51 protein-coding genes and 1 pseudogene (1 of these 52 only partly in view) are annotated in these 57490 nt (G+C 59.7%); 26 read left to right on the forward strand and 26 right to left on the reverse strand.

What is annotated here, in order from left to right:
* Positions 1-130 precede the first annotated feature (130 nt).
* Positions 131-973, forward strand: a complete 843-nt coding sequence (locus tag BLR16_RS23825) for a Tim44 domain-containing protein (RefSeq protein WP_003432820.1) — start codon at positions 131-133, stop codon at positions 971-973.
* Between the two features lie 130 nt (positions 974-1103).
* A complete protein-coding gene (locus tag BLR16_RS23830) occupies positions 1104-1511 on the forward strand; it encodes an SMI1/KNR4 family protein (protein WP_003316056.1) in 408 nt (135 codons plus the stop codon).
* 38 nt (positions 1512-1549) lie between these two features.
* Here the strand turns inward: BLR16_RS23830 and BLR16_RS23835 are convergent, their stop codons facing one another.
* Positions 1550-3313, reverse strand: coding sequence for a cation:proton antiporter (locus BLR16_RS23835; RefSeq protein WP_058398168.1), 1764 nt, complete (start codon positions 3311-3313; stop codon positions 1550-1552).
* Between the two features lie 292 nt (positions 3314-3605).
* On the opposite strand from BLR16_RS23835, the gene BLR16_RS23840 reads away from it, so the two are divergent.
* Positions 3606-4091 carry an acyl-CoA thioesterase gene (locus BLR16_RS23840; protein ID WP_003367933.1) on the forward strand — a complete coding sequence of 162 codons (486 nt, stop codon included), beginning with the start codon at positions 3606-3608 and terminating at the stop codon, positions 4089-4091.
* Positions 4092-4137: 46 nt separating this feature from the next.
* On the opposite strand, the gene pdxY is transcribed toward BLR16_RS23840, so the two are convergent.
* Positions 4138-5004 (reverse strand): pyridoxal kinase PdxY, encoded by an 867-nt coding sequence (gene pdxY, locus BLR16_RS23845; protein WP_074808994.1) that lies wholly within the window; start codon positions 5002-5004, stop codon positions 4138-4140.
* Between the two features lie 118 nt (positions 5005-5122).
* On the opposite strand from pdxY, the gene BLR16_RS23850 reads away from it, so the two are divergent.
* Complete coding sequence (locus tag BLR16_RS23850) at positions 5123-5515, forward strand: DUF3301 domain-containing protein (protein WP_003367929.1); 393 nt, start codon at positions 5123-5125, stop codon at positions 5513-5515.
* A gap of 135 nt (positions 5516-5650) precedes the next feature.
* Here BLR16_RS23850 and BLR16_RS23855 read toward each other — a convergent pair whose 3' ends face one another.
* Positions 5651-6622 (reverse strand): CobW family GTP-binding protein, encoded by a 972-nt coding sequence (locus BLR16_RS23855; RefSeq protein ID WP_074809075.1) that lies wholly within the window; start codon positions 6620-6622, stop codon positions 5651-5653.
* A 52-nt stretch (positions 6623-6674) separates the two neighbouring features.
* Here BLR16_RS23855 and BLR16_RS23860 point away from each other — a divergent pair, with 52 nt between their 5' ends.
* Positions 6675-7049 (forward strand): hypothetical protein, encoded by a 375-nt coding sequence (locus BLR16_RS23860; protein WP_003367925.1) that lies wholly within the window; start codon positions 6675-6677, stop codon positions 7047-7049.
* A gap of 3 nt (positions 7050-7052) precedes the next feature.
* Here BLR16_RS23860 and BLR16_RS23865 read toward each other — a convergent pair whose 3' ends face one another.
* Positions 7053-7703, reverse strand: a complete 651-nt coding sequence (locus tag BLR16_RS23865) for a DUF1826 domain-containing protein (protein ID WP_058416441.1) — start codon at positions 7701-7703, stop codon at positions 7053-7055.
* Positions 7703-8911 carry a zinc metallochaperone GTPase ZigA gene (zigA, locus tag BLR16_RS23870; RefSeq protein WP_054082258.1) on the reverse strand — a complete coding sequence of 403 codons (1209 nt, stop codon included), beginning with the start codon at positions 8909-8911 and terminating at the stop codon, positions 7703-7705. The genes BLR16_RS23865 and zigA overlap by 1 nt, the downstream gene beginning before the upstream one ends.
* 140 nt (positions 8912-9051) lie before the next feature.
* Here zigA and BLR16_RS23875 point away from each other — a divergent pair, with 140 nt between their 5' ends.
* On the forward strand, positions 9052-9435 hold the full coding sequence (locus BLR16_RS23875; protein WP_042930495.1) for a hypothetical protein: 384 nt from the start codon (positions 9052-9054) through the stop codon (positions 9433-9435).
* 5 nt (positions 9436-9440) lie between these two features.
* On the opposite strand, the gene BLR16_RS23880 is transcribed toward BLR16_RS23875, so the two are convergent.
* Entirely contained in the window at positions 9441-10667 is a 1227-nt protein-coding gene (locus BLR16_RS23880; RefSeq protein WP_054082259.1) for an N-acetylmuramoyl-L-alanine amidase, read from the reverse strand.
* A 200-nt stretch (positions 10668-10867) separates the two neighbouring features.
* Positions 10868-11389: a DUF3617 domain-containing protein gene (locus BLR16_RS23885; protein WP_003367913.1), complete on the reverse strand. Its 522-nt coding sequence runs from the start codon at positions 11387-11389 to the stop codon at positions 10868-10870.
* A gap of 169 nt (positions 11390-11558) precedes the next feature.
* Between BLR16_RS23885 and cls the strand changes: the two genes are divergently transcribed.
* Positions 11559-12998, forward strand: a complete 1440-nt coding sequence (gene cls, locus BLR16_RS23890) for a cardiolipin synthase (RefSeq protein ID WP_054082260.1) — start codon at positions 11559-11561, stop codon at positions 12996-12998.
* Positions 12999-13044: 46 nt separating this feature from the next.
* Here the strand turns inward: cls and cfaB are convergent, their stop codons facing one another.
* The 5 genes from cfaB to hflK (BLR16_RS23915) form a co-directional block, all read right to left on the reverse strand.
* Complete coding sequence (gene cfaB, locus BLR16_RS23895) at positions 13045-14232, reverse strand: C17 cyclopropane fatty acid synthase CfaB (RefSeq protein ID WP_058398170.1); 1188 nt, start codon at positions 14230-14232, stop codon at positions 13045-13047.
* Positions 14233-14468: 236 nt separating this feature from the next.
* Positions 14469-16433: a heavy metal translocating P-type ATPase gene (locus BLR16_RS23900; RefSeq protein ID WP_074808997.1), complete on the reverse strand. Its 1965-nt coding sequence runs from the start codon at positions 16431-16433 to the stop codon at positions 14469-14471.
* Positions 16430-17500: a protease modulator HflK gene (gene hflK / locus BLR16_RS23905; RefSeq protein ID WP_003367903.1), complete on the reverse strand. Its 1071-nt coding sequence runs from the start codon at positions 17498-17500 to the stop codon at positions 16430-16432. Before hflK (BLR16_RS23905) ends, BLR16_RS23900 begins: the two co-directional genes overlap by 4 nt.
* On the reverse strand, positions 17497-18534 hold the full coding sequence (gene hflC, locus BLR16_RS23910) for a protease modulator HflC (RefSeq protein WP_003432786.1): 1038 nt from the start codon (positions 18532-18534) through the stop codon (positions 17497-17499). Before hflC ends, hflK (BLR16_RS23905) begins: the two co-directional genes overlap by 4 nt.
* Before the next feature lie 11 nt (positions 18535-18545).
* Positions 18546-20492: a protease modulator HflK gene (hflK, locus tag BLR16_RS23915; protein WP_074809000.1), complete on the reverse strand. Its 1947-nt coding sequence runs from the start codon at positions 20490-20492 to the stop codon at positions 18546-18548.
* A gap of 528 nt (positions 20493-21020) precedes the next feature.
* On the opposite strand from hflK (BLR16_RS23915), the gene BLR16_RS23920 reads away from it, so the two are divergent.
* From BLR16_RS23920 to BLR16_RS23930, 3 genes are all read left to right on the forward strand, one after another.
* The gene (locus tag BLR16_RS23920; protein WP_003432784.1) at positions 21021-22640 is read left to right on the forward strand and encodes a glucan biosynthesis protein D; all 1620 of its coding nucleotides are present in this window, start codon (positions 21021-21023) and stop codon (positions 22638-22640) included.
* Between the two features lie 391 nt (positions 22641-23031).
* The gene (locus BLR16_RS23925; protein ID WP_161437943.1) at positions 23032-24315 is read left to right on the forward strand and encodes a hypothetical protein; all 1284 of its coding nucleotides are present in this window, start codon (positions 23032-23034) and stop codon (positions 24313-24315) included.
* Between the two features lie 96 nt (positions 24316-24411).
* Entirely contained in the window at positions 24412-26295 is a 1884-nt protein-coding gene (locus BLR16_RS23930) for an acyltransferase family protein (RefSeq protein WP_092194494.1), read from the forward strand.
* Between the two features lie 129 nt (positions 26296-26424).
* On the opposite strand, the gene BLR16_RS23935 is transcribed toward BLR16_RS23930, so the two are convergent.
* The 9 genes and pseudogenes from BLR16_RS23935 to BLR16_RS23970 form a co-directional block, all read right to left on the reverse strand.
* Positions 26425-27063 (reverse strand): response regulator transcription factor, encoded by a 639-nt coding sequence (locus BLR16_RS23935; RefSeq protein WP_074809004.1) that lies wholly within the window; start codon positions 27061-27063, stop codon positions 26425-26427.
* Positions 27063-28130 carry a sensor histidine kinase gene (locus tag BLR16_RS23940; protein ID WP_074809080.1) on the reverse strand — a complete coding sequence of 356 codons (1068 nt, stop codon included), beginning with the start codon at positions 28128-28130 and terminating at the stop codon, positions 27063-27065. The genes BLR16_RS23935 and BLR16_RS23940 overlap by 1 nt, the downstream gene beginning before the upstream one ends.
* A 51-nt stretch (positions 28131-28181) precedes the next feature.
* Positions 28182-29486, reverse strand: coding sequence for an ABC transporter ATP-binding protein (locus tag BLR16_RS23945; protein ID WP_170846049.1), 1305 nt, complete (start codon positions 29484-29486; stop codon positions 28182-28184).
* Between the two features lie 22 nt (positions 29487-29508).
* The gene (locus BLR16_RS23950; RefSeq protein WP_003367892.1) at positions 29509-31263 is read right to left on the reverse strand and encodes an ABC transporter permease; all 1755 of its coding nucleotides are present in this window, start codon (positions 31261-31263) and stop codon (positions 29509-29511) included.
* A 574-nt stretch (positions 31264-31837) separates the two neighbouring features.
* Positions 31838-32701: a methyl-accepting chemotaxis protein gene (locus BLR16_RS29370; RefSeq protein WP_371124973.1), complete on the reverse strand. Its 864-nt coding sequence runs from the start codon at positions 32699-32701 to the stop codon at positions 31838-31840.
* A 39-nt stretch (positions 32702-32740) separates the two neighbouring features.
* A pseudogene (locus BLR16_RS29375) lies at positions 32741-33760 on the reverse strand (methyl-accepting chemotaxis protein); the annotation flags it as partial.
* A gap of 181 nt (positions 33761-33941) precedes the next feature.
* Complete coding sequence (locus BLR16_RS23965) at positions 33942-35360, reverse strand: methyl-accepting chemotaxis protein (RefSeq protein ID WP_371124928.1); 1419 nt, start codon at positions 35358-35360, stop codon at positions 33942-33944.
* Positions 35360-35971, reverse strand: a complete 612-nt coding sequence (locus tag BLR16_RS29380; RefSeq protein WP_371124930.1) for a hypothetical protein — start codon at positions 35969-35971, stop codon at positions 35360-35362. Before BLR16_RS29380 ends, BLR16_RS23965 begins: the two co-directional genes overlap by 1 nt.
* Before the next feature lie 414 nt (positions 35972-36385).
* Positions 36386-36610, reverse strand: a complete 225-nt coding sequence (locus tag BLR16_RS23970) for a DUF6555 family protein (protein ID WP_003316018.1) — start codon at positions 36608-36610, stop codon at positions 36386-36388.
* A gap of 428 nt (positions 36611-37038) precedes the next feature.
* Between BLR16_RS23970 and BLR16_RS23975 the strand changes: the two genes are divergently transcribed.
* The 3 genes from BLR16_RS23975 (at position 37039) to BLR16_RS23985 (ending at position 38756) form a co-directional block, all read left to right on the forward strand.
* Positions 37039-37920, forward strand: a complete 882-nt coding sequence (locus tag BLR16_RS23975; protein WP_003367889.1) for a manganese catalase family protein — start codon at positions 37039-37041, stop codon at positions 37918-37920.
* Positions 37921-37955: 35 nt separating this feature from the next.
* Entirely contained in the window at positions 37956-38153 is a 198-nt protein-coding gene (locus BLR16_RS23980) for a hypothetical protein (RefSeq protein WP_054082269.1), read from the forward strand.
* 105 nt (positions 38154-38258) lie between these two features.
* On the forward strand, positions 38259-38756 hold the full coding sequence (locus tag BLR16_RS23985) for a YciE/YciF ferroxidase family protein (RefSeq protein ID WP_003367887.1): 498 nt from the start codon (positions 38259-38261) through the stop codon (positions 38754-38756).
* Between the two features lie 68 nt (positions 38757-38824).
* On the opposite strand, the gene BLR16_RS23990 is transcribed toward BLR16_RS23985, so the two are convergent.
* Positions 38825-39343, reverse strand: a complete 519-nt coding sequence (locus BLR16_RS23990; protein ID WP_003367886.1) for a DUF4142 domain-containing protein — start codon at positions 39341-39343, stop codon at positions 38825-38827.
* A gap of 335 nt (positions 39344-39678) precedes the next feature.
* Between BLR16_RS23990 and BLR16_RS23995 the strand changes: the two genes are divergently transcribed.
* The 13 genes from BLR16_RS23995 to BLR16_RS24055 all read left to right on the forward strand — a co-directional run bounded on the left by BLR16_RS23995 (position 39679) and on the right by BLR16_RS24055 (position 52860).
* The gene (locus BLR16_RS23995) at positions 39679-41130 is read left to right on the forward strand and encodes an iron-containing redox enzyme family protein (RefSeq protein WP_074809081.1); all 1452 of its coding nucleotides are present in this window, start codon (positions 39679-39681) and stop codon (positions 41128-41130) included.
* Positions 41127-42074: a methyltransferase gene (locus tag BLR16_RS24000; protein ID WP_074809009.1), complete on the forward strand. Its 948-nt coding sequence runs from the start codon at positions 41127-41129 to the stop codon at positions 42072-42074. Before BLR16_RS23995 ends, BLR16_RS24000 begins: the two co-directional genes overlap by 4 nt.
* Positions 42075-42233: 159 nt before the next feature.
* Positions 42234-42647, forward strand: a complete 414-nt coding sequence (locus tag BLR16_RS24005; RefSeq protein ID WP_003367882.1) for a VOC family protein — start codon at positions 42234-42236, stop codon at positions 42645-42647.
* A 275-nt stretch (positions 42648-42922) separates the two neighbouring features.
* Entirely contained in the window at positions 42923-43702 is a 780-nt protein-coding gene (locus tag BLR16_RS24010) for an ABC transporter ATP-binding protein (RefSeq protein ID WP_003367881.1), read from the forward strand.
* Between the two features lies 1 nt (position 43703).
* Entirely contained in the window at positions 43704-44654 is a 951-nt protein-coding gene (locus BLR16_RS24015) for an ABC transporter substrate-binding protein (protein ID WP_003367879.1), read from the forward strand.
* Positions 44651-45694, forward strand: a complete 1044-nt coding sequence (locus BLR16_RS24020) for a FecCD family ABC transporter permease (RefSeq protein WP_074809011.1) — start codon at positions 44651-44653, stop codon at positions 45692-45694. Before BLR16_RS24015 ends, BLR16_RS24020 begins: the two co-directional genes overlap by 4 nt.
* 185 nt (positions 45695-45879) lie before the next feature.
* Positions 45880-47208 carry a UDP-glucose dehydrogenase family protein gene (locus tag BLR16_RS24025; RefSeq protein WP_161437944.1) on the forward strand — a complete coding sequence of 443 codons (1329 nt, stop codon included), beginning with the start codon at positions 45880-45882 and terminating at the stop codon, positions 47206-47208.
* Complete coding sequence (locus BLR16_RS24030) at positions 47205-48200, forward strand: NAD-dependent epimerase (protein WP_074809014.1); 996 nt, start codon at positions 47205-47207, stop codon at positions 48198-48200. The genes BLR16_RS24025 and BLR16_RS24030 overlap by 4 nt, the downstream gene beginning before the upstream one ends.
* Before the next feature lie 11 nt (positions 48201-48211).
* On the forward strand, positions 48212-48955 hold the full coding sequence (locus tag BLR16_RS24035; protein WP_003432750.1) for a glycosyltransferase family 2 protein: 744 nt from the start codon (positions 48212-48214) through the stop codon (positions 48953-48955).
* Entirely contained in the window at positions 48952-49236 is a 285-nt protein-coding gene (locus tag BLR16_RS24040; RefSeq protein ID WP_003367870.1) for a lipid-A-disaccharide synthase N-terminal domain-containing protein, read from the forward strand. Before BLR16_RS24035 ends, BLR16_RS24040 begins: the two co-directional genes overlap by 4 nt.
* The gene (locus BLR16_RS24045) at positions 49233-50762 is read left to right on the forward strand and encodes an ArnT family glycosyltransferase (RefSeq protein WP_074809016.1); all 1530 of its coding nucleotides are present in this window, start codon (positions 49233-49235) and stop codon (positions 50760-50762) included. Before BLR16_RS24040 ends, BLR16_RS24045 begins: the two co-directional genes overlap by 4 nt.
* Positions 50763-50803: 41 nt before the next feature.
* Positions 50804-51784: an SdiA-regulated domain-containing protein gene (locus BLR16_RS24050; RefSeq protein ID WP_074809018.1), complete on the forward strand. Its 981-nt coding sequence runs from the start codon at positions 50804-50806 to the stop codon at positions 51782-51784.
* 350 nt (positions 51785-52134) lie between these two features.
* Complete coding sequence (locus BLR16_RS24055; RefSeq protein ID WP_074809020.1) at positions 52135-52860, forward strand: NAD-dependent epimerase/dehydratase family protein; 726 nt, start codon at positions 52135-52137, stop codon at positions 52858-52860.
* A 106-nt stretch (positions 52861-52966) separates the two neighbouring features.
* Here the strand turns inward: BLR16_RS24055 and glmS are convergent, their stop codons facing one another.
* The 4 genes from glmS to BLR16_RS24075 all read right to left on the reverse strand — a co-directional run.
* On the reverse strand, positions 52967-54802 hold the full coding sequence (gene glmS / locus BLR16_RS24060) for a glutamine--fructose-6-phosphate transaminase (isomerizing) (protein WP_003432746.1): 1836 nt from the start codon (positions 54800-54802) through the stop codon (positions 52967-52969).
* A 9-nt stretch (positions 54803-54811) separates the two neighbouring features.
* Positions 54812-55579, reverse strand: coding sequence for a DeoR/GlpR family DNA-binding transcription regulator (locus BLR16_RS24065; protein WP_003432745.1), 768 nt, complete (start codon positions 55577-55579; stop codon positions 54812-54814).
* Between the two features lie 332 nt (positions 55580-55911).
* Positions 55912-57279 (reverse strand): bifunctional UDP-N-acetylglucosamine diphosphorylase/glucosamine-1-phosphate N-acetyltransferase GlmU, encoded by a 1368-nt coding sequence (gene glmU / locus BLR16_RS24070; protein ID WP_074809022.1) that lies wholly within the window; start codon positions 57277-57279, stop codon positions 55912-55914.
* 125 nt (positions 57280-57404) lie between these two features.
* Positions 57405-57490: the 3' portion of a F0F1 ATP synthase subunit epsilon gene (locus BLR16_RS24075; RefSeq protein ID WP_003413751.1), read on the reverse strand. Its footprint extends 340 nt past the window's final position; only the last 86 of its 426 coding nucleotides appear in the window; the start codon falls outside the window, past its right edge; its stop codon occupies positions 57405-57407.

The raw sequence follows: 57490 nt of genomic DNA on the forward strand, positions 1-57490 counted from the left end.
ACACATCTTACGAAGCGCGTAGAAAAGTCCTACGCTGTTTATGTAAAAGTCCGAAACACTAACGCGCTGGTCATGTCGCCATCCGCTGTGCAACATGGCGCGCGTGCAATCACAAAACGGGAATACCCTTATGCAACGTTTTCTAAGCATCGCGATGGCGCTGTGCATCGGGCTCACCATGAGCCTGGATGTGAACGCCGCGCGCTTCGGTGGCGGCAAGAGCATGGGCTCGGCGCCTACGCACCAGACACGTCAGGCCGCCCCCTCCACGCCTGCGGCAGCGCCTAACGCTGCGGGCCGTCCTGCCCCTGCGGCAAGCGGTGCTTCGCGCTGGCTGGGCCCATTGGCCGGTATCGCTGCCGGCGGCCTGCTCGCGTCGATGTTCATGGGTGACGGCTTCAACGGCCTGCAACTGTTCGACATCCTGATCATGGGCCTCATCGCCTTCCTGATCTTCCGCTTCATTGCGCGTCGTCGTCAGCAGCAACAGCCGAAAATGGCCGCTGCCGGTGCGCCGTACCAGCGTGAAACCAGCCAGCCTGCGCAGAACCCGATCTTCGGCAGTTCTTCCCCGGCCTCCGCTGCGCCAGTGATCAACGCACCGGCCTGGTTCAATGAACAGCGCTTCCTGGACGCTGCTCGCGGCCACTTCCAGTCGCTGCAGCAGCACTGGGACGCCAACGAAATGGACAAGATTGCCGAGTTCGTCACCCCGCAAATGCTGCAGTTCCTGAAAAAGGAACGTGCGGACCTGGGCGACGGCTTCCAGTCGACTTACATCGAGAACCTCAATGTCCAGCTGGACGGTGTGGATGACCGGGCCGACAAGACCATCGCCACGCTGACGTTCTCGGGCGTGTCCAAGACCTCGCGTTTCGACCAGGGCGAAGTGTTCAGCGAAAGCTGGAACATGGAACGCCCGCAAGGCGATAACCAGCCCTGGCTGGTGGCAGGAATTCGCCAGAACGGTTGAACCAGAACCCGTTCTCGCGTTCAGAACCCCGGATATGTCCGGGGTTTTTGTTTATCCGTTCGGATAGTTATTTTGAGAAAGGCTTTACGCTACTGTATAACCCGCGCCATCAAGTGAGAGGATCTGTGTCGTGGAAGAAGTCATTGAACAACTGCGTGAAGCAAATGAACCGGTTCCGGTTCCGCTTGAGCTGCCTGACGAAGACCAACTGGTCGAGATCGAGGAACAGCTGTTCATCAACATTCCGTTTGTCTTCAAGGAATTTCTCCTGACAGTCAGCGATGTGGTGTATGGCAGCCTTGAACCCGTCACGGTGACCGACCCGCAGTCGCACACCTACCTGCCAGACGTGGCTGCCACGGCCTGGGATCTGGGCGTGCCGCGCGAGCTGATTCCGATCTGCCAGGACGGAGACGATTATTACTGCGTCGAGGAAGACGGCACGGTGCTGCTGTGGTCCGCCGAGGAAGAACTGGTTACCGAAGACAGCTGGGAATCGGTCTGGCACTGGGCTCGGGATGTCTGGCTGGAAAGCTGAGACACCCCTGCTGCGCAGTATTCAAGAATCTCCGGGCCTCAGTGCCCGGAGTTCTCTTGATGGTTACCCAGTGTTTCCAGTAACGCAATCTGCATCCGCGTATGCACGCGGATCAGCCAGCGCCACAGCAACGCGGCGACCAGGGCGGCTATCAGTCCAACCACCAGCAGCAGTTCGTTGGCCGGCAGAATGCTTGCCGACAATGCCGCCAGCATCACGAAAATCACCACCAACGATAACAGCGGAATCACTTCGGCCACGACCTTGCGCACGCGCACGGTATGCCGGCCCGCCATCTCGGGTTTCACCCCCATCTCGGCCAGCAGCATCGACAGCGCCTTGAGCTTGCGATAAGCGGCAATCAGAAACGGCAGTGACAGCAGCAGCGCCGCGCCGCAGATCCAGGCTTTCTGATGGCTGATGTCGGCCACCCACTCGCTCATGTAGCCGCCAAGACGCTCGGCAAAATAGCCACCGCTGAAAAAGATCGCCATCACCAGCGCCAGGTTGACGCCGACCTGCAAGAGAATTCGCCTGATCATCCCGGCAAGTACTGCACTCTGGCCTTGCGGCTGAATGCTGCGCAACCACTCGCCGTACATGCCGAACACCCGGGCAACGCGCCGAGGCATGATCGCCGCCAGCTTGAGCGACAACGGGTCTGCGCCGCGAATCAGATACGGTGTCAGCAGGGTGGTGATGGCGGACACGGCGACTGCCACCGGGTACAGAAAGTCGCTGGTGACCTGCAGGGTCATGCCCAGCGCCGCGATGATGAAGGAAAACTCGCCAATCTGTGACAGTCCCATGCCCACGCGCAGCGAGGTACGGCCATCGTTGCCTGCGATAAAGGCACCCAGACCGCAGGACAGCATCTTGCCCAGCACCACGGCAACGGTAATGACGGCGATCGGCCAGGCGTATTGCAGCAGGATGGCCGGATCGATCATCAAACCGATGGCCACGAAAAAGATGGCACTGAACATGTCGCGAACCGGCTCGATCAGGCGCTCGATCTTCAGCAGCTCACGCGACTCGGCCATGATTGCGCCGATCAGGAAGGCACCCAGTACCATGCTGTATTCCAGCTTGACCACCAGCAGACAGAAGCCGAAACACAGGCCCAGCACGGTGATCAGCAGCATCTCGTTGCTTTCGAACCTGGCGACATAGGACAGCAATCGAGGCACCACGAGGATGCCGACCACCAGCGCCACGATCATGAACAGCGACAGCTTGCCGACGGTGGAGAACACTTCCCCGGAACTGACCGAGCCGCTGACGGCGATGCCGGACAACAGCGCGATGATGCCGATGCCGAGAATGTCTTCCACGATCAACACGCCGAAGATCAACTGGGCAAAGCGCTGGTTCTTCATCTTCAGGTCGTTGAGCGCCTTGACGATGATGGTGGTGGAGGAGATCGCCAGAATCGCGCCGAGAAACAGCGAGTCCATGGTTTTCCAGCCAAAGAACTGCCCGATCTCGTAACCGATCCAGATCATCAGGGCAATTTCCAGAAAGGCCGCGATGAACGCCGTAGCGCCGACCTTGAACAGCTTGCGCAGGCTGAATTCCAGCCCCAGGCAGAACATCAGGAAGATCACCCCCAGTTCGGCCAGAATTTTGATGGTTTCTTCGTCATGGATCAGACTGAACGGCGGAGTGTGCGGACCGATGATGAACCCGGCAACGATATAGCCCAATACCACCGGCTGCCTGAGGCGATGGAACAGAATGGTTACCACGCCGGCCACCAGCATGATCACTGCCAGATCCTGAATGAAATTGATGGCATGCATGGTGGCGAAGCTCCTTGTGATGATGACGTTGCAAACCGATATCGCCGTGTCCTACAGGGCGACAGCCATCCTTTTCGTCATTAAAATCCGATAAAGACGCAGGAAAAACCCCGATCCACAGGTTTTTGCAGGTTAACACCGCCCCCTTCGACATAAAGGCGGTGCAATATATGGAAACAGATAGTTATGACGCGTGACGGCCGCCTGTTGGCCAGCGTCCCGATAACTGTCACAAGCCCCTTTGAGCGCCAGCATAGGCGCCCCTTGAACACCTTGACCGTGTGAGTACGCTATGGAACCCGGAAACGCCCAGCTGTCGATGACTGTATTGATGACCCCGGACATGGCCAACTTCTCTGGCAACGTACACGGTGGCACGCTGCTCAAGTACCTGGACGAAGTGGCCTATGCATGTGCCAGCCGCTACGCCGGACGCTACGTGGTGACGCTGTCGGTAGACCAGGTGATTTTCCGTGAGCCGGTGCATGTCGGCGAACTGGTGACCTTTCTCGCCTCGGTCAATTACACCGGCAACACGTCCATGGAGGTGGGCATCAAGGTGGTCACCGAAAATATCCGCGAGCGGTCGGTACGCCATTCCAACAGCTGCTTCTTCACCATGGTTGCCGTGGACGACAATCGCAAGCCTGCCAGCGTGCCGCCCCTGGAGCCCGAATCGGCCGATGCCAAGCGGCGTTTCATCCAGGCGCAGCAACGCCGCCAGATCCGCCAGGAACTGGAAAAGCGTTATCAGGAGATCAAGGAAGAAGCGTTGTAATTTTCTGGCTCGGGCATCGATGCCCGAGCCTTTGAGGGTATGGCGCTTACAAACGCACGGCTTCGAACTTTACCCGTGGGTGCGCGATGCGATCCTGAGCGCGCACCAGTTCCAGCTCGTAGCTGCCACAGGCCTGGGTTTCCAGCAGCACCTCATGGACGGCGGCCGCAGCGAACTCGAATGCTGCAACCAGATCGTCGCCCAGCAGCACACGCGACAGGAACAACCCGGAGGTCAGATCACCCACGCCGACCGGCTGACGCGGAAACGCCAGTAACGGGCGGCGCAGGTGCCAGCTGGCCTCGGCGGTGACCAACAGCATTTCAAAGCCATCGGCGGCCTTGCCGGGGTAATCGAGGTGTTTCACCACCACCGCTTTGGGGCCACGCGCCAGCAAAGCCCGCGCCATCGCCAGGCAGTCGTGCAGTGATTCGGGCTTGCGCCCCGAGAAGCTGTCCAGCTCCAGTTGATTGGGGCACATGAAGTCCGCCATGGCCGCCGCTTCCTGCAGCAGGAAGTCACTGACTTCAGGCGCTACGATGCAGCCTTTTTCAGGGTGGCCCATCACCGGGTCGCAGAGGTACAGCGCCTTCGGATTGGCCGCCTTGATGCGTGTCACGCCGGTCAGAATCGCCCTGCCCTGCGCCGCACTGCCCAGATACCCTGACAGCACTGCGTCACAGTTGCCCAGCTCGCCAATGGCGGCAATCCCGTCGATCAGCGCAGGAATCTGCTGCGGAGCCAGCACTTCACCGGTCCACTGCTTGTATTGCGTGTGGTTGGAGAACTGGACCGTGTTGAGCGGCCAGACGTTAACCCCGATACGCTGCATCGGGAACACCGCTGCGCTGTTGCCGGCGTGGCCGAATACCACATGGGACTGGATAGCGAGCAAATGAGGCGTACGTTTCATGGGGAGCGGAATCCTGAACACGATGCAAATGCAATAATGAGAAATATAAGTCGCGCAGTATGGCTGTAAATCACTCAGGACAGTTAAGCTGACGACTCCTACGCTGGAGCACTCCGTCATGCTGACCCTGGGAAACATCTTCGTGCTGATGCTGTTCGCGAGCGCCGCGGCCTGGTGGTGGCACGCCCATGGTCTGCGCGAAAAAGCGCTGGCACGCGTCAAGCAGCACTGCGAACGCCTTGAGCTGCAACTGCTGGACGACGCGGTTGCCCTGCGCCGCCTGACCTTCGCGCGCGACGCTCAAGGCCGCAAACGCCTGGCCCGCGTGTATGGCTTCGAGTTCACGGTGACCGGCGAGCAACGTCACCCTGGCACGATCACCCTGTTCGGCGCGCACACTGCGCAAATCGAACTGGCACCCTACCCGTTTGAAATCAAAACACCACCGCCCAGCGCTGAAGTTATTCAGATGAGCGAATGGCGTCAATCGCATCAGAAATGGAAGCAGTAGCCGAGCACGACGCTGGCTGCCGCGATTCAGCGCTCATCCTTACACAAGTGCGCTTTGACTATCGTGCCAATGCTCTGCATTGGCACGCCCTTCCGGACGCTCTTCGTCCTGCCTTCAGCTATTAACTGGCAGCTGTCACGCTAGGCATCCCGCCATCTGCGCCTGCAACGTATCCACATCCTGAGCGGTGGCAAAGATCAACTCAAGGCGTGAGTCCTGACGCCATTCGCTGACTTGCCAGGCCAGCGGAGCCCCATCAACCACGTTGCCGGAATACCAGCCGCCCTCGCTGTGGATAACCATCTTCGCCCGCCGCCAATCAAGGCTTTCCAGCCAGTGCAGGATGCGCTGCAGATCGAAGCGCTGCGAGGGATGCCAGCGCCAGCCGATGCTCCAGCCGTCGGCACTGACCTGACTCAGACAGATCGGCACCTTCGGGTCGGTCCATAGCGCGGGCAAGTGGCCGACGCCGTTGGGCAGCATCAGCTTATCAACAGCCTGTTTATCCACAGCAGTACCGCTGGCAAACCCCGGCACACGGTTCAGGAGCAGCTCCCCATGTCGGGTCCAGATCAAGGCGTGTGGCAGCAACTGTTCGGCCAATGCCTGGCGAGAGACATCATCCAGTTGCTCGGACTTGTTCATGACCACCAGCCCGGCATGTGCCAGCGCTTCCTGCTGAGTACTCGGCAACGGCTGTCCGGCGAGCATTGCCTGGGCGTTCAGCACCACCACGCCGGGCTGCACATCCAGGACGCCGCGCCACGGCGCTTCGCGCAATTGCGTCATCAGTTGCGCGGGATGGCCCAGCCCTGAAGGCTCGATCAATAAACGATCAGGCCGCGCCTTGCGCAATAAACGCCCCAAGCCGATCTGGAACGGCACGCCATTGACGCAACACAGGCAGCCGCCAGCCACTTCGCCAAGTGCGATACCATCGGCATCCGTGGTCAGCAGCGCGGCGTCCAGGCCGATCTGCCCGAATTCGTTGATCAATATGGCCCAGCGCTCATGGGCAGGCTTCTGCGCCAGCAGGCGCTTGATCAGGCTGGTCTTGCCGGCGCCCAGCGGGCCACCGATGACATGCGTCGGTATGTTTTGCAGCATGAGATCACTTTTGGCGAATGCGTGGTTCATTGAAGAGCAAGGAAGGATAACGATGCAAGTAATGCGGCTGCCTGCCCGCCTGGTGTTGATGTTGCTGACAGTGTCTTCCGGTTCGGCGTGGGCCGAAGCGTGTCTGGTCCACAGCCAGGCCGAAAGGCTCGACGTGAAGGTCTGCCAGGAAAATATCAACATCCCGGCAAACCTGTTTCACGACAGCTTCTGCCAGCCGCAACTGGCCGGGCAGAAGACCGAGACCACTTACTCGCAACAGTGCCCGGCAGGCGCCTTCGGTGTCTGCCGCAATGCGCAGGTTGCCAATATGCCGTATCGCGAGCATATCCACTATTACGGCGTCGCCGGTGACGCGCTGTACCTCAAGCCTTTCTGCGAAGGCCAGAGCAAGGGGCAGTGGATAACTCCTGACTGATCTTCAAGCCAGCCAGTCCAGCGTCAGAATCAACCTGCGCTCGTTGCGCAGCAGTTGCGGCGAGCGATGGATCAGGCCAAAACCTTCATTGCCGTGCCAGCGTTCGCCCTTGAGCAGCGCCACTTCACCGCTGTTGATCTGCTGGATACGGGCAGCATCCGTCGGCTCGGCGTCCAGACACCCCAGTTGTTTACGGTCCATCACCCCTTCATGCAGCCATTGACTGCCAACCCCGCCATAAGTGGTGATAAGACGTACCGGCACATGATCAACATGGAAGCGCGGGCACATGGCCTTGTCGAGCACCCGCAAACGCAGGCCAACGCACTCGGCACCCAGCAGACAGGCATAGGCGCTGACTAGCCAGGAAACGTCGGCAACGAACCCCTGATAGCCCAGCAGGTCGGAGTAGCCCGATGCCAGCGCGCTCAAGTCAGGCTCGACCTCGCCGCCCCGCACTTCCAGGGTCATGGACTCGGCCAGAGGCTCGTTCATCGACAGTAGCAAGGCGCCGAAGTCCTCTATGTGCGCAGGTAATTGACGCTGCCAGAGCGCAAGGTTGACGCCGTCCTGCAGAATCTCGCTCAACACGTCGGGCGTATCACCGTGCGCCTGGCGGACTGCGGTTTCAGGTTTAAAACGATAAGCCAGCATCAGGCAGCCACCTCTTCGTACCAATCGCCAAACGGATCGGCCAGCGCACGCCAACGCTCGACACCCGCCTCCATCTCCGCATCAGTGAGCAGGCAGTTATCCAGCTCGGCGGTCAGCCGCACAAAATCGATGTTCTGGCCGATGAACACCAGTTCCTGCCGACAGTCGCCGGTTTCAGTCGACCAGTTCTCTAGAATGGATTTGACGCTTTCCTTGTCCTCGGGCCAGCTGTCTCGGTTCACGAAACGCCACCAGCGTCCGGCAAAGCCATGGCGCATCAAGCCGCCTGCCTGCGACCAACTGCCTGCGTCCTTGTATTTGCTGGCCAGCCAGAAGAAGCCTTTGGAGCGCAGCAGCTTGCCGTTGCCCCAGGGACGATTGATGAAATCGAAAAAGCGCTCCGGATGGAACGGTCGGCGAGCGCGATAGGCCGTTGATGCTATGCCGTACTCTTCGGTTTCCGGCGTGTGTTCGCCACGCATTTCCTTGAGCCAGCCCGGAGCCTGGGAAGCGCGCTGGAAGTCAAAACGCCCGGTGTTGAGAATCGTCGCCAACGGCACCTGGCCCATCACCATCGGTACGATCTCGGCCTCCGGGTTGAGGCGCTTGAGGATCGCCATCAGCTCTTCACGCTCACTGGAGCTGATCAGGTCGATCTTGCTGAGCAGGATGACGTCGGCAAACTCGATCTGCTCGATCAGCAGGTCGGTGATCGAGCGATCATCGTCTTCACCCAGGGTTTCACCGCGTGTGGACAGGCCGTCTGCCGCCTCGTAATCGAGCAGGAAGTTCACGCCGTCGACTACGGTGACCATGGTGTCCAGGCGCGCCAGGTCCATCAGGCTTTTGCCGGCCTCGTCGCGGAAGGTGAAGGTTTCAGCCACGGGCAACGGCTCGGAGATTCCTGTGGATTCGATCAATAAGTAATCAAAACGACCGTCCTGAGCCAGACGGCTGACCTCTTCGAGCAGGTCCTCGCGCAGGGTGCAGCAGATGCAGCCATTGCTCATCTCGATCAGCTTTTCTTCGGCACGGTTCAAGCTGACATCACGCTGAACTTCGCTGCCGTCGATGTTGATCTCGCTCATGTCATTGACGATCACCGCAACCCGCAGGTTTTCACGGTTGCGCAGCACATAATTGAGTAAAGTGCTTTTACCGGCCCCGAGAAAACCGGACAAAACGGTAACGGGTAGAAGATTTGCCATCAGGACTCTCCAGGCAGCTGCAAGGCTTGAACCTTGTTCATATCGGCTGCGACGAATCCCTCAGGCAGCCAGCTCTAATCACATCCGGATGTTATAGTATAACAACCAAAAATAGCTATGGCCTTGGTGAAGGGATCTTCATGAGACGGGTTTCAACAGGTTTGATGGCGATGCTGATCAGCGCGCATGTGATGGCTGCACCTCCAAACCCTTCCGCCGACCTCGCCACCTGTACGCGTAGCGCGACGGTATTGGCGTGCAGCGATGCGCAGGGCAATAGCTACAGCGTGGCCACTGCCGGATCGACGACCTGGTTGAAGGGATACGAAGTGCTCGACAAGCGCCGCTGGGCGCAGACCAACAGCCGCTATGGTCAATTGACGTTTTTTACCGGGTTGGCTTCTGATGGCGAGGCTTGGGCAGGCACTGTGCAGCGTGTGGGCTGGACGACCATCACTCGGGTATCCAGCTCAAGCGGCACGCGCAGCAAGATCACCTGCAGCCGCTTGAATGGCTGCCGCTGAGCCGATCAGACCGGCAGTTCCTGCTTCTGCGCCTGCAGCCAGGCCATGTGCGAGTCCACTGGCGGGTTACGCTGAAAATAGCGCTGCAGGCCATCGAACAGGCCATCGGCAACGGCTTGTTGATGACGCGCAGTGACCAGGCGCTGGCTGTCACGGCTGTTGGAGATGAAGCCGGTCTCGACCAGAATCGACGGCACATCGGGTGATTTGAGAACGGCGAAACCGGCCTGTTCAACGCGCTTCTGATGCAGCGTGGTGATACCTTCGAGACTGCCCAGAACGGTGTGGCCCAATTGCAGACTGGCTGCAATAGTGGCGTTCATCGACATGTCGAGAATCACCCCGGCGAGCATCGGGTCCTTGTCCTTCAGATTGAGCAGCGACGTGGCACCCAGCAGGTCCGCGCCGTTTTCCCGCTGAGCCATGAAGCGCGCCGTTGCCGACGTTGCTCCGCCTTCGGAAAGGGCAAACACCGACGCACCCGATGCCGTCAGACGAGGCGCAGCATCGGCGTGCACGGAGATGAACATGTCGGCGTTGGACTTGTGCGCGAACTCGACGCGCTTGCGCAGCGGTACGAAAAAGTCATCGTTGCGCACCAGACGTACGTCGAAGCCTTTCTCGCGCTTCAAACGTCTGGCCAGCAACTGAGCGATGGACAGCACCACATCTTTTTCGCGTTCACCCCGCGAACCAACAGCGCCAGGATCCTTGCCGCCATGACCGGCATCGACCACCACCATGATGTCGCGTCCGGTGTGCGCCTTGCTGGTCGGGATTGGCACAGGCACCGGCGGCGGCAGCTCAGCCATCTGCACCGGCGCATGGACCGTGGAACTCATGTCCAGGACCAGCCGATGCCCCTGCCCGCCTTCCGGGCCGAGCAGGAAACTGTTGAGCTGTACCGGTGCGGTGAGGTCCAGCACGATACGTGTGTCGTCACCCTGGCCGTAATGCCCGGAGCGAATCGATTTTATAACGGTACGGTCCAGCGCCAACTGACTGAAGTCGCCGGTCAGCCGCGAACCGCTGACGTCGATGATCAGGCGGTCGGGGGCTGTCAGGGTGAAAGTCTTGTATTGCACCGGGCCGCTCAGGTCGAGGACCAGTCGCAGCTTGTCGTTGGTACGCCAAAGGCGGGCGTTACGAATTTGCGTGGCATAGGCACCCAACGGCAACGTCAGGGCCGCGCTGGCAAGCAGCATGTTGAGCAACACTTGGCGTCGGTGCATGGAACGTCTCAAAGAGCAAATTGAGCATCCCGGCTCACGAAGGGTTCATCCACATTATTAGTAACAATATAACATGCAGTTACGGACGAAAGATGAGGTCCTTCATGAAGATTAAGTTACCTGCCACACCATCAGAGGTGACAAAAAATCATCACCTCTGCGCAGCGTGTTCCACGTGGAACATAACTCTATGAATTTGATCAGGTACGCGGGGCGACGTTGCCACATTGCGGCCCTAGCCAAACCGCGCGGGTGTCCATGCTGCCGTTCTGTTGTTGCCCGGTGGCATTGAACGTGCCCACCACGTTGGTGGTGAACTCGCGATCACTCAGGAACTGCGCCTGTCCGGTGCCCTTGGCTTTCGGGCAGCTGAACTGGAAGTTCCAGGTCTTGCCGTTGCGCGCAGTAATCTTTTGCGTGCATCCGGATGCCGGGTCAGTCAGCGGAATGTCGTCCGACTGCACCTGCGCCTGAGTCAGGCAGGCCCTCACGCCTTTGCCGCCAAGGGTGACGCCCTGCTTCTTCATCATCTGTTCCATCATCGCACGCTGCTCGGGCGGCAGATTCTGCAACTGTCCCAGCATCAACTGCATGTCCGGCAGCTGTTGTCCGTCCACTTTCATATTGCTGGACGTCAGCTCCCACAAACCCGGTTGCAGCATCTGCGCCTGAGCCATAGGAGCCGCCAGACAAAACATCCAAGCCAACATGCGTTTGTTCATTTCAAGATTCCTGATCGGGCACTGCGGATGAAAACGAGACTGGAATAATCCAGCCAAAAGATAAACCTTAGACGGCACACATGTCGCCCAGTTGCACCCGGAATTAAATAGCGACATTCCTGTTCAGCTGTGGTCTGTTAGGCAGCAAAGGCGAGGAGCATTGTTCCACATGGATTATCACGACCCGTACTTTTTCGGTTATGTCCTGGGTTTCATTCATTTACTCGGTACAGGCGCCGCCATCCATGCGTTGCTGACTGTGCGCACCTCCCAAGGCGCGATTGCCTGGGCGATGCCGCTGCTGTTCATTCCCTATTTCACCCTGCTGCCTTACCTGGTGTTCGGCCGAAGCTCATTCGACGCGTACATCAAGGCGCGTCGCCAGGCCAACCAGGAAATGCGGATCGCGATCGGCAGCCTCAACTGGCGGCCGTGGATGGAAGAAGCCGTGGCTGCGCGTCGGTCAGATGCCTATGCGGCGCTGCGTGCAATGCCCAAGCTGGGCAACATGCCGGCGCTGGCCAACAACAAGGTCAAGTTGCTGATCAATGGCGAGGAAACCTTCGGAGCCATTTTTCAGGCTATCCGAGAAGCGAAGAAGACCATCCTGATTCAGTTCTTCATCATTCATGACGACAAACTCGGGCGCGAGCTGCAAGCGCTGCTGCTGGAGAAAGCGGCCGAAGGTGTGGCGATCTTTGTACTGTACGACCGCATCGGCAGCCACGCCTTGCCAGGCAGTTATATCGATAAGCTACGCGACGGTGGCGTGCAGATAAAAGCCTTCGCCACACGCGGCGGCTGGCTCAATCGCTTTCAGATCAACTTCCGCAACCACCGCAAGATCGTCGTTGTCGATGGCCTGAAAGGTTATATGGGCGGTCACAATGTGGGTGATGAGTACATGGGCCTGAAGCCGCCGCTGGCTCCATGGCGCGACACCCATGTGCAAGTCATCGGCCCGGTGGTCGCCTGCTTGCAGGAGTCGTTCGCCGAGGACTGGTTCTGGGCCACCCGCGAACTGCCTCCGTTAAGCCTGCCTGATGAGTTTCCCGAAGACGGTGTGCTTTGCCAACTGTTGACCAGCGGCCCGGCTGACGCGCAGGAAACCTGCTCGCTGTTCTTCGTTGAAGCCATCCACGCAGCCGAAGAGCGCGTGTGGATCACCAGCCCCTACTTCATCCCTGACGAAGCCGTGACCGCTGCGCTGACCCTGGCAGTGTTGCGCGGCGTGGACGTGCGCCTGCTGCTGCCGTCGCGCCCCGACCATTACGTGGTCTACGCCGCTTCAAGTCTGTACGCCTTCGACGCCGTACGTGCCGGGGTCCGAGTGTTCCGCTACGAGCCGGGCTTCCTGCATCAGAAGGTCGTCCTGGTCGACAACGAGATCACCGCCATCGGCAGCGCGAACCTCGACAACCGCTCGTTCCGCCTCAACTTCGAATTGATGCTGCTCACGGTCGACAGCGACTTCTCCAGCCAGGTGGAATCCATGCTCACCGCCGACTTCAACCTCGCCCGTGAAATCTCCGTGCAGGAAAGCCACGAAACGCGGCGTCTGCATCAACTGGGTATGCGCGTGGCGCGGCTGATTTCACCGATTCTGTGAGACCTCTGTGCACTACGCTGCCTGTCTTGAAGAGACGAGCGGGACTTCACCCATAAATATCCTCGCGCGTCAGTGGCAGTCCGGTGTTGCCGTCGGCGAAGGGTTTCACGGCGAGTATCTGGTGCAGGTTGATCCAGCCCTTGGTGAATCCATAGGCGCAGCCTGCGAGGTATAGCCGCCAGATCCGCAGGGTCTGTTCGGGTACGATTCGCGCGGCTTCGTCGAGCCGGGATTCCAGTCGTGCGCTCCAGTGCTCCAGGGTTTTCGCGTAGTGCGGGCGCAGGCTTTCCACGTCGACCACTTCAAGCCCGGCTTCGCTGATATGGGCGCTGATCATGGCCATGTGCGGCAGCTCGCCATTGGGGAAAACATAGCGGTCAATGAACTCCCCGGCACCACGCCCCACAGGACGACCGTCGGTGTGCCGCGCGGTAATGCCGTGATTCATCACCAGGCCGCCCTCCTTCACCGCGCCGAACAGGCGTTGCGCGTACAACGGCAGGTTGGCGTGCCCGACGTGCTCGAACATGCCGACACTGACCACTTTGTCGAAGCGCGCATCCTGCGGCAGGTCGCGGTAGTCGAGCAATTGCAGGTCGACCTTGTCCTGCAGACCTTCGGCTTGCACGCGTTCGCGGGCCAGTGCCAATTGTTGCTGGCTCAGCGTGATGCCAAAGACCTTCACGCCGTATTCGCGAGCCGCAAAACGCGCCAGCCCGCCCCAGCCGCAGCCGACGTCCAACAGGTATTCACCGCGCTTGAGCCGCAACTTGCGGCACAGGTGGTGGAATTTATCCTGCTGCGCCTGCTCCAGCGATTCGTCCCCGGTCTTGAAATACGCGCAGGAGTAGACCATCTCCCTGTCGAGCCAGAGCTGGTAGAAGTCGTTGGAGACATCGTAGTGATAGGCAATCGAGGCCGCGTCAGTGTCCTTGTCATGCTCGACCCGGATCGGATTGCCAGCGCTGTCGTCATCGTCCACCAGCGCGTGGGTCAGTTCATCGCAGACCCGGACCACTTCGCTGATGGAGCCCTCCAGTTCCAGCCGCCCCTCCACAAACGCGCTGCCGAGCAGGCCCAGACTGGGATGACTGAAGTCGGAGACCAGCTGCGGGTCCTTGACGACTATCGTGACGCTGGGCGCAGGCCCGAGGTCCATCTGATGACCGTCCCAGAGCCGGAGCCGCAACGGCAGATGAAGGTTCTGCAAGGTCGTTGGAAGTTGTGTAAGCATTTCAAAATCACCCCCTTATCCAGAAACTCAAAAAAGAGTAATCCAGCAAAGGCCCCGCAAAAGGGCCCGAAAAGGCATTGGCGACGGCAAAACTGCTATGAATCAACTGCGGGGGAACAGCCCTGTGCCCTCTGATTCGAGCCGAGAGTCAGCCTGAATTTGGATCACACAATGAAACACAGCGCTTAATCTGTAACAGAATTAGTCAAAGCTCAAGCCGTTTGACGCACTGATCATCAGTGCAGGCGTGAGACCTGATGTTGCACACTCACGTCTTCGAGCTTGAGCAATGGCTCCTGAAAGCGCAGCAAACGTCCGGCGTTGCCCAATACCAACAGGGTGCTTAGATTGTGCAGGATAGCTGCGACCATCGCGCCCGCAGCGCCAAGCAGACCAAAGGCGGCCAGAGCCACGATGGCCAGCGTCCAGCCCAGCCCAATGATGACGTTGACCTGCAAGGTGTGACGGCACTGGCGACTGAGTCGCACACAGGTGCCCAGGCGGCGCAGATCGCTGCCGATCAGCACGATGTCGGCGGATGCCAGCGCGATATCCGCCCCACCCGCGCCCATCGCCACGCCGACCACGCCCGCCTTCAGGGCCAGCGAATCGTTGACCCCGTCGCCGACCACCATTGGCCGGAAACCACTGGAGATCTCGCCCATGACGCGGTTGAGTTTGTCTTCAGGCAGCGCCTGCGCCTGAACGTCAGTGATGCCGATATCGTGCGCCAGATTGTCGGCCACGCTCTGCCGGTCACCGGTCAACAGCAATTGTCGGCCCAGGCCCAGGCCGCGTAATTCAAGCAGCGCCGCCTGAGCTTCGGGTTTGACACTGTCGGCCAGCAGCAGCCAGGCCAGAAAAACTCCGTCCAGCGACAGACCGGCCAGCGGGCCACCATGTGCAGGGACAGCAGGCGTGACGATGCCCATCTGTGCGAACAACTCCGGGCGGCCCAGTGCTGCATCGCCCTGCCCGGTCGAGGCCACCACACCCAGGCCCTGGCGCTCACGGGTGTCGGTCAGCGGCAGCAGTCGGGCATTATCCACCAGCCCGGCCAAGGCCCGACTCACCGGGTGACTGCTGGCAGACCCGAGGCTCGCAGCCAGCTCCAGCAATTGTGGATGCTGCGAACCGTCAGCCTGCACGGACTGCAGACGCAGACGGCCATAGGTCAGGGTGCCGGTCTTGTCCACAACCAGTGAGTTGAGGTCAGCCAGTTCTTCAAGAAACGCCGAACTGCGGATCAGAATCCCGTGCCGCGCCGCGACCGCAATACCTGCGATGGCGGTGGCCGGGGCCGAAAGCACCAGCGCACAGGGACAGGCTGCGACCAGCACTGCCAGCATCGCCTGGGCATCCTGAGTGATAAACCAGGTGAGCGCCGCGATCAGCAAGACCAGCACCATGTAACTGCCTGCGTAGCGCTCCAGCAGACGCGTGATAGGCGGCTTGGAACGCTCTGCGCTCTGCATCAGCGCGATGACCTTGCCCAGCGTCGACTGATCGCCGATGCGGGTCACTTCGATGCGCAGCAGGCCGTCGAGGTTGATGGCGCCACCGAACACCTCGACCCCGACACTGGCTTCCAGCGGGACCGATTCGCCAGTGATCGACGACGTATCCAGACTGGCTTGCCCGGACAGCACCCGACCGTCCGCCGGAACGCGGTCGCCCGCCCGCACTTCCACCTGATCGCCGGCTTTGAGCGTCGCGTTGTCGACCTCGCGCACGCTGCCGTCGGCGCCGAGCAAACGCGCCTGGCTGCGAGTCAGGCGTCCCAGCGCTTCGATGGCCTCCTGCGAGCCGATCACGCTGCGCTCTTCCAGCACATGGCCGAAGATCATGATGATCGGCAGCAACGCGGCGGTCATCAGGTCACCGGTGGCCCAGGCACCGAGCATCGCCAGTGCGATCAACTGATCGGTGATGCCGTGCAGGCTCGGATGCCGCAGGCTGTGCCAGCCGGCGCTGATCACCGGTATCGCCACCAACAGTGACGCAGCGCCCAACAGCAACTGGCTGACACCTGCCTGCTCCGGGGCGAAAAACCGCCAGACCAGTCCCAATCCCAGCAAGCCCAAGGCCAGCATCGCGAGGGTCAGTTGCCGGGCGGCACTGCGCTGTTCTGCGCTGCTCAGCAGACTGCCAGGCGCTTGCGGTTGACCAGCGTCGTGGGTGTGAACGGCTTCGCCACTCATTGTGGTGCTCCCTGAATGATCAGGCGGGAATCGTCTTTGGGATCGACCGTGGTCACCGAACCCGCCTGATGCAGAATGACCGGTACGCGTTCACGGTAGAGACGTTGCATCAGGCCGGGGTCGCTGCGGGTTTCGGCTGATTGGGTCAGGCTGACAACCGTTGCAGTAGCCGACTGCGCCTTGGCCAGACGCTCGGACGCCTGTGCATGCGCCACTTGCAGGGTTCGGTCGGCCTGTTGATTGGCGGTCTGGGTCAGCTTTTCGGCCTCCGTGCGCGCGTTGGCCACGGCCTGATCGGCCTGCTGACTGGCCGTCAGCACAGCATTGAACGCGTTGACTGCCGAGGTCGGCAAGCTCGACTGCACATCCACCCGAGCGACCTCGACACCGATGCCCATGCCGGTCGCCTTGAGCTCGGCCAGACGCTGATTGATGCCGCGCACCAGATCGCCACGCAGCCGCTCACGGCGCTCGGCGGCCTGGCTGTCAGCACCGATCAGCTCGGGACGGGCAACCAGAATGGTGTCCAGATCCCGCGCCGCCGTCAGCGCCACAGCGCTGCGATTGACCAGCCGGTCCAGCGCGGGCAATACATGCTCGCCCTGCAATACGAAGGCAGTGGGGTCAGTCACTTTGTAAAACACCGTGACGTCCAGTTGCACCACACCGGCATCGCCAGTCAGCAGAAAACCGGAGCCTGCCAGTGCATCGCTCATGGGTGCCGACAGGGTCGCGACTTCATCGGCCTTCAACGCGGCAGGCGAACGCAGCAGGGTTTCCACGCGCCGCTCTATCACCCGATCAGCCGAAGGCAGCAGCACCACCTGTTCGAACGGCTGCGGCCAGGCGATCAGCAGCCCTGCGTTCTGAACCCGCTCGATCGCGCCGAAGTGCATGACCACCGCGCGGTTCTGTGGATCGATCTGGCGTATGTTGGACGTCGCCCAGGCAAGCGCGGCGAGCAATGTCACGCCATACAGCCCCAGAAACGCCAGACGGCTCGCCTGCAACCAAGGGCTGTTTACCGGCGGGCGCTGCGCCACGGCTTCGTCGACCGGCTGGCTCATGGCTGCGTTCCGCTCTTGCCATCCAGCGTCGGCGGGCCGTCCACCAGCACGCGGAACGGCGCCGCGTCGGTGCGCAGTATCAGGCGGGTGCCGGGCGTCACGATAGTGCCCAGCGTATCCAGCGAGCGCAGCAGGTTGTAGAGCTGCGGCGAGCCCGCATAGGCACGGCCATAGATCTGCGCGGCTTCAACCCGCGACTGTGCTTCGATATCGGCCGCCTTGACCGTGGCATCGGCTTCGACAATCCGTGCATCGCGCTCGGCGGCCGAACGAATCTGCGCCGCCTCACGCTTGCCCACGGCGGTTCGCTCGGTGGCGATGGTCTCGCGCTCGGCGCGCATGCGGTCAACGGTAGCGTTGAGCGTTACCGAAGGCAGGGTCAGTCGCTCCACGCCGACCTGCAGGACACGCACCCCGTAAGTCGCCAGCAGTTGCTGATCGATCTGCTGGCGCAGCTGATTTTCGAAGGCAGTGATATTCACCTTGCTGGCGTCGGTATTCACCAGGCTGGAGAGGTCGAAACTGCTCGCGGTGGTTTCCAGCGCCGAGCCAACAAAGGTACGGATCTGCCGCGCCGCCTCGTCGGGCTGGTTCTGTACCGCGCGCATGAAGCGCTGCACGTTGTCGGCGTCGCCCTGCACCTGCCACGCCACGTAGGCCTGAACGATGATGCGCAAGCCATCGCGGGTACCGACGTCCTGCAGACCGCTGGAAGTGGTTCGCAGGCGCAGATCCACCGGGATGGTCGCCTCGAACGGTGCCGGCCAGCGCCAGTTGAGGCCCGGCTCCAGCAGGACGCGGGACGGGTTGCCGAAGCGTGTGACGACGGTCGCCTCGCCCGAACGCACCTGCACCAGGCTCGCTGCTGCAATCGCAAACGCGATCAGCACCGCAGCCAGGCTTGCCCGCCGCCAGGGGAACGCTGCCGGGCCGCTCGCGCCATGATGATGGTGGTGATGACCATGGCCGCCATGGCCGTGACTGTCATGGCTATCGTGGTCGGCGTGATCGTGATGATGATGGAACAGACTCAAGGGACGACTCCTTACTGAACGGCTTTACGCGGCGCCGTTGGGTCTGCCGGTGGGGTGAAGGTACGCAGGTCGATGGTCGGCGCACTGTCGCCGCCCAGACGGTGGTCGAGTATCAGCAACTTCGCATTGCCCAGGCCCTCGGTCAGTTGGGCCAGGTATTGCTCCAGCAAAAACGCCTGACCTGCCTTGGCATAGGCCTGACGTTCGGCACTGAAGCGCAGGTCTGCACCCTGTGCGCCGGCCAGAATCTCGCGGGCGACGGCACTGGCCTGATCACGCGCCACGCTGGCATTGAGCTGCGCCTGATTGGCCCTGTCGCTGGCCGCGCCGCGCTCGCGAGAGATCAGCGCCTGTGCACCAATCTGCGCAGCCTGCACAGCATGATAGGCGTTGGCCGCACCGGCAGGCGGGTGGATGGCTTCAACCACCGTAGCGAGCAATTCGACGCCGCTGTCCAGCCGCTGCAAGTCGGCCTGCACGGCCTTGCCGATGTCATCGGCCAGCTCGCTGCGCTGTTCGCCGAGCAGTTCATCCAGCGTGCGCGAAGCAAAGTCATGCACCAGCACCCGGCTGGCCGTGCTGCGAATCAAGGCTGGGATGTCAGCGCTGTTATAGGTCGACGCCATGGCTGCGGCATCTGTCAGGCCGATACGGTAGACGAACCGCACGTCCATATTGACGATCTGAAAGCTCTGCTTGTCGCCTGCACTGCTGGCAATGACCTGGGATTTTTCGTTGATATGGCTGGCATCCCACAGACGGTTGGCGCTACCCGGTGGCGGGCCTTCGGCCGGGTCCAGCGTTTGCTCGGCCGTGTCGGCAGCAGAAACGCTGGTCGCCAGTTCATGAACCACGCCGTTTTCAACGGCCAGCACACGCCCGAACGGCCAGGGCAAACCCACGTGCAGACCGGGCCCGAACACGTCGACCGGCTTGCCGAAGCGTTCATAAATGCCCCGCCCCTGCATCGGAATTTCATGCACGCCGCTCAGCACCCAGCCCAGCGCTGCGACCACCGTCAGCACCGGCAAAAAGGCGCGGCGCATGTAGGTAAAGGCCCAGATCTGGCGCAGATCGATGCCAAAGCGGTTGTGCAGTTCGTGCTGCAAGGCGAGCAGCGGACGCGGCGGCCAGCGCAACAGGTCGGCGATGAAACTGGCGGCCAGCAGGCGCGGTTCGCTGCGTGGGTTGCGCGGGCTGAACACCGACAGCACAGCGCGCAGCAGAAACTCCAGCGCCACGCCAAACGGCAGCAGGCCGATCAATACCGCCAGCCGCGCAGGCCAGACACGTTCTGCACTGGAGAAAAACAGGCACAGCGCGCCGACCAGCAGGACGATCAGCGTCATGCGCACCAGTTGCGCCAGCGCACCGGCCTCCGGCGACTGACTGTCGGACTCGCTGCTCAGTTGTCGCTCGATGACCAGCAGCCCGAATGCCAACAGCAGCATGACGCTGCCACCCAGGCTACCGGCCGTGGAGAGGTCGACGCCGGACAGCGCCAGGTTCCAGAAGGCACGAACGACGATCAACGCCAGCACCGCCCAACCGGCAAGCCACAGGGTCGAGCTGCCCACGTGCCTGACCAGCGATTTGCCGGAGTCACTCAGCCGTTCAAGCAGGCGCTCGTACCAGCCGCTCTCGTCGTCAGCAGACAGGTTTTCGTCGAGGGTGTCTGCGTCCGGCGAACGCAGCGCGCGAGCCCGCCACAGCGCGACATGCCGCGCCGACTGCAAGCCCGCCGTGAGCAGAAACAACGCCGCCGAGGCGTTGCACAACACGGCCATCCACAAAGAGCCGGGGGAAAACAGATCGATGGACAACGCCAGCAGCAGCCCGAACGCCCCTGCTCCACCGGTCACATACATCAATCGTCCCAGACGCCTAACCTGTTGCACCGCCATTTGAAAACGTGGCAGGCCTTCAAGGCCTTCGTGCTCATCCAAATCAACCCGCATCACTACCCCGGCACCCACTGATTTATCGCCCTTTGGAGAGCCCTGCATTGGCATCTGAATGCCAGTGAATAATAGCGTTACGATATAACACGCGGAATGAAACTTTCGTCAGGACTATTAGCTGAACGGATGTGAGATAGCGGTGCTGCCCAGCGGGCGAATCGACCTGAAGTCGGGCAGAGAGCGAGCCCGCGCGCCAGCAAAATGATTGCTGAATATTGCCTGGCGAAAAAAGTTTTCGTGCGGGTCGAAGACGTCGAGTTGATCAGCGTTTCTTGCCCCGATCGTCTGGAAGCCTTGCGCCAAGCGGCGATGCGCTTAATCGATTAGTCTGCAGCGACGCAAAAATCAGCGTTATAGCCGCCAACACGCCGGATTCATTAGCCATGATCGGCGTTTTTTTTTGGCCGATTTCCGAACCGTATCTCGTCTTTGTTATCTGTTGTGGGTAGTTTGCGTTCGGCAAGGAGTCGTTGGCGCGCCATTTTTTGTGCAGGACGCACAGAATTACTCAGAGGCTTCACCTTTATGAATCGCAGAAATCTCCTGAAAGCGTCCATGGCGTTAGCCGCCTACGGCAGCGTATCGGCCTCAGGGCTTTTTGCTGCGCGGGCACTGGCCGCCGCAGCCGATGGCGAGATCGAACACTTCGATTTTGCTGAGTTGCAGGCGCATGCCAAGAAGCTTGCGAGCAAAGGGTATGTGAGCAACAAGCAGGTGCTGCCACCGGTACTTGCGAACATGACGCCGCAGCAATTCAATGCCATCCGCTACGACCCGAATCACTCGCTGTGGAAAGACGTCCATGGCCAGCTCGACGTGCATTTCTTCCACGTCGGCATGGGCTTCAAGACGCCCGTGCGCATGTACAGCGTCGATCCGCAGAGCAAGCAGGCGCGCGAAGTGCATTTCCGCCATGACCTGTTCAACTACGAGAACAGTGGCATCGACAAGAACCTGGTCAAGGGCGACCTGGGCTTTGCCGGTTTCAAACTGTTCAAGGCGCCTGAAATCGCCATCAATGACGTCGTTTCGTTCCTCGGCGCCAGCTACTTCCGCGCCGTGGACAGCAACAAGCAATACGGCCTCTCGGCCCGCGGCCTGGCCATCGACAGTTACGCCAAACGTCAGGAAGAATTTCCGGACTTCACCAAGTTCTGGTTTGAAACGCCGGACAAGAACGCGACACGCTTCGTGGTTTACGCACTGCTCGACTCGCCGAGCGCGACCGGCGCCTATCGCTTCGACATCGACTGTCAGGCCGGCCAGGTGGTCATGGAAATCGACGCGCACGTCAATGCGCGTACCGATATCCAGCAGCTGGGCATTTCGCCGATGACCAGCATGTTCAGCTGCGGCACTCACGAACGCCGCATGTGCGACACCATCCACCCGCAAATCCACGATTCGGATCGCCTGTCGATGTGGCGTGGCAACGGTGAGTGGATCTGCCGTCCGCTGAACAACCCGGCCAAACCGCAGTTCAGCGCGTTCTCCGACACCGATCCGAAAGGCTTCGGGCTGGTACAGAGCGATCACGAATTCTCCAGCTATCAGGACACCGTTGTCTGGTACAGCCGTCGTCCAAGCCTGTGGGTCGAGCCGATCACGGCGTGGGGCGAAGGCGAGGTCAGCCTGCTGGAACTGCCGACCACGGGCGAAACGATGGACAACATCGTAGTGTTCTGGACACCGAAGACGCCGGTCAAGGCCGGGGACTCGATGAACTACGGCTACAAGCTGTTCTGGAGCCCGCTGCCGCCGGTAAGCACGCCGCTGGCACAGGTCCACGCGACACGTTCAGGCATGGGCGGCTTCCTCGAAGGCTGGGCACCGGGCGAGCATTACCCGAAAACCTGGGCACGCCGCTTCGCGGTGGACTTCAACGGCGGCGGTCTGGATCGCTTGCCGGAAGGCACTGGAATCGAGCCCATCGTCACGGTCACTCATGGCAAGGTGCAGGACTTCAACATCCTCGTGTTGCCGGACATCAAGGGCTACCGCGTCACCTTCGACTGGGTACCGGACAGCGACTCGGTCGAGCCGGTTGAAATGCGCATGTTCATCCGCACTGGCGACCGTACGCTGAGCGAGACCTGGCTCTATCAGTACTTCCCGCCTGCACCGGACAGACGTAAATACCCGTAATCCGCAGATGGGTGACGCAGAGCGTCACGAAGGGCATTACCACGCGGAGCGTGAGGAACGATAAAGGTCTGGGCTGGAGCGTGAGGAACGATAGGTGTCTGCAGGACCGCGTCCGCAAGAACACCATCGTGCCCATGCTCCAGCGTGGGCACGCCGTTCTGGACGCTCCGCGTCCTGTCCTGGGCACTAAGTGCGGCGCATAACCATTAATCCCGACTAATTAATTGACAGTTGCCCCAACTGCGACTGATATACCTGTTGTCATGCCGTTGCGAGCGTCCGCTCCAGACCCCCATCTCCCAAAGCTTCCCTGTGTCGACACGTCCCCGTGATCGTCGGGCGGTAGCTTTGTCCGCGCAATTCCCCTGACGTATTTCACAAGGCAGCCAGCATGGCGTTGAATACTGCGAACGGCGTCGACGCCAGGTCGTCGTTGATGTCCTTTGACAAGTCCACGGTGGTGGTGTGGGTCGCCATCAGCCTGATTCTGGTCGAGACCTTTTCCGGAGCCTTGCGCTTCTACTTCGACCAGGCAGGCATAAGCCCCCTGCTCTATCTGCCCAAGGCCGCCTGCATCCTGCTGTTTACGCTCGAGCTGCGCACATTCAGAGCCGGAAGGTTGTTCTGGACGTTCACGATCCTGTGGCTGATTTCCGCGCTGCTGGCCATGCTGCATCGCGCCAGCGCGCACAACCTGGCGTTCAGTCTGTTCGCGCTGAGCCCGCTGGTGTTCGGCCTGGTATGTGGCCGGCACCTGCTGTATCGCCGCAAGCTGTTGTACAGCGCCATTGCTTTCTGCCTGCTGGCCTCGCTGTTGGGGATTGCCCTGGACAAGCTCACCTCCGTGCCATGGAAGGGCTACAGCTACAGCGTCGGTGAAACCCAGTTGAGCGCCAATACCTCATGGAGCGCGGACGAGGTGGACCGCATTGCCGGTTTCGCCAGGGTGTCCAACGTGCTGTCGATCATGATCGCCTTCTACACGCTGTACCTGATCATGTTCCTGCGCTCGCGCCTGATGATGATGTTGCTAAGTGCGGTGGCGCTTTACGCCATCGTGCTGACCACCAGCAAAGCGCCAGCCGCGGCCTTCGCGCTGACCATCGTGCTGCTGTTATTGCGGCGGATGAGCTGGACCTGCAGGGCAGTGTGCACCGTGGTGGTAGGCATCGGCCTGCTGTTGCCGGCACTGGGCCTGATTGTGAGCCCTGACGCTTACGCGGTCAGCAGCGGCGGCTCTCTGGCCTCGCTGTATGACCGGCTGATCAACACCTGGCCCGGCCTGATCAATGCGATGAGTCGCGAAGGCTGGATGATCAGCGGGGCAGGCTTCGGCATGGTCGGCAGCACGATGGGGTTGTTTCCGGTGGACGGTGCCGGGGTATTTCTCGGCATGGACAGCTCCGCCCTGTACCTCTGGGCAATGCTGGGCGTGCTCGGCCTGCTGCTGTATGCGCTGCAGATTCCGCTGTTGTTCCGCCTGATCGATGATCAGACCCGTATTGGCCATATGCTCCTGGCAATCAGCTTTTGCTGGTGCCTGATCAGCTGGACCACCGACATGTTCGAGGTCGCTGTCGCCAACCTGTTCATCGGCCTGGCCATTGGTCATGTGATGGCCGGCAAAGAATCTTCTGCGGGCCATGCGCCCGGGCTGACGTCGGCTGCACGCTGATCAACCAGCACAATCACCACAACGCTGGCTGCCGATAAGCTTCGGCTGATCCCCGGCCCCTCCCCCTCACGATCAGCCAACGGATGGCTTTCTCAAATGGACTTCAGAAAAGACATCAATGGCCTGCGCGCCATCGCAGTGATCGCAGTGCTGCTCTTCCACTTCCACCCCGACTGGCTGCCTGGCGGCTTTGCCGGTGTCGACGTGTTTTTCGTGATCTCGGGGTATCTGATCACCGGCATCATCCTGCGCGGCTTAAGGAGCGGTAAATTCAGGCTGGCGGCGTTCTACAGGTCACGGGCCAAGCGCATCGTCCCGGCCCTCGCTGTGCTGTGTTTTGCCTTGCTGTTGCTCGGCTGGTTCGCTCTGCTGCCGCTGGACTACAGCGCGCTGGGCACACATGTGGCGAGCAGCCTGGGGTTCGTTTCCAACTTCGTCTATTGGCGTGAGGCCGGGTATTTCACCGCCAGCGCCCATGAGAAGTGGCTGCTGCATACCTGGTCGCTGTCGGTGGAATGGCAGTTCTACCTGCTATACCCGATTGCGCTGCTGATGCTCAGTCGCTTCGTCGCGCTGCACAACCTGCGCTGGTGGGTACTGGGCGTAAGCCTGACAGGCTTTGTGGTGTGCGTATCTGCCTCCTCGCAATGGCCGGAGGCAGCGTTTTACCTGCTGCCGACCCGCGCTTGGGAGTTGCTCGCAGGTGGCGTGGCCTGCCTGTTCCCGCTGCAATTGAAGGCCCTGCAGCAGCGCGTTCTGGAACACTTAGGACTGACGCTGATCGTGGCCGGCTTCTTTCTGCTGTCCGTGCAGGACACGTGGCCGGGTTATCTGGTGTTGATGCCGGTGCTGGGGGCGTTCGCGGTGATCGTCGCCGCACGCAACGACTCGCTGCTGACCTGTAACCCGCTCGCCCAATGGGCCGGCACACGCTCGTACTCGCTGTACCTGTGGCACTGGCCGGTGGTGGTGTGGATGAATGACGCCGGGTTACTGGGCGAGACCCGCGCAATGCTGGTGGGCATCGGCGTGGCCGTGATGCTGGGTCTGGTCTCATGGCGGCTGATCGAGCAGCCCGTCAGCAGGCCGTCGTCTGATCAGCGCAGCAGACGTGCCACGTTCGGCACGCTGATCGCTCTGCTGTTCGTCGGCGGAACGCTGGTGAGTGCAACCGGCGGCGTGGTTTCTCCTCTGCGCCCGGTGAGTGTTTCGGACAAGGCGCGTTTCATTCAGGAGTACGCTGATCGCCAGCACAACCTGTACGAGCCCTACTGGCTGAAATGTGACGCCTTCTCCGCCCTGACCCAGCGCGGCCAATCAGGCATCGATGAAGCCTGCACCCGCAAACAAGGGGTGGGGGGCGTGTTCCTGTGGGGCGATTCTCATGCACAAGCGCTGTCGCTCGGCCTGCGTACCTTGCTGACACACAGCACGCCCTTCTATCAGGTCGCCTCGGCCAGTTGCCGTCCTGCTCTGAGGGACCAGCAAGGACGTACCTCTGCGACGAGCAGGGCCTGTGACTACTCCAACAGAACGGCCCTGCAGGGCATCGAAAGGCTGCGTCCGGACATCGTGGTCATCGCGCAAAAGGATGGGCACGACAAGACCGACTGGACGCAGATCGCGGTTCGGCTCAAGGGCCTTGGTGTGAAGCACATCGTGCTGATCGGCCCGGTTCCGCAGTGGAACCCGTCGTTGCCCAGCGTCATCGCCAACCGTCATTGGGGGCTGAGCGAATCGTACATCCGCGATCCGGCTCTGGATCAAAGTGTCATGCTGGTGGATCAGGCCACCCGCGCACTGGCCGCATCGGCAGGCATCCAGTTCGTGTCGCTGATCGACAAACTGTGCATCGCCGATGCCTGCCGGGTACGCCTGGAAGACAACCGCTCTCTGCTGCAGATCGACTCGGGGCACTTGAGCGCAGAAGGTTCGCTGTACGTCGTGCGCAACTACGTACTGCCGCAGTTGGTGAATTAGTCAGCCGCTGAGTACAAATGTCCTGTTTCTGGAGGCTGTAGCGGCCTCTTCGCGCCTACTCCTACCGCCGCCGGCCAGAATCAAAAGCGGACTTGTGTATAACGATGAGGGCTCGGCGTGGGCCGGTGATCAGTGCAGCTCTTTGAGGCGCTCGGCAAACTTGACGAGGTCAGCCAGGGAATCGGCTTCCATCTTGCGCATCACCGAGCCACGGCGGACCTTGACGGTGATTTCGCTCACGTTCAGCCGGGCTGCAATCTGTTTGTTGAGCAGGCCGCTGACCACCAGCTCCATCACCTGCTGCTCACCGGAATTGAGGCTGGCGTGGCGGCGCTGCAGTTCGGCTTCGACCGCGGCACTTTTGCGTCGACTGCGATCCTGCGCCAACCCCTGCTGAATGGCGTCGAGCAAGTCCTGATCGCGAAAAGGCTTAGTCAGAAACTCCACCGCACCGGCCTTCATGGCCCGCACGGACATGGGAATGTCGCCATGCCCGGTGATGAAAATGACCGGCAGGGAAATCCCCGACCTGGCCATATGCCCCTGGAAGTCCAGACCACTCATTCCAGGCATGCGAATGTCCAGAATCAGGCAGCCCGGCGCATCAGGACGCGGCGTGTCCAGGAACTCGCGGGTCGAGCCGAACAGCATGCTGCGCAACCCGACCGAGGCCAGCAGATCCTCCAGCGAGGAGCGCACCGACAGGTCGTCATCAAGGACGTAGATGATCGGCTCTTCGGCCTGTGATGCGGCGGCAACTGTGCTCATCAGGTTTCCATCTTTCCGGTGGGCAGGGTGAAGTGAAACGTAGCACCGATTGCAGGGTTGGGGGTGACCCAGATGCGCCCGCCATGAGCTTCGATGATCGAACGACTGATCGCCAGACCAATCCCCATCCCTTCCTCCTTGGTGGTGTAGAAAGCATCGAACAACCGATGGATGTTTTCCGGTGGCACGCCGATACCGTTGTCGCTGACCGCAAATTCGATATCACCGCCGTCATGCCAGCCCACCCGAATCTCCAGTTGCGCCTGATCCGCCTCGAGCTTTTTCATCGCATCGACGCCATTGATCATCAGGTTCAGCAACACCTGCTGGATCTGCACCCGATCAGCCAGCAGCGGCGGCAGGCCCTCCGGAACGTCGACCAGCAGTGCGACGCCCTGCCCCTCTATCTCGCTGTGTGCCAGCGCCACGATCTCGGCGACGGTATCGGCCACGCTGATCCACTCCTTGTGAGTGGACGAACGCTTCGCCAGCGCGCGCACCCGGACGATGATGTCCCCGGCGCGGTTCGCGTCACTGATCATGCGGTCGACAGCCTGCCGGGCCTTCTCCAGATTGACCGGCTCGGTGGCCAGCCAGCGCTGGCAGGCATTGCCGCTGGTGACAATGGCCGACAGCGGCTGATTGACCTCGTGAGCAATGGACGCCGTCAGTTCACCCAATTGATTGACCCGTGCGATCCGCGCCAGCTGTGAGCGCGCTTCATGTACCGAGCGGATGGCCAGCGCCATACGCAGCGCCAGCCAGGTGGTCATGGCGATGGCCGCCAGGCTGATGATGCAATTGATCAGCCCGGACGCCTCACTGCCTCTGGAGGTCGTCATCTCGTAACTGATCACGGTCAGCACCATGCACAGCAACGCCATCGCGATAACGCCTGTGGACGGCAGGAACCTGACCGCCAGCAGCACCACAACAATCTGGAATACGCCCACGGCGATTTCCAGGTCGGTCAAGGTGTCGGCAACTGCAATGACCAGCGCCAGCATGAGCAACGCGATCAGCCGCACCGCCATAGCAGCCTTGCCGTAGGATTCCGGTTCACGCATGCGCATCATCCCGCTGGTTGCAAAAGGCCTGTTGAGTATGTCCTACAAATCTCAGGACGGGTTGTCCAGGCTGAACTGATCGGTCAGTTCGTCATAGGCGAACAACTCCGCGTAGCGCCCCCATTGAATCACTGCGTTGAGGGTCTGCATGGCATCGCTTTCAGACATGAAGTCTTCGAGTTGATCACGAAAGCGCCGTGCCGGTGCCGTGTGCGTGGGACGGTCATCCAGCACCCGACGGATATGCGCCACCAGCGGCACAAAGCTCAGCAGGTGCTGGGCGAACAGTTGCTTGCGCTCGTCGACATCCGCCAGCGCATAGCGATTGGCGGCAGGCAGCAGGCGGATGTCGCCGCCCTTCAGTTCAGCGAAGCGCAATAGTTGCAGCACCTCGGCAATCGGGAACAGCTCGTCGGCGTTGTAGTGCAGCGCAGCGGCCAGCTCCGGCAGGTCGGCTTTGAGGCTGTAGGGCGGCGCGTGAATCGCCTCGATCAACCCTGCCAGTGCGTTGGTGGAAACCTGTGGCAACACCATTCCCAGCCCGGTGCCCGGAAACACGCCCTGACGAATCTCGCCGGCGTCGTTGTCCTGGGTCATCAGCACGTAGATCTCTTCCACCAGCGCCCGAAAGATCGGGTCCTGGCGGTTGCGCGGCTGGGGCAGATCGACCTTGATCTCGCTGATCACACGGCCAGGATTGGAGGAGAACAGCAGGATGCGATCGCACATCAGCACGGCTTCGGCGATGTTATGCGTCACCATCAGGATCGACTTGATGGGCATGCGCCCCTCGCTCCACATGTCCAGCAAGTCAGTACGCAGGGTTTCGGCGGTGAGCACGTCGAGCGCGGAAAACGGTTCGTCCATCAACAGCACGTCAGGATCGATGACCAGCGCGCGCGCCATGCCGACCCGCTGACGCATGCCTCCGGACAGCTCTTTGGGGTAGGCGCTCTCGAAACCGTCCAGGCCGATCAGATCGATGGCCGCCAGTGCGCGCTTGCGGCGTACGGCGGCAGGCACACGTTGCGCTTCGAGGCCGACTTCGACGTTTTCCAGCACCGTCAGCCAGGGAAACAGCGCAAAGCTCTGGAACACCATGCCCACCGACATTGCCCGTCCTTGCACACGACGAGGGAAATTCACCTCACCTTCGGTAGGCACCACCAGCCCGGCGATGGAGCGCAACAGGGTCGACTTGCCCGAGCCGGACCGGCCCAGCAGGCCCACTATTTCGTTCTCATTGAGCGTCAGGGTCACGTCATCCAGCACCAGGCGCTCTTTGCTGCCTTTGCCGTACACATGTCGGACTTTCTGAACATCTACCAGGCAACGCGTTTCGACAGCCATCATGATGGCGCCCTCCCCTTACACAAGATCAGACAAGACTCAGACGTCGCTCGGCGAACCCGTACAGCGGGCGCCACAGCAACCGGTTGAACGCAATCACGAAGACCGACATGACCACGATGCCCAGCGCAACGCGCGGAAAGTCACCTGCCTGGGTCGCATTGGCGATGTATGACCCCAGGCCTGCCGCTTCCAGATGCTGATCGCCCCAGGAAACCGCTTCGGCAACGATACTGGCGTTCCACGAACCACCCGACGCGGTCAGCGCACCGGTGATGTAGTAGGGAAACACGCCAGGCAGCGCGACACGCCGCCACCACTGCCAGCCACGCATGTTGAACATGGTCGCCGCTTCGCGCAGGTCAGTCGGCAAGGCGCTGGCCCCGGCGATCACGTTGAACAGGATGTACCACTGGGTGCCGAGCACCATCAACGGCGACAGCCAGATATCCGGGTTCAGGTGCAGGCCGACAATCGCGATCACCGCAAAAGGAAACAGAACGTTGGCCGGGAACGCCGCCATGAACTGCGCGATTGGCTGCAAGCGTTCGGCCCAGACCGGACGCAAGCCGATCCAGATACCGACGGGCACCCAGATCAGGCTCGCAATGACGATCAGTACGATCACACGCACCATCGTCGCCAGGCCCAGACCAAAGGCAGTGACCATGTCGCTGACGCCCAGAGAGGCTTCGATGAACCTGAACAGGTACACGCTGCCAGCCAGGCAGGCGGCCATGACCAGCCCCAGCCACGCGTAGTCGAGCACGCGGACGACGCCTGGGGTGAGCTTCACTTTCCACAGCCGGGAGAACACGCGCCAGTCGATCAGCATCAGGCATTTCCAAGGCGCAGCCAGGATCGAACCCAGCATCGGTGCCACACGGGAGCGGCCCAGCACGCTGTACATCCACGAGCGCGGACGCTTCGACGATGCGGTTTGCTCGAAGCGGAATTTGTCCGCCCAGGCGACGATCGGCCTGAACAGCAATTGGTCATAGGCCAGAATCACCAGCGCCATTGCGCCCACTGCCCAGGCAATCGCCGCCAGGTTTTTCTGCTCGATGGCCAGCGCCAGCCAGGAACCGATGCCCGGCAGATTGACCGTGGTGTCGCCGACCGAAATGGCCTCGCAGGCGACCACGAAAAACCAGCCGCCGGACATCGACATCATCATGTTCCACACCAGCCCCGGTATGGCGAACGGCAGTTCCAGGCGAGTGAAGCGCAGTACCGCAGACAGCCCGAACTGACGGCTGACCTCGTTAAGGTCACTCGGTACGGTGCGCAGTGACTGATAGAAACTGAACGCGAGATTCCAGGCCTGGCTGGTGAAGATGGCAAAGATCGCTGCGCATTCGACGCCCATCTGCCGACCGGGAAACAGGCCCATGAAGAAGGTCACGGTGAACGTCAGAAAACCCAGCACCGGCACCGACTGAAGAATATCCAGCGCCGGGATGATCACTTGCTCGGCCTTGCGGCTTTTGGCGGCCAGCGTGGCGACGACAAAAGTGAAGATCAACGAAGCGGCCAGCGCGATGAACATACGCAGTGTAGTGCGCAATGCGTATTCGGGCAGGCGCGCCGGGTCGAGGCTCATGGGACTCGAATTCAGCACCGCGAGCGGCTGCATCATCTGGCCAAGGCCGTAGATGAACAGACCAATGAACAGGGTCAGGATGGCCAGGCAAATACCATCGGCCCAATAAGGCGTGCGTGCACCGGGTTTTACAAAACGAGGCGTCCGCAGGCTTTTACCGAATTCAGATATCGAATGCATTGCTCACCTCGAGCCGGCCGCGCAGGCGCAGACCCACCTGCTTTATAAACAAACAGGCAGTCAGCGATAACAGATAAAGGCCGTGAGTTAATAGTTGCCGGACAGTGAGGTAAAGCTTATAGCGTTTCGATCAACAGTAGAAACCTGCAAAAGTAGCTCATGTTTATCTGGAAGTATGAGTGAGGTATACCAACGTATAGTTATATAACTATCACCCCGTTATTCAGGCCAGTTAAGCGTCGCGCAAAAGAACATTATCGTGCCCATGCTCGGCGTAGGTATGCCGTTCCGGACGCTCCGCGTACTCCCTTGAAGAAGCGGTGCGACCTGGAGATGTGACGCGGAGCGTCACGAAATGCATTCCCACGCTGGAGCGTGAGGAACGATAGGTGGCCGGCTGGACTATCGTGCGACGCTCCGCGTCGCATGCCGTTCCGGACGCTCCGCGTCCTCCCTTGAAGAAGCGGTGCGATCTGGAGCTGTGACGCGGAGCGTCACGACATGCATCCCCACGCTGGAGCATGCGGAACGACGGGTGTCCGAGTACTCCGCGTGGGCATGACCGTCGGGTGGATCACACCCGGAAGTGGCTGACCATCATCTGCAGCTGGCCACCGAGGCGTGCCAGTTCGACGCTGGAGGCTGCGGTTTCTTCGCTGGCTTCGGCGGTCTGTTCGGATACATCGCGAACATTGACGATGCTGCGGCTGATTTCGTCGGCCACCGAGCTTTGCTGTTCGGCGGCGGCAGCGATCTGCTGGTTCATCGCCTGGATGCTCGACACCGTACGGGTGATGCTTTCCAGCGACGTACCGGCCCTGCGCGTCAGTTCGACACTGCTGTCTGTCAGCGTGCGGCTGCCGAGCATGATGCCCGACACTTGGCGCGTGCCGTTTTGCAGCGCCGCCACCAGCCCTTCGATTTCTTCGGTGGACTGTTGGGTACGCTGCGCCAGGCCACGAACTTCGTCGGCCACCACGGCAAACCCCCGGCCGGCTTCCCCGGCACGTGCTGCTTCGATGGCGGCATTGAGGGCCAGCAGGTTGGTCTGTTCGGCGACCGCCTTGATCACATCCATGACCTTGCCGATCTTGTCACTTTCCTGCTCCAGCACGTTCATTGCGTCGGATGAGCGAACCACTTCAGCGGCCAGTCGCTCGATCTGCTGGATGGCCTCGCCCACGACCTTGTCGCCATCACGCGCCTGTTTGTCGGCATCGGAAGCCGCCACGGACGCCTGTTCGGCATTGCGTGCCACTTCGTGCACCGTCGCCGACATTTCATGCATGGCCGTGGCCACCTGGTCGGTCTCGACTTTCTGGCTGTTGACCCCTGCACTGGTCTGCTCGGTAACTGCCGACAGTTCTTCAGCCGCGCTGGCAATCTGGGTAACGCCGTCGCGAATACCGGAGATCAGTTCGCGCAGGGTTGCCCCCATGCGCTGGATGCCTTGCTGCAACACACCCAGTTCATCGCGTCGGGTGACCGCTTCGGTGTGTGTCAGGTCGCCGGATGCAATACGTTCGACGATGGCCAGCGTATCGCGCAATGGGCGAGTGATCTGACGCGTAATGACCACAGCGGCAAGAATGCCCAGCAACATGACCAACACCACACACCCTATCTGCAGGCTGCGCGCCTGAGCAGTGTCTTCCTTGCCCATCTGCATCTGCAGGCCATACAGCTCTTCGCCCAGTTTGACGATGGTCGCACCTTGAGTGGTCAGATCCTTGCGCACGCTCGCAGCTGTCTGAGTGGTTGCCTTGAAGGCATCGACCGAGCTGCGGTAATTGCGCAGAGCGCTTTCAAACTGTGCGATCTGTTCGCGATTGGCGGAACCAAAAGCAGCCTTGAGCCTGTCCAGACGACTGATCGCGCTATCCAGTTGCTGGAAGGCTGCTGCCTCGGTCTTGTCATTCGGGTTGCCGGTATAGCCGCGCACTTCATAACGCACGAGGATCAGGTCTTGCCGAGCGCTGTTCGCCAACTGGGCCAGATCGAAGCGTGCCGGATCAGAAGGATCGATCTGCATGACCGCCTTATTCAACGACTCGACAGCCTGCATGGCCGCTGTCCCATTGGCGGTCATCTCGTTGCGCACTTTGGCCCCGGCCTGGTACACGGCGCGCATGCTGTTCAGGGATGCTTCATAGTCGCGAGTGACATCGGCCAGTTCGCGCAGCGGCTTGAGGTTGACCGGATTGTTGAAGCTGACGAGCAGTGATTGCTGCTGCGCCTTGAACACATCCAGCTTGCCTTGCATGTTCTGTGCTGCGGTTTCATCGCCGTCAGTCAGCATGTATTGCAGACGCGCGATTCGCAGGTTGGTCAGGTTGTCACTCAGCTCGGTGATATCGCCGATTCTGTCGGTGCGATTGATGAGCTTGTCGAGGCTGGTCCAGCCAACGAGGGCGAGCACTGCCGTGAAGAAAAGAACGGTCCCAAAGCCCAATGCCAACTTCATGTTGACGCTGATATTCGCAAATCTGCTGTTCATAAAATCTCCTGAAAATGCTTTTTTGTGCGCAACGAAAGAGCTGAGATTTGTTTTTATAGACAGCAAACCCGCGCGCCAGAGCTATCGGCCGCAGAAGAGCAAAACTTGATCGGAAAAAAGCAATCCGCGCGAAAGCGCCGATTCGGGAGGGAAATCGGGGGCTGAACAGCCCCCGATTCAATCAGGCAATCAGTTTGAAACGTGCCACAACATTGCGCATATCGCTGGCGACGCGTGCCAGTTCATCGGCGGTAGCCGCGTTATTGTCGATCCCCAACATCAATGTCCCGGAGCTGTTACGAATCTCCATGACATTGCGGTTGATGTCTTCGGAGACCGCATGCTGCTGCACCGCAGCACTGGCGATCTGCGTGTTCATCTCGACGATGCGCTCCACGCCCTGACTGATGCTCGACAGGCTGCCCGAAGCATCACTGGCGGCACTGATGCACGCATGAGCCTTCTGCTGGCCGGCCTGCATCTGTTGCACGGCAGCATCGGTCGCACCTTGCAGTTGCTGGATGATGCCGCGAATTTCTTCGGTCGACGCCTGAGTGCGCGAAGCCAGCGTGCGGACTTCATCAGCCACCACGGCAAACCCGCGACCCTGCTCGCCCGCCCGCGCTGCTTCGATGGCGGCATTCAGGGCCAACAGGTTGGTCTGATCGGCAATGGTGCTGATGACCTGGATAACGCCACCAATCGACTGACTGTGCAGGGCCAGCGCCTGCACCTTCTGAGCACTGACTTCCACTTCTTCGGCCAGAGCCTGAATGGTCGAGTGTGCCTGGTGCATGATGCGCAGACCGTTACGTGACGCGGTGTTCGCTTCATCGGCGGCCAGTGCGGCACCTTCGGTGTTCTGCGCCACGTCGGCGACGCTGGCGGTCATCTCGTTGATCGCGGTCGCCACTTGCTCCGTTTCAGCCTGCTGCGCGTTCATCGACTGCTTGGCCAGGCCGATGGATGAGCCCAGACGGGACGCTACATCAGACAGTTCGTAAGAGGTGCGGTCCATGTGCGAGATAGAACTGGCGAAGGCCTCGGCCATCAGGTTCAGACCATTGGCGATATCAGCCACTTCGTCCTTGCTGACGACCGTTACGCGTGCACTCAGATCGCCCTCGCCCAGACGGCGGGTGACGCCCAGCAGGCTGTCGATGGTCAGGCGCAAGGCACGGTAAATGCTGCAGAACGCGTAGAGCAGCAACAAACCCATGATCACACACATGGCAATGACTATTTCGCGCTGCAGCACCAAGGCGTCGTAGCGCGCATTCAATTCATCCTGAAGCGCAGTCTGAATTTCGTCCTGAGCCTTGTAGAGTCCCGAGACAACCCCGTTGCCGCGCGCGCTCAGCGACTGCCCCTGCTGCACCGAAAACTCTGTGCCCTTTATGTACGCGTGCAGGTCGCTGCGAAAGCTGTCCATCGCTGCAGTAGCGGCAGTGATCGGGTCATTGACGCGCGTTGCGAGCTCTGGCGAGCGGCGCTTGAGCAGTCGAATACTTTGCTCCAACTCGGCCCGAAATTGCAGTTCGATCTTCAGCAGGCTCTCGAGCGAGCCGCGCATCGATACACTCAGCCCCTGGCCGGTCATCAAACCTGCCGTGATGCCGCGGATCTGACCGGCAACGTTGACTTCCGGGGCATACGAATGGTGCTCAGATCAATCAGAAACAGCGAGGCGTAATCTTCGTCCAAGACCATGCCCGAGGTAGCCGAGACGTAGTAGATAAAGTTGAGTGTCTGGGCCAGTTGCTCATTCCACTGGGCGAACACGTCATCCTGAGAGAGGCCTGGCTTGATACTGTCCATCAGGGAACGGGCGCTTTCACGCAGGCGCTGTACGCGGTTCTCGGTTTCCAGTTGCTGCCCCTGTCGTGCATCAATATCGGCAAGGTTGGCAAGCGCGGTTTCAAGCTGAGCGCGGTTGCTGATCACATCCTGAGCGGCGGAGGCATCGCCGGCCAGCAGACGGTTGCTGGCCGCGCGCTGCAGCATGGAAAATCGCAGAACGGGCGTGGTCATTTGCAGGTACTCACGGCCAACGCGCTCTTGCGCGACCGTGTCGATGCTTGCATTCAGACTGTTGAAAACCCGAAGACCGAGAACGATCAACGGGATGACGATAATAATGGCTAAAACGACAAACTTGGCAGGGAAACGCAGGCGGTTGGTGAGGTAGATACCAGGCGAAAGGATGTTCATAGCATTCTCTTTTTAATTAGGGTGTCCGATCCGGGCGGAAAAGCTCCTTGCTTTGCATCACGGGTAATACGGGCAGCTATGCCGCGCTGAACGAGGTCATCCGTTCAGATGGAGGCATATTGCCATCACTTCAGAGCAATGGCTTTTCAGGAAGTTCAATGGGTGCCATAGCCTGATAGTCCGGCTATCGGCCAGAGCACGTTTAACATGAGGTCATGGGCATCGGGCAAATGAAGAAAGGGAGAGACTTGCGGGTACGAGGCTTGCGGCAGGCATATCCGAATGAGGGTATTCAGGCGGGAAACAAAGGCTCATCTGACGGATCTGGCGACCGTAGACTTTTCAAAGGTAATACCGTCGTGCGGCATCGTGACGCACGACGGCAGGCGTCGTATCGAGGTGATTCGAGGGCTTTCAAGCCCTCGCCCACTCCACGTTCGACAGACCGAGCTTTTCAGCCTGAGGCTTGCTCAGCTTGGGTACCGGGTCGGAACGGTACTTGGGGATCGCACCGAACCCGGCATCCACTGAAGCCCAGTGCCAGGCCTCTTTGTTATCCATGGCACCTGCTCGTATGTAGAACGTCTTGTAACTGCCATGCAGCAGGTAATCGATACGGTAGTGTTTTTCATCAGCCATTGTGTTGCTCCTGCTTTGTCGACTTGCAAAACAGATCGCAGCAGTTTCAAAAAATTCAAAATATTAATGCCATAATCTAAATGATGTCATGCTGCCATCTTATGATGTATGTTTATACCTGAACCGAACGGTTTAGTTAGCGATAGAGTTTGTTTATAACTGCACTTTTACCCTCTTTTCATGCGTAAAACAGCAACGACCTCCAGACCCATTCAAACAGGCTTCTTCGCCACTATGAACGAACATTCAGCCACGTAGGGGGAATAATAAAATTCTATTGAACGGTGGTTTTAACACCGCCGGTCCTCTTTAAAAAAGTTAGCAGTAACGATCGCGCTCCTTAGCCTCTCATAACCTGTGACTGCGTTGAATCAAGCCCATGCACATGGGTTGACGCTTCCCGAGAGATCAAAGCCTGAGGATACGACATGTTCATGTATAACAAGCGACTTCAATACACCGTCCGTGTAGCAAGACCCAATCCTGGACTGGCCAACCTTCTGCTTGAGCAGTTCGGCGGGGCTCAGGGTGAACTGGCCGCGGCCGGACGGTATTTCACTCAAGGGCTGAGTGAAGATGATCCGGGCCGTAAAGACCTGCTGATGGATATTGCCACTGAAGAACTAAGCCACCTTGAAATTGTGGGCTCCATTATTGTCATGCTCAATAAGGGTGCCAAAGGTCAATTGGCTGAAGGTATTGAAGAAGAAGGCGAGTTGTATCGCTCTATCAACGGTAACGGCAATGACTCACATATCACCAGCCTGCTGTACGGGTCCGGTGCGCCGTTGACCAACTCTGCCGGCGTGCCTTTTACAGCGGCTTATATCGATACTATCGGTGAACCGACAGCAGACTTCCGTTCCAATATCGCCGCAGAATCCAGAGCCAAGATTGTTTACGAGCGCTTGATGAACGTGACCGATGATCCGGGCGTTAAAGAAGCGCTGGGGTTTCTCATGACTCGGGAAATTGCGCACCAGTTGTCTTTTGAAAAAGCCCTCCACGCCATCCAGCCCAACTTCCCACAGGGCAAACTGCCGGGCATGCCGGAATTCACCAACAAGTACTTCAACATGTCCGGCGAACCCAATGTACGCGGTGCGTGGAATCAGGGTGGTGACTGGGAATATGTGGAGTCGCCACAAGCGGCCGTCGATGGCGGCGAAGGCACGGCCTCGGTCACGCTGGATGAAAAGGATACAGAGGTGCTGGAAATGTTGAAGGAGCGGACCCAGTCCGATCCGGCCGCCAATCCGATTACCGGTGCGGATCTGGGTTCTGGCTTTGTCCAGGGCAAAGATGCCTGAAACGGCAACCCTTGTTTTGTTCAGGAGAATGAATCATGAAAAAGCTCAGCTCCCGTCAACCTCTCACGCCTCGCGACGAGTTGGATAGCGCGTTGACCGACAGGGTATTTGTAAAAGGGCTTCGTGCCTTCGAGGCGCAGGCGCTGCTTGCGCGCAGAGGCTTTCAGGTGGTGATGGCAACCAAGGGTTTCGGCGTTGGAACCCAGCTTGAAAACAGCCTGCCACGGCGCTGATCACACCGATCATCAACGCTACGCGCTCCATCAAACTTGTCCACAGGTCGGCAGACAATCAGCCCGCGTGTGGACAAGTCTCTCTTCGCTGAAAAGGGTAAGAACATGACTCGCACGACCATAGAAGATTTGTTCATTCACGAACTTTCAGACGTTTACAGCGCTGAAAAGCAAATTACCAAAGCACTCCCGCGTCTCGCACGCGCTTCGACCAATCCGCTTCTGGCAGAAGCCTTCAAGGCGCATCTTGAAGAAACCCAAGGTCAGATCGATCGTATCGATGAATTGGTGGAAGGTGCTGGTCTGAAGCTGAAACGCATGAAATGCGCAGCCATGGAAGGTCTGATCGAAGAAAGCAAGGAATTGCTGGAAGAGATCGAGAAAGGCGCAGTACTCGATGCGGCCCTGATCGGGGCATGCCAGAAGGTCGAGCATTATGAGATCGCCAGTTACGGCACACTCATCGCCATGGCCAAACATCTGAATATGAAAGAAGCCGCCGCTCTGCTGAGTGCCACATTGGCAGAAGAAAAAGGCGCGGACGAAAAGCTGACGGCGATCGCTGAACAGGGCGGAACCCAGGCGGCCACTTCGAAAAAGTAATGATGATTTCCAGCGGTACCCACATGACGGTCTACAGGGTGTAGATCCCGTCATGCGGTGTAGTGGATTTACTTTTTGGCAGCATCACCGCCATGCGCAGCAGCGAGTTTTTTCGCGTGCTCCAAATGCTTCTCCAGCGTAGGCAACGTCGCCTTTGCAAAGGCCTTCAGCTCTGGATCCTTGCCGTTCTCGGCCTCTTCCTTGTACAGCTTGATCGCCTGCTCATGTGCGGAGACCTGATTGTTGGCATATGCCTGATCAAACGACTTCTCGCGCATCTCCAGAATCATTGCCTTGGCCTTGTCCATCAGCATAGGGTCTTCGGACACTTCAAGGTTCTTGCTTTTTGCGATGGCAGCCAGCTTCTCATTGGCGGCGGTGTGGTCCGTGACCATCTGCTTTGCAAATTCCTTCACATCAGCAGAGACGCCTTTCTCATCCTGTGCGAGCTTGCCAACCTGAACTTCGGCGATGCCTTTAGCAGAGGCATCTTCCACAAAATCATCAGCGTCCTGAGCAGCAACAGCCATTTGCGAACCTAGCGAAAGTGCCAGGGCAATGGCGCTCATGCGAAAATAATTGTTCATTTTCGGTCATCCTTTTATGGGCTGAATACATCATCGTTATCGATGACATGAACGTTACGACCTGCTTCAAATACCTGCGTTCAGCCTTTTTGATCGGACACGGCATACGCCGATACCACGGTCACCTGTTGCGGATGTAAACCCGGACCGGCAATGCATTTTTTTCCGCGCGACCATCGCCCCTTGGAATAAGCGCGATCACCACCTATCGGTGCCGGGGAAATTACGCTGAATTTCCCTGTATCGAGGCACTCACTTATCTACGTTGCACAAAAAAACAGATAGTCCCGAATGACCGCGTCAACGTGATGTTCAACTGCCGAGGTACGATTTTCATGACGTCTCTTCAAGTGATGACCGGCAACGCCGTCGTCAAAACCGTCGTTGAAGAAGCCCGTTCAAAAACCGTCTATCAATCATGGATGAATGAACGTGCTCCCGAACATCAACACGATGCGGTCCTGTTTCTGAATCACTGCCTCGCCCTGGCCGAGCGGGAACACTGCGACCTTCCGGCCCAGCCCGAAGCGCTTGAACAGTGGATGGAGCAGAACGTAGGGGTCGTGGCTGATCAATATGCACTCTATCTTGAGCAACGCCGCGCTGGAAAACCGAGACGGTTTTTCAAGAACAAAGCGCACGCGATGTATTTCATTCAGCAGGTCGCACCGACCAAAATGGTCGACGGCGCCTGGCTATACGGATTGCTGCCGCGCTGGGCAGACTACCGCTTTCACGGCCTGATTCGGACCTACCTTGAAGAGCTTGGTGACGGCGAACAAGCACAGAATCATGTCTCGCTGTACCGGAAACTGCTGGCGGATCTGGACTGCGATACCAGCGCGCCACTGGCAGACGATGCCTACCTGCAAGGTGCGATTCAGCTGTCACTGGGGCAATTGAGCGAGGAATACCTTCCCGAAGTCATTGGTTACAACCTGGGCTATGAACAGTTGCCGCTGCACTTGCTCATCACATCATTCGAGCTGAATGAACTGGGCATTGACCCTTACTACTTCACCCTGCATGTGACAATCGATAATGCCAGCACCGGCCATGCGCGCAAGGCTGCGCAGAGCGTCCTTGAACTGATGCCTGTTGGCCAGGAGCGCGACGAGTTTTATCGTCGTGTCGCCAGTGGTTATCGCCTCAATGAGCTGGGCATGGGTTCAACTCAAGTGATCCAGTCGTTCGACCTGGAGCAGGAAGTGATCGCCATGCTCGAGCGCAAGCGCACGTTCGGGCAGCACATGCATTCCGATTACTGCCGTCTCGACGGCAAGACCGTCAACGAGTGGCTCGCCGAGCCCGACCAGATCCCGGAATTTCTTGCCATGCTGCAGAACAGAGGCTGGATCAAGCGTCATGAAGATCCCCTGCACAGCCGTTTCTGGAAGCTGTTCGAAGGCGCCGGTGCGCCAATGTTCGGCGTCTTCAACGGTTATGAAAAGCAACTCGTGCACGACTGGATCGCCGGCGACTCACTGTCCGATGGCAGTGCTCAACCCACGGTCGGCAAACGGCTTCCGGAAGCCTTTCGCTCGCGTTTCCGCAACCTGCAAGACGGTGCTCAGCCCTCCCCCGCGCTTGCGGTGCCTGCTTCAGCAGATGCTGATCCGGACGTGCGCGAACTGCACATGAGGCTGGAGTCTGCGACCTCCTCCGAGAAGATGACTACGTTGATCGAAAGCATGTCGCCAGCAAGACACGCAACGGCTGCCGGTCTACACGCGACGCGTCTGTTTGTGAGCAGCATGGCCGAGCGAATGACGGGAGCGCACGCATGAGTCATGCCCTCCCCGACAGCGCCGCGCTGATTGCCCTGGCGCAGCGCCTTGAAACCAGTGGCTATCGTTTTATCACGCCCACCCCTTTGACCCATCAATACGTCAATCAACGCTCGGGAAATCATCTTGCCGCGTCGCTACGCGATGTGTTCGGCTGGAGCCGGCTGATACCGGAATCCATGCTGCCGATCGAAGAGGCTCAAGGCCTGCTGGCTGCCGGTATTCTGGAGCGCAAGGAAGACGGCTTGAAAAGCCGGGTGAGATTTTCCAGCCTGGATGATCTGCTGCTGGTGCATTCGGCGTTTCCTACCGCAGATGAAGACTCGGTATTTTTCGGTCCGGATACCTATCGCTTCGCGCAGTCCATCAATCGTCACCTGCAAGGCACGTCGCACCCGATCAACCGCGCCGTCGACATCGGCTGCGGTACGGGTGCCGGCGCCATGTTGATTGCGGTCGCCCGTCCGCAGGCTCAGGTGCATGCCGTCGACATCAACCCTAGGGCACTGCATTTCGCGCAGACCAATGCCGCGGTTGCCGGGCTGAAGAATATGGAGTGCTGCCACAGCGATATTCTCTCGGGCCTGAACGGAAACTTCGACCTCATCGTCGCCAACCCGCCCTACATGAAGGACACCAGGCAGCGGGCCTACCGCCACGGTGGTGATGCGTTGGGCGCGGACCTGTCCGTGCGCATCCTGCACGAATCACTGGACCGCCTCACTCCGGGCGGTTCGCTGGTGCTTTACACCGGCGTGGCCATGGTGGGCGAGCACGATCCTTTCTTCGAGGCGGTGCAGGCCGATATCGACCATGCGGCACTGGCATGGACCTACCGTGAACTGGACCCGGATGTCTTCGGCGAAGAGCTGCTTGAAGAGGGCTATGAGGACGTGGACCGTATTGCAGCGGTGGAGTTGGTGGTCACCCGACGCTCTGCATGACCCGCCGAAATAGCTTCGATAGTTCATGCTTATAGCGCGCATAAGAACCGAGCATTGGTCAGCCTCTCGGCATCCCGGTGAAACTTGTCACGAGCCGTCGATCAACACCTCACTGTTGATCGATGCAGGCTCGTCGCACACCGAAAAGGATGACGACACATGCCACGCCTGAACAGGATTATCGAAACAGCCCTCTACGTAGAAGATCTGGCGAACGCCAGGGAATTCTATGCCGACACCCTTGAACTGGAAGTGATGTTCGAAAGCGCGACATTGGTGGCGTTCAACGTCGGAGGTGTGAGCACCTTGCTGCTGTTCAAGCGCGGCGCTTCACTGCAGACGCAGTACCTGAGCGGCGGAGAGATACCGCCCCACGATGCCCAGGGCCGGATTCACGTGTGCTTCGCCATCAATGCCGACGAGATGCAACTCTGGGCTGATCGCCTTGCCAGAGCCAGTGTCGCCATAGAGGGCCGCACAGAATGGCCCAAGGGCGGATCGAGCATCTATTTCCGCGACCCTGACGAAAATCTCGTCGAACTCCTCACGCCCGGCTGCTGGGCGATTTATTGAATCGTCAAGGTCACACGTTGCGCTGCAAAGGTGGGTCGATAAAGCGGGGCAATCGAATGTTGATACGCGAGTGTGCTGCGCCTTAAATGTTATGTTATAACAATTGAGCATTTTTAACTCAGCCTCCTCCAGCGATCTTCCCACGCCATGATCAACCCTGTTTTCCAATTCCTCCCCGTAACTACCAGACACGCCATGCAGGCCGGTCAGCACATTCGGCAATGGATACCGGTTGAGCCGCCCTCGCTGCACGTCATTATAGGCCCGCGTGTTTGATGCTGGCGCTGGAACGCCTCGCGTGGGCACCGGAACAGACGTCAGTCTGCACGCACGAACACTTTGCCTTGAAGGATATCGACCTGCAGATCGCCGCAGGCGAGTTCGTCGGCCTGATCGGGCCCAACGGCAGCGGCAAAACCAGCCTGCTGCGTTGCGCATTCCGCTACAGCCGCCCGCACAGCGGCAAGGTCGCAATCAATGCTCGCGATATCTGGTCCTGCAGCCCGCGCTGGTGCGCCCGGCATGTGGCGGTGGTTGCCCAGGAGTTTCCCGATTCATTCGGCCTGACGCTGCTGGATGTGGCAAACATGGGTCGCGCTCCCCATCAGGGATTCTTTGCCGCAGACAGTGACCACGACCGCGCGATTGTGCAAAACGCGCTGAACGCCGTCGGGCTGGCGGGCTATGAGCAGCATCGGTTCGACACGCTCTCCGGTGGCGAAAAGCAGCGTTGTCTGCTGGCAAGGGCGCTGGTGCAAGAACCCCGATTGATGGTGCTGGACGAGCCCACCAACCACCTCGACCCGCGCCATCAACTGGAATTGCTCGGGCTGGTCAAACAGCTCGGCATGGCCACGCTGGCCAGTATCCATGACCTGAACCTGGCGGCGGCATTCTGTGATCGCCTGTGTGTCATTCATCACGGCCGGCTCATTGCGCAAGGCACGCCGCAGGAGGTGCTAACCCCGGAAATGCTGCTCAGTGTGTTCGGCGCCAAGGCGCTGGTCGACAGCCACCCTCTGCGTGACTACCCACGCATCACCTGGATACCCTGACATGAACTGCCTGTCCGCCCGCCTGGCATTGGCAACGCTGCTATGCAGCCCGATGGTGCATGCCGCCTACCCCGTCACCGTGCAAAGCTGCGACCGCTCAGTGACGTTCACGGCTGCGCCGCAGCGTGCCGTCAGCAACGATGTGAACCTCACCAAAATGATGGTTGCCCTGGGTTTGCAATCGCACATGGTCGGCTACAGCGGCATCACCGGCTGGAACAAGCCCGATCAGGCGCTCTTACGCGACCTGGGCAAACTGCCCGAGCTGTCCAGTAAATATCCGTCTCTGGAAACGCTGCTCAATGCCAACGCCGACTTCTATTTTGCCGGCTGGAACTATGGCATGCGCGTGGGTGGCGATGTTACGCCGCAAAGTCTCGCCCCGCTGGGCATCAAGGCCTATGAACTGACCGAATCCTGCGCCCAGATAATGCCCCGCACCGAAGCGACGCTGGAGGATGTCTACAACGACCTGCTCAATCTGGGCCGGATATTCGACGTGCAGACCCGGGCCGAAACACTGGTCGCGCAGATGCGCCGCAGCGTGACCGACGTCGAGAAAAGCGTGGCAGGCAAATCGCCGCCCAGGGTATTTCTGTATGACAGCGGCGAAGACCGGCCGATGACCGCCGGGCGCCTGGCGATTCCTCAGGCGTTGATCAGCGCTGCAGGCGGCCGCAATGTCATGGGCGACATCGCAGCCAGCTGGACCCACGTCAACTGGGAGTCGGTCGTGCAAAGCAATCCCGAGGTGATCGTGATCGTTGACTATGGCGAAGTCAGCGCTGCGCAGAAACAGCATTTCCTTGAAAGCAATCCGGCACTGCAATCCGTGGACGCGATCCGCAACCGACGTTATGTCGTGCTGCCCTATGTGGCGGTGACGCCCGGCATTGACAATGTCACGGCCATCGAGACGCTTGCAGCGGCATTTCATGACGTGAAGCGATGACGCTGGCGCAGTGGCTGACTGAACGGCCGCGTCGTTATCTGGGCCTGTTGATCGCTCTGACGCTTTTGCTGTTGGCGTCGTGCCTGGTGTGCATCACCTTCGGCGCGGCCCCTGTGCCCTTGAGCCGGGTGATGGCTATCCTGATGTTCAAAGTCTCGGGTTCTGCCGAACATCCACCGCTCTGGACCGCGGGTCAGGAAACCATCGTCTGGCTGATACGTACGCCCCGCGTATTGCTGGGCGCGCTGGCAGGCGCAGGACTGGCGCTGATTGGCTGCGTTCTGCAAGCCGCGACCCGCAATCCGCTGGCCGATCCGCATTTGCTGGGAGCGACCTCGGGCGCCACGCTTGGCGCAGTGATCGTGGTCATGCACGCGGGCGAAGTGTTTGGCACGCTGACATTGCCACTGGCCGCCTTTGTCGGCTCGCTGATCAGCCTGTGCCTGGTGCTGTGGCTTGCCATTCACCAAGGCAGGCTGGACAGCCAGCGCCTGCTGCTCGGCGGCGTGGCCGTGTCCTTCGTGATGATGGCAATCGCCAACTTGTCATTGTTTCTGGGCGACCACCGCGCCAGTTCCTCCGTGCTGTTCTGGATGCTCGGCGGGCTGGGTCTGGCCCGCTGGGAGTTGCTTGCGGTGCCGTTTATCACGGTGCTGTGCGGTTGGGTCCTGCTGCAAGGGCTGGGTCGCTCACTGAACGCGCTGATGGGCGGCGACCAGACCGCCGTGAGCCTTGGCCTGCAAGTGCGCAACGTGCGCCTGCTGGTTTTTCTGATCGCCTCACTGATGACCGGCGTACTGGTTGCCCTGTGCGGCTCCATCGGTTTTGTCGGCCTGATGGTGCCGCACATGGCCAGACGTCTGGTGGGCTCGGAGCATCGACGATTGTTGCCTGTCGCCACCCTTCTGGGCGCATTGTTGATGGTCTGGGTGGACGTCATCTCCCGCACGCTGATCGCCCCCGAAGACCTGCCGATAGGCATAACCACCGCCTTGTTGGGAGGGATTTTTTTCATTTTCATGATGAAGCGCGGTCAGTGATTGGCAGTCCTGCTTGCGGCGGGCAAACAGGACTGCCCGCCGCCCTTCCTGCTACATGACAAACTCGTGTCATCGTTTCTTAACACCTTTATGACATTTATTTTGCGCTGGTTATCTCAGGCTGCCGAGGCACCTGAAGACAAACTGGCTCATCCATTCATGTCATGAGGCGGAAGGAGCGACACTTGAAAGTGACAGTGTTCGGAACCGGTTATGTGGGGCTTACCCTTGCCGCCTGTCTGGCTGAGGTAGGTCATACCGTTTGTTGCATGGATGTCGACAGCAAACGCATCGACGCGCTGCGCGATGGTATATGTCCGATATTCGAGCCCGGTCTTGGCGAACTTCTGCGCAACGGCCTGGACTGCAAGCGACTCAGTTTCACAACCGATGAAGTACACGCCAGTCGCTTTGCAGAGTTGGTATTCATCGCAGTCGGTACGCCAGCGCAAGCCGATGGCAAGGCGGACCTGAGCCAGGTGTTTGCCGTACTGGGTTCGGTAATCAGACACGCCGAAAGTGCCCGGATCATTGTCAACAAGTCGACCTCGCCAGTGGGCACCGTTGACCGCCTGCTCGCTGAGATCGCTGCCAGTCCGCGACGTGATGACGGCTTTGAAGTGATCAGCAACCCCGAGTTTTTCAAGGAAGGCTGCGCGGTCAGTGATTGCCTGCGTCCGGATCGCATTATCGTCGGCGGCGCCAGCCCGCGGGCACTGGAGCAGATGCGCGAGTTGTATCAGCCGTTCAGTCGCAACCGCGAGAAGTTTGTGGTCATGGATGCGCGCAGCGCGGAGCTGTCCAAATATGCAGCCAACTGCCTGCTGGCGACCAAGATTTCGTTCATCAACGAGATCGCCAACCTCGCTGAACAAGTAGGTGCCGACATAGAACAGGTGCGGCTAGGCATCGGCTCCGACCCGCGCATTGGCTATGACTTCATCTACCCGGGCTGCGGTTTCGGTGGCTCATGCTTTCCCAAGGACTTGCAGGCGCTGATCGGCACAGCCAGCGAGCACGGCGTGGAAACGGCGTTGCTCAACGCTGTGGAACAGGTCAATCGCCGCCAGAAGCACCGCCTGTTTGAAAATATCCACACGCATTATCACGGTGATCTCAGGGGCAAGGTGTTCGCCGTCTGGGGACTGGCCTTCAAGCCCAATACCGATGATATTCGCGAAGCCTCCAGCCATACCCTGCTCAAAGCACTCTGGGCAGCCGGTGCCAGGGTTCAAGCACACGACCCTCAGGCGATAGAAGCGGTCAGGCATCATTACGGCGAGCGAAACGACCTGCAACTGGTGCACTGCAAGCAAGATGCCCTGGAAGGCGCAGACGCTTTGGTGGTGGTGACCGAATGGCAGGACTACCGGGTGCTGGATCTGGACCGGCTCGGCGAAAAGCTCGGTGATCGCGTGGTGTTCGATGGCCGCAACCTGTTCGATCCGTCGCAACTGCATGAGGCGGGCTTTACCTACTACGGCATTGGTCGTGGCCGGGCGGCTCAACCATGACGGTACTGGTGACAGGTGCTGCCGGATTCATCGGGTTTCATGTCGCCAAGCGTCTGTGCGAGCTCGGTGTGGAGGTCGTCGGCATCGACAACCTCAACGATTACTACAGCGTCGAGCTCAAGCAATCGCGCCTGGCCATCCTCCAGCACCTGCCAGGGTTCACGTTCCACAGGCTGGACATCACCGATGCCGAAGGTCTGTCCGCGCTCTTCGCGCAAAATGGCTTCGAACAGGTCATTCATCTGGCGGCGCAGGCCGGTGTGCGTTACTCGCTTGAACAGCCAAATGTTTACGCCCAATCCAATCTGGTCGGCTTTATCAATGTGCTCGAGGCCTGTCGGCAGCATCGACCGGCGCACCTGATCTACGCGTCGAGCAGCTCAGTCTACGGCGCCAATACGCGCATGCCGTTTCAGATTGAGGATGCCGTCGACCGGCCGCTGTCCCTGTACGCCGCCACCAAGCGCGCCAACGAACTCACTGCCTACAGCTATTGCCACTTGTACGGCCTGCGCGCCACAGGGCTGCGCTTTTTCACCGTCTACGGACCCTGGGGCCGGCCGGACATGGCGCTGTTCAAGTTCACAAAAGCCATGCTGGCCGGGCAGCCTGTGGATATCTACAACCACGGCGAAATGGCGCGCGACTTCACCTACATCGACGACATTGTCGAAAGCATCCTGCGCCTGCGCCTGCTGCCGCCCGACCCGGTTAGCAGCGAGCCGCCCCATCAACTCTTCAATATCGGCCGGGGCCAGCCCGTCAAGCTGCTGGAGTTCGTCGACTGCCTGGAGGCCGCGCTAGGCCTGCGTGCCGAACGACGCTACCTGCCCTTGCAAGCGGGCGACGTGCTGCAAACCTGGGCTGACGTCAGTGCGCTGAGCCAATGGATCGACTTTCAACCACAGGTCTCGGTCGACACCGGCGTCAGGGCCTTCGTCGACTGGTATCGGGAGCACTACCAGGCCCGGCTCCGTGTGCCACTTCAATAACAAGGACTTCCATGACCACGCCCACTTTTCTATCCGTCGTGATCCCGGCCAAAAACGAAGCCGATAACCTGCCCAGCCTGATCAAAGAGATTTGCACAGCGCTGGACGGGGAACGCTACGAGATACTGGTCGTTGACGACGGCAGCACAGACGACACCTTGAAAGTGCTGACGCACCTCAAGGACAGCGGGCTGACCGTGTTGCGGATCCTGCGCCACGAGCGATCACTTGGGCAGAGCACCTCGGTCTATCACGCGGCACTGGCGGCCAACGGCACCTGGCTGGCGACCCTGGACGGTGACGGTCAGAACGACCCGGCGGATATTCCCGGGATGTTGGCGCTGGTACGCGCTCACGCAAACGGCTCCGGGGCGATACAGCTGGTGGCCGGCCACCGAGTGAATCGGCGCGATACCGCCAGCAAACGCTGGGCCTCGCGCTTCGCAAACGGCCTGCGCAGCCGGCTTCTCAAAGACTCGACTCCAGACACCGGGTGCGGCCTGAAACTGATCGAGCGGGCCGCGTTTCTGCGCCTGCCGTACTTCGACCATATGCACCGGTTCATTCCAGCACTGATTCAGCGACATAACGGCCGTATGGTCACGCATCCCGTCAACCACCGCCATCGCCAGGCCGGCGTGTCCAAGTACGGCAACCTGGACCGCGCGCTGGTGGGCATTCTTGATCTGGTCGGCGTCTGGTGGCTGATCCGCCGGACTCGGCTGGATGTTCAGGCACAGGAACTGCGGCCATGAAGCCGGACAACGAGACCTTCTGGCTGATCCTCGGCTTTGTCGGGCAGGCCGTATTTACCGGCCGCTTTGTCCTGCAATGGCTGTACAGCGAATTCAAGAAGCGCAGCATCATCCCGGTGGGCTTCTGGTACCTGAGCATGCTGGGCAGCACGATCCTGCTGGCCTACGCCATTTACCGACAGGACCCGGTCTTCATCGCCGGCCAGGCCTTTGGTCTGCTGGTGTACATGCGCAACCTGCAGCTGATCAGCCGACAGGCCAAGACACCTGAGGAGCAATGACGGTGCGAACTCACCTTTCGCCTCGCCTCGAGGGATGGCTACTGGTCGCGCTGGCCGTTTTACTGGTCGGGGGCGGCCTGGGCGTGCGTCTGCCGCAGAACGTGGATGAAGAGCGTTTTCTCGGCGTTGCCCTGGAAATGCTGCAGAACGGCTCATGGTTCGTCCCGCACCGGGCCGCGGAGATCTATGCCGACAAACCGCCGCTGTTCATGTGGGCGACGGCATTCTTCATTTGGCTGACCGGCAGCCCGAATATCGCGCTGTACCTGCCTGGGCTGCTCTCTGCAGGCGCGACCACCGCAGTCCTCAACGATCTGGGCACCCGTCTGTGGAACCGACGCATCGGTCGGTACGCCGCCTTGTTATTCCTGGCGACCTATCAAACCTACAGCATCCTGCGCACCGGACAGATCGACAGTTTTCTGTGCCTGTGGATTGCGCTGGGCTTCTACGGCCTGGTTCGCCACGTGTTGCTCGGACCGGCCTGGGGCTGGTTCTATTTCAGCTGTGCGGCGATGGGCCTGGGCATTATCACCAAGGGCGTCGGTTTTGTTCCCGCGTTGATGCTGATCCCTTACGCCTATGCCGCGCGTAAAGGTTGGCACGGTGTGGTGGCGATGCCTGGACAGGCCGCGCGCTGGGCGCTGGGGCTGCTGGCGTTATTGCTGGCCTGCTGCCTGTGGCTGGTGCCGATGATTATCTCGGTCGTGCGTGACGGCGGCCCGGAAGGGTTCGCCTACGTGCAGGAAATACTCTTGCACCAGACAGCCAATCGATACGCCAGCGCCTGGGATCATCGCGAGCCCTTCTGGTATTTCTTCGTCAAAGTCATCCCGCAGTATTGGCTGCCGCTGGTGTTGGTGCTGCCCTGGCTGATCCCGGCCTGGCGCCGACAGTTGAGCAAGCGCGATGGCCGGGTTCTGGTACTGCTCGGCTGGGTGTTGCTGGTGCTGCTGTTCTTCAGCCTCTCCAGTGGCAAACGCAAGATCTACATCTTTCCAGCGCTGCCCGGCCTGGTACTGGTGGCTGCCCCCTTACTGCCCTGGTTGTTGAAACGCTGGTTCCACGACCGCGTCAGGGCTCGGCGAATTGTCCCGGCGGTGGTGGTTATCTGGCTTGGTCTGTGGTTCGCCAGAGGGTTCGTCGAACCCGTCATAGAGGGCCAAAACCCACACAAGGAACTGATGGAGCAGGCCGCGTACGTCACTCAAGGTGCCGATCTGGTGCTGGTCAACTGGCGCGAGGGGCACTGGCTCTATGCACGCCAACCCATTGTGCATTTCGGTTTTGCCAAGCCGTCGGCAACCGAACAGGCTGCCCGTTGGCTAAGAGAACACCCCGGCACCTTTGCGCTGGTGCCAGGCGAGCAACTGGCCAATTGCTTCTTGCCGGAAAAAGCCCGGCCGCTGGGCCAGACCTCCAGAGCTGACTGGTTCATCGTCGATGCCGATGCCGACAACGGCCGGTGTAAACCGGAAAGTCCTATGCAGGCCTATCGCTTCGCGTGGCAGCAAAATGTTGATTAATCGCCCGCCCAGCCGCCCAACACGCGGGAGTGCCTGATGCCATGCAGCTGGAAACGATAAAGGCAAAGCGCCTGACGTGGTCGAACGTCGCACGAAGGCAGGTATCACTCGCACAACTCGTGCTGAGTGCAGGTGCTCTCGGGCTGCTGATCCTGGCCTATGCCGTGTCGACACACTTTCAGGTCCACCAACAGCTGTACCACTACGGTCGCACCTGGTTGAAGGGCAATACGGCAGCCGAAAAGAATATCTGGTTGCCGGATTTCCATGTGGTTATCGACGCCAAACCACTTGCCCCGGACGTCGCCAATATCTCCGGGATCACCTACGACTATGACAATGACCGACTGCTGGCAGTGACCAACAAAGGCCCCATGCAGCTGCTGGCACTGAACGCGAACGGCGACATAATCGCCCGCTACCCATTGATCGGTTTCGACGACACCGAAGGTGTGGCTTATCTGGGTAACGGACGCATCGTGCTGTGCGATGAAGATCTCCAGCAACTGGACATCATCACGTTGCCGACGCAGGCACGCCCCATCCACGTCGAGGAAGCTCAGTTCATTGCACTACTGATCAACCCCAGTATTCATAACAAGGGATTCGAAGGCGTGACCTATGATCCCGCCAACGACCGCCTGTTCGCGATCAAGGAACGCGATCCACGGCAGATGTTCGAAGTTTCCGGCGTCCTGCACTCCATCAATCAGGGCCGCTTGCAGATCAAAGTTGCCGACCGGCTGGACTGGATCACGAAAAGTGTCGCTGCACGCGACCTTTCAGACGGCTACTACGACCCGCGAACCGGCCATTTACTGCTGCTCAGCGACCAGTCGCACTCGATCACGGAACTGGACAGCAAGGGACGATTCGTCAGCATTCGATCACTGCTGGCTACCTTCTCCGACCTCAAGCACAGCGCCCCCCAACCCGAAGGCCTGACCATGGATCGCGCAGGCAACCTGTACGTCGTGAGCGAGCCGAATCTGTTTTACAAGTTTTCGAAAGGGCCGGAATAGGTAGTGAAGAAGCCTGGCCTTGAGGATGACTTTCGAGGAGTGGGGGTAGGGTCTTTTTTGGGAGAGCTAATGGAATTCGGAAAAATGTGCGAGTTGCTCAGGACGTGAGCCGTGACAGATCGGGTTTCGCGATAGTTGCCATGATGAAATGCTCCTGATTGTCACTCGATTCAAAGTTAATCACAGTAAATAATCTAGCCTCCTCAAGCGCGCTGTCAGGTCGAGCCTATTCCTAGGCCTAGTCGATAACCGACCCGATAGAATCCACGGCTTTTATTAGAGGGTATCGACACAGTATCAGGCGAGTGACTGCCTTGCTTCTGCAATGGAACCTCAAGGAGATGAGTGCAATGTCGCGTAAAGTTTTTGTAGCCGGCGCATCCGGTGTAATCGGCAGAGCCCTGCTCAAGCTCTTGGTGGGTGCGGACTACAGCGTATATGGCGCTAACCGTCGCGCCGAAAAAGTAAAGGACATTGAGGCCACAGGTGCTACGGCAGTAGTGGTCGATGTCTATGACGCCGAGCGTTTAAACGAAGAGTTGGTCCGCATACAGCCATGGGCTGTTATTCATCAACTGACAGATCTGCCTCGTGGCCTAAGTCCCGAATTGATGGCAAAAGCGGTCGAGAACAACGCACGTATCCGTACAGAAGGAACGCGTAATCTGGTAGCCGCCGCTCGAGCTGCTGGCGCTACCCGTCTGATAGCTCAAAGCATCGCCTGGGCCTACCGTCCAGGCGACACCCCTTATCTCGAAACATGTCCTCTGGACGTGGAGGCACACGGCAGCCGTGGCATTAGTGTGGGGGGTGTGGCGGCCTTGGAACAGCAAGTGCTCAGCGAGCCTGCATTGAACGGAACCGTCTTGCGCTATGGCCAGTTATACGGGCCCGGCACTGGCACTGACGAGCCGACAGGCACCAGCCCTGTGCATGTAGAAGCCGCTGCACGCGCCGCACTGCTGGCGTTGCAAACAGAGCAAAGTGGTATTTTCAATATCACTCAGGACAGCCCGACCGTCAGCAACGAAAAAGCCAAGCGCATACTGGGGTGGTCTCCTACCGTGGAGGCTTGACGTCCCAACGCAGCTACTCCGTACGAAGGAGTGACGACGTTAGGACTTATTTTGGATAAATCTGAGTCTGCTCTAAGTTACCGAAACCCCCACCCCTGTGGATAACTCACTCCACCGTCACCGACTTCGCCAGATTCCGCGGTTGATCCACATCCGTCCCTTTCAGCACAGCCACGTAATACGAAAGCAACTGCAGCGGGATGGTGTAGAGAATCGGTGCCAGGGCATCGATGATGTGTGGCATGGCGATGACGTGGGTGCCCTCGCCGTTCTTCATGCCGGCCTGCTCATCCGCGAACACGATCAACTCGCCGCCGCGTGCGCGCACTTCCTGCAGGTTGGATTTGAGTTTCTCCAGCAGTTCGTTGTTCGGTGCGACGGTGACGACTGGCATGTCGGCGTCGACCAGCGCCAACGGGCCATGCTTGAGTTCGCCGGCCGGGTAGGCTTCGGCGTGGATGTAGGAGATTTCTTTGAGCTTGAGTGCGCCTTCCATTGCCACCGGAAACTGTGCGCCGCGCCCAAGGAACAGGGTGTGGTGCTTCTCGGCGAACAGTTCGGCGATTTTCTCGACCGTGCCGTCCATTGCCAGCGCTTCGCCGAGGCGGGTTGGCAGGCGACGCAGTTCTTCGACCAGCTGCGCTTCGACGCCCTGCTCCAGCGATCCCTTGACCTGACCCAGCGACAGGGTCAGCAGCAACAAGGCGACCAATTGGGTGGTGAAAGCCTTGGTCGATGCCACGCCGATTTCCGGACCGGCCTGGGTCAGCAGGGTCAGGTCGGATTCACGTACCAGTGAGCTGATGCCGACGTTACAGATCGCCAGGCTGGCCAGAAAGCCCAGTTCCTTGGCGTTGCGCAGCGCTGCCAAGGTGTCGGCGGTTTCACCGGACTGCGAGATCGAGACGAACAGGGTGTCCGGCTGAACCACTACCTTGCGATAGCGGAACTCGCTGGCCACTTCGACCTGGCAAGGGATGCCGGCCAGGCCTTCAAGCCAGTAACGCGCTACCATGCCTGCGTGGTAGCTGGTGCCACAGGCCACGATCTGAACATTGCGTACTTTGGCGAACAGTTCGGCAGCCTGTGGACCAAATGCGTGGACCAGCACTTGCTGTTGCCCCAGACGACCTTCGAGGGTGCGCTGCACGACCTTGGGCTGCTCGTGAATTTCCTTAAGCATGAAGTGACGATACTCACCCTTGTCGGCGGCTTCGGCGCCTTCATGGTATTGCACCACTTCGCGCTCGACCGACACACCGTCGACGTTCCAGATCTGCACGCTGTCGCGACGGATCTCGGCGATGTCGCCCTCTTCCAGGTACATGAAACGGTCAGTGACCTGACGCAGCGCCAGTTGGTCGGAGGCCAGGAAGTTTTCACCCAGGCCCATGCCGACAACCAGCGGGCTGCCACTGCGAGCGGCCAGCAGGCGATCCGGCTGCGCGGCATTGATGACCGCAAGCCCATAAGCACCGTGAAGTTCTTTCACCGCAGCCTTCAGGGCAACCGCCAGATCGGCGGTGTCCTTGAGCTTGTGGTGCAGCAGATGGACGATGACTTCAGTGTCGGTATCGGATGCGAAGACGTAACCCAGGCCTTTCAGCTGTTCACGTAGCGCTTCGTGATTCTCGATGATGCCGTTGTGGACAACTGCCAGCGTGTCGGCCGAGAAGTGTGGGTGGGCGTTACGCTCACACGGGGCGCCGTGGGTCGCCCAACGCGTGTGGGCAATGCCCAGACGACCGATCAGCGGCTCGCCGGCAAGTGCCTGTTCCAGCTCACTGACCTTGCCAGAGCGACGGCGGCGCTCAAGGGTGCCTTCGTTGCTGAAGACTGCCACGCCCGCGCTGTCATAACCGCGGTATTCAAGGCGCTTGAGGCCTTCGAGCAAAATGGCCGTGATATTACGTTCAGCAACGGCGCCGACGATTCCACACATGGTTATCTCCTAGCTGACAGCAGCACAAATCAGATTGATGCCGCGGGCCTGTATCTGATCGCGTGCCTCACTGGACAGGCGATCATCAGTAATAAGGGTGTGGATACTGCTCCAGGGCAGTTCCAGATTGGGGATCTTGCGACCGACCTTGTCGGCTTCGACCATGACCACCACTTCCCGGGCGACTTCCGCCATGACCCGGCTCAAGCCCAGCAGCTCGTTGAAGGTGGTGGTGCCACGAATCAGATCGATGCCGTCGGCACCGATGAACAGCTGATCGAAGTCGTAGGAGCGCAGTACCTGCTCCGCGACTTGCCCCTGAAAAGACTCCGAGTGCGGATCCCACGTTCCGCCCGTCATCAACAGGACCGGTTCGTGCTCCAGCTCGGTCAGGGCGCGCGCAACATGCAGGGAATTGGTCATGACCACCAGGCCGGGTTGCTGGCCCAGCTCAGGAATCAATGCCGCCGTGGTGCTGCCACTGTCGACGATGATTCTGGCGTGCTCGCGAATCCTGGAAACCGCAGCGCGAGCGATGGCCTGTTTGTAACGGGAAACCGGCTGACTGCCATCGCTTATAAGCTCGTGAGGAAGCGGCACTGCGCCCCCGTAACGGCGCAACAGCAGGCCGTTGGTTTCAAGCGCAGCCAGGTCCTTTCGAATCGTAACTTCGGAAGTTTCAAAGCGTCTAGCCAAGTCGTCCACACTGACTTCACCTTGCTCGTTGAGCAGGGCGAGAATGTTGTGGCGACGCTGCGGTGTATTGCGCTTCGACATGACTGCCTTAAGTTTCGTTTCGAAAGATAACGAAGGCAATCAAAACCTATTTTTTGGTTTTGGTCAAGGTTTCGGTATGGGGCGGCGCAATTTCTACCGGATACCCGTGACATCGGCTTTGAGCCTGGGGTGTGACGCGGAGCGTCACGAACAGCATTCCTACGCTGGAGCGTGAGGAACGAGAGGTGATCTCAAGATCATCGTACCCATGCTCCGCGTGGGTATGCAGTTCTGGACGCTCCGCGTCCCGGCTTGAGTGTCAGGTGTGGATAGTTATGGACGCGTGCCAATGTTGAGCGTTGGCACGCGGGTCATCATGGCCTGTGGATAACTCAGTCTTTCCTGATTTTCACCGGCCGCTTCCAGCCTTCGACGTTGCGCTGGCGGGCGCGGGCTACGCCGAGTTGTTCAGCAGGCACGTTTTGCGTAATGGTCGAGCCAGCTGCAGTCGTCGCGCCGTCCAGGATATCCACAGGCGCAACCAGAGAGTTGTTGGAACCAATGAACACGTCTGCACCCAACGTCGTCTTGTGCTTGTTGGCACCATCGTAGTTACAGGTGATGGTACCGGCGCCGATATTGGTGCGTGCGCCGACCTCAGCATCACCAAGATAAGTCAGGTGGCCAACCTTGGCCCCCTCGCCTAGGTTCGCATTCTTGAGCTCGACAAAGTTACCCACATGCGCCTTGGCACCCAGCACGCTGCCTGGTCGCAGGCGTGCAAACGGGCCGGCATCGCTGCCCTCCCCCAGAATCGCACCGTCGATGTGGCTGTTGGCTTTGACGACGACACCCTTGCGCAGGGTGCTGTCCTTGATGACGCAGTTCGGACCAATGACCACGTCATCCTCAATCACGACCTTGCCTTCAAGAATCACATTGATATCGATCAGCACATCGCGCCCGACGCTGACTTCACCGCGCACATCGAAGCGCGCAGGGTCACGCAGGGTCACGCCAGCCGCCATCAGACGACGGGCTTCACGCATCTGGTAATGACGCTCCAGCTCGGAAAGCTGCTTGCGATCATTGGCGCCCTGCACTTCCATCGCGTCGTGGGGTTGCTCTGTGGCAACCACCAGGCCGTCATTAGCTGCCATGGCGATCACGTCGGTGAGGTAATACTCGCCCTGGGCATTGTTGTTGGACAGCCGCCCCAGCCAGTCAGCGAGATGAGCAGCAGGCACCGCGAGAATTCCGGTATTGCCTTCGGTGATAGCCTTCTGCGCGTCGCTCGCGTCCTTATGCTCGACGATGGCACAGACACGATTCTGCTCATCGCGAACGATACGGCCGTAACCGGTAGGGTCATCCAGCGTAACGGTCAACAGGCCCAGTTGCCGCAGGTTGACCAGTTTGAGCAGGCGCGAAAGCGTCTCTACTTCGATCAACGGGACATCGCCATAAAGAATCAACACGGTGTCAGCCGTCAGCGCGGGCAGCGCCTGAGCAACCGCATGGCCGGTACCGAGTTGCTTGTCCTGCATCACGAAATTCAAGTCATCGGCTGCCAGCTGTTCACGAACAGCATCAGCGCCGTGTCCGATCACGACGTGTATTCCGCTTGGGGATAACTGGCGCGCGCTGTGGATAACATGACCCAGCATGGAATTGCCGGCCACGGGGTGCAGGACCTTGGGCAGCGCGGACCGCATCCGGGTACCTTGGCCAGCAGCGAGAATAACGATATCGAGAGACATGATAGGACTACCAACTGAGCGGCAACCGGACCGAAGGCGGGCTGACTTGAAAGAGGAAATCTGAAAAAAGAAAAAGGGTAGCCGAGGCTACCCTTTTTCTCAATCGCGCATCGAGTGCAGCGGGGTTAGCCGCCGAACTTCTTGCGAATTTGCTGAACGGTGCGCAGCTGAGCTGCAGCCTCGGCCAGACGAGCAGTTGCAGATCCGTAAT

Source organism: Pseudomonas sp. BS3767 (genome assembly GCF_900099665.1).
GTDB classification, from domain to species: Bacteria; Pseudomonadota; Gammaproteobacteria; order Pseudomonadales; family Pseudomonadaceae; genus Aquipseudomonas; species Aquipseudomonas cerasi.

Excerpts from the sequence above, each read along its gene's own strand:
- BLR16_RS23825 (WP_003432820.1), top strand. The coding sequence starts at position 131 with ATGCAACGTTTTCTAAGCATCGCGATGGCGCTGTGCATCGGGCTCACC.
- BLR16_RS23835 (WP_058398168.1), bottom strand. The coding sequence starts at position 3,313 with ATGCATGCCATCAATTTCATTCAGGATCTGGCAGTGATCATGCTGGTG.
- BLR16_RS23840 (WP_003367933.1), top strand. The coding sequence starts at position 3,606 with ATGGAACCCGGAAACGCCCAGCTGTCGATGACTGTATTGATGACCCCG.
- pdxY (WP_074808994.1), bottom strand. The coding sequence starts at position 5,004 with ATGAAACGTACGCCTCATTTGCTCGCTATCCAGTCCCATGTGGTATTC.
- BLR16_RS23850 (WP_003367929.1), top strand. The coding sequence starts at position 5,123 with ATGCTGACCCTGGGAAACATCTTCGTGCTGATGCTGTTCGCGAGCGCC.
- BLR16_RS23855 (WP_074809075.1), bottom strand. The coding sequence starts at position 6,622 with ATGCTGCAAAACATACCGACGCATGTCATCGGTGGCCCGCTGGGCGCC.
- BLR16_RS23860 (WP_003367925.1), top strand. The coding sequence starts at position 6,675 with ATGCAAGTAATGCGGCTGCCTGCCCGCCTGGTGTTGATGTTGCTGACA.
- BLR16_RS23865 (WP_058416441.1), bottom strand. The coding sequence starts at position 7,703 with ATGCTGGCTTATCGTTTTAAACCTGAAACCGCAGTCCGCCAGGCGCAC.
- zigA (WP_054082258.1), bottom strand. The coding sequence starts at position 8,911 with ATGGCAAATCTTCTACCCGTTACCGTTTTGTCCGGTTTTCTCGGGGCC.
- BLR16_RS23875 (WP_042930495.1), top strand. The coding sequence starts at position 9,052 with ATGAGACGGGTTTCAACAGGTTTGATGGCGATGCTGATCAGCGCGCAT.
- BLR16_RS23880 (WP_054082259.1), bottom strand. The coding sequence starts at position 10,667 with ATGCACCGACGCCAAGTGTTGCTCAACATGCTGCTTGCCAGCGCGGCC.
- BLR16_RS23885 (WP_003367913.1), bottom strand. The coding sequence starts at position 11,389 with ATGAACAAACGCATGTTGGCTTGGATGTTTTGTCTGGCGGCTCCTATG.
- cls (WP_054082260.1), top strand. The coding sequence starts at position 11,559 with ATGGATTATCACGACCCGTACTTTTTCGGTTATGTCCTGGGTTTCATT.
- cfaB (WP_058398170.1), bottom strand. The coding sequence starts at position 14,232 with ATGCTTACACAACTTCCAACGACCTTGCAGAACCTTCATCTGCCGTTG.
- BLR16_RS23900 (WP_074808997.1), bottom strand. The coding sequence starts at position 16,433 with ATGAGTGGCGAAGCCGTTCACACCCACGACGCTGGTCAACCGCAAGCG.
- hflK (WP_003367903.1), bottom strand. The coding sequence starts at position 17,500 with ATGAGCCAGCCGGTCGACGAAGCCGTGGCGCAGCGCCCGCCGGTAAAC.
- hflK (WP_074809000.1), bottom strand. The coding sequence starts at position 20,492 with ATGCGGGTTGATTTGGATGAGCACGAAGGCCTTGAAGGCCTGCCACGT.
- BLR16_RS23920 (WP_003432784.1), top strand. The coding sequence starts at position 21,021 with ATGAATCGCAGAAATCTCCTGAAAGCGTCCATGGCGTTAGCCGCCTAC.
- BLR16_RS23925 (WP_161437943.1), top strand. The coding sequence starts at position 23,032 with ATGGCGTTGAATACTGCGAACGGCGTCGACGCCAGGTCGTCGTTGATG.
- BLR16_RS23930 (WP_092194494.1), top strand. The coding sequence starts at position 24,412 with ATGGACTTCAGAAAAGACATCAATGGCCTGCGCGCCATCGCAGTGATC.
- BLR16_RS23935 (WP_074809004.1), bottom strand. The coding sequence starts at position 27,063 with ATGAGCACAGTTGCCGCCGCATCACAGGCCGAAGAGCCGATCATCTAC.
- BLR16_RS23940 (WP_074809080.1), bottom strand. The coding sequence starts at position 28,130 with ATGCGTGAACCGGAATCCTACGGCAAGGCTGCTATGGCGGTGCGGCTG.
- BLR16_RS23950 (WP_003367892.1), bottom strand. The coding sequence starts at position 31,263 with ATGCATTCGATATCTGAATTCGGTAAAAGCCTGCGGACGCCTCGTTTT.
- BLR16_RS29370 (WP_371124973.1), bottom strand. The coding sequence starts at position 32,701 with ATGGGGGCAACCCTGCGCGAACTGATCTCCGGTATTCGCGACGGCGTT.
- BLR16_RS23965 (WP_371124928.1), bottom strand. The coding sequence starts at position 35,360 with ATGACCGGCCAGGGGCTGAGTGTATCGATGCGCGGCTCGCTCGAGAGC.
- BLR16_RS29380 (WP_371124930.1), bottom strand. The coding sequence starts at position 35,971 with ATGAACATCCTTTCGCCTGGTATCTACCTCACCAACCGCCTGCGTTTC.
- BLR16_RS23970 (WP_003316018.1), bottom strand. The coding sequence starts at position 36,610 with ATGGCTGATGAAAAACACTACCGTATCGATTACCTGCTGCATGGCAGT.
- BLR16_RS23975 (WP_003367889.1), top strand. The coding sequence starts at position 37,039 with ATGTTCATGTATAACAAGCGACTTCAATACACCGTCCGTGTAGCAAGA.
- BLR16_RS23980 (WP_054082269.1), top strand. The coding sequence starts at position 37,956 with ATGAAAAAGCTCAGCTCCCGTCAACCTCTCACGCCTCGCGACGAGTTG.
- BLR16_RS23985 (WP_003367887.1), top strand. The coding sequence starts at position 38,259 with ATGACTCGCACGACCATAGAAGATTTGTTCATTCACGAACTTTCAGAC.
- BLR16_RS23990 (WP_003367886.1), bottom strand. The coding sequence starts at position 39,343 with ATGAACAATTATTTTCGCATGAGCGCCATTGCCCTGGCACTTTCGCTA.
- BLR16_RS23995 (WP_074809081.1), top strand. The coding sequence starts at position 39,679 with ATGACGTCTCTTCAAGTGATGACCGGCAACGCCGTCGTCAAAACCGTC.
- BLR16_RS24000 (WP_074809009.1), top strand. The coding sequence starts at position 41,127 with ATGAGTCATGCCCTCCCCGACAGCGCCGCGCTGATTGCCCTGGCGCAG.
- BLR16_RS24005 (WP_003367882.1), top strand. The coding sequence starts at position 42,234 with ATGCCACGCCTGAACAGGATTATCGAAACAGCCCTCTACGTAGAAGAT.
- BLR16_RS24010 (WP_003367881.1), top strand. The coding sequence starts at position 42,923 with ATGCTGGCGCTGGAACGCCTCGCGTGGGCACCGGAACAGACGTCAGTC.
- BLR16_RS24015 (WP_003367879.1), top strand. The coding sequence starts at position 43,704 with ATGAACTGCCTGTCCGCCCGCCTGGCATTGGCAACGCTGCTATGCAGC.
- BLR16_RS24020 (WP_074809011.1), top strand. The coding sequence starts at position 44,651 with ATGACGCTGGCGCAGTGGCTGACTGAACGGCCGCGTCGTTATCTGGGC.
- BLR16_RS24030 (WP_074809014.1), top strand. The coding sequence starts at position 47,205 with ATGACGGTACTGGTGACAGGTGCTGCCGGATTCATCGGGTTTCATGTC.
- BLR16_RS24035 (WP_003432750.1), top strand. The coding sequence starts at position 48,212 with ATGACCACGCCCACTTTTCTATCCGTCGTGATCCCGGCCAAAAACGAA.
- BLR16_RS24040 (WP_003367870.1), top strand. The coding sequence starts at position 48,952 with ATGAAGCCGGACAACGAGACCTTCTGGCTGATCCTCGGCTTTGTCGGG.
- BLR16_RS24045 (WP_074809016.1), top strand. The coding sequence starts at position 49,233 with ATGACGGTGCGAACTCACCTTTCGCCTCGCCTCGAGGGATGGCTACTG.
- BLR16_RS24050 (WP_074809018.1), top strand. The coding sequence starts at position 50,804 with ATGCAGCTGGAAACGATAAAGGCAAAGCGCCTGACGTGGTCGAACGTC.
- BLR16_RS24055 (WP_074809020.1), top strand. The coding sequence starts at position 52,135 with ATGTCGCGTAAAGTTTTTGTAGCCGGCGCATCCGGTGTAATCGGCAGA.
- glmS (WP_003432746.1), bottom strand. The coding sequence starts at position 54,802 with ATGTGTGGAATCGTCGGCGCCGTTGCTGAACGTAATATCACGGCCATT.
- BLR16_RS24065 (WP_003432745.1), bottom strand. The coding sequence starts at position 55,579 with ATGTCGAAGCGCAATACACCGCAGCGTCGCCACAACATTCTCGCCCTG.
- glmU (WP_074809022.1), bottom strand. The coding sequence starts at position 57,279 with ATGTCTCTCGATATCGTTATTCTCGCTGCTGGCCAAGGTACCCGGATG.